Source organism: Pseudomonas sp. AA-38 (assembly GCF_029457475.1).
Lineage (GTDB): Bacteria > Pseudomonadota > Gammaproteobacteria > Pseudomonadales > Pseudomonadaceae > Aquipseudomonas.
In genome coordinates this window covers 4556966-4614636 of the sequence record NZ_CP120359.1, presented here as the reverse complement: position 1 = coordinate 4614636, position 57671 = coordinate 4556966, and the positions used below count along the sequence as shown (strand labels likewise).

General features: G+C 64.8%; 49 protein-coding genes, 1 tRNA gene and 1 pseudogene (2 of these 51 running past the window's edge). 34 read left to right on the top strand and 17 right to left on the bottom strand.

From position 1 onward, the window contains the following. The 3 genes from PVE35_RS21230 to PVE35_RS21220 form a co-directional block, all read left to right on the top strand. Positions 1–453 carry the 3' portion of an NYN domain-containing protein gene (locus tag PVE35_RS21230; RefSeq protein ID WP_268179054.1) on the top strand. 27 nt of this gene lie to the left of the window's left edge, so only the last 453 of its 480 coding nucleotides appear in the window; its start codon lies beyond the left edge, outside the window; its stop codon occupies positions 451–453. Between the two features lie 8 nt (positions 454–461). After that, positions 462–1061 (top strand): exonuclease domain-containing protein, encoded by a 600-nt coding sequence (locus PVE35_RS21225; protein ID WP_277372905.1) that lies wholly within the window; start codon positions 462–464, stop codon positions 1059–1061. A gap of 136 nt (positions 1062–1197) precedes the next feature. Further along, positions 1198–2544, top strand: coding sequence for a DEAD/DEAH box helicase (locus PVE35_RS21220; RefSeq protein ID WP_277372904.1), 1347 nt, complete (start codon positions 1198–1200; stop codon positions 2542–2544). A gap of 6 nt (positions 2545–2550) precedes the next feature. On the opposite strand, the gene PVE35_RS21215 is transcribed toward PVE35_RS21220, so the two are convergent. The 3 genes from PVE35_RS21215 to PVE35_RS21205 are packed head-to-tail and all read right to left on the bottom strand — an operon-like array spanning position 2551 to position 5411. Beyond that, positions 2551–3006 carry a DUF2214 family protein gene (locus PVE35_RS21215; protein WP_277372903.1) on the bottom strand — a complete coding sequence of 152 codons (456 nt, stop codon included), beginning with the start codon at positions 3004–3006 and terminating at the stop codon, positions 2551–2553. Positions 3007–3022: 16 nt separating this feature from the next. Next, positions 3023–4051: a sensor domain-containing diguanylate cyclase gene (locus PVE35_RS21210; RefSeq protein ID WP_277372902.1), complete on the bottom strand. Its 1029-nt coding sequence runs from the start codon at positions 4049–4051 to the stop codon at positions 3023–3025. Next, complete coding sequence (locus tag PVE35_RS21205) at positions 4023–5411, bottom strand: MATE family efflux transporter (RefSeq protein ID WP_277372901.1); 1389 nt, start codon at positions 5409–5411, stop codon at positions 4023–4025. The genes PVE35_RS21210 and PVE35_RS21205 overlap by 29 nt, the downstream gene beginning before the upstream one ends. A gap of 140 nt (positions 5412–5551) precedes the next feature. Here PVE35_RS21205 and PVE35_RS21200 point away from each other — a divergent pair, with 140 nt between their 5' ends. The 11 genes from PVE35_RS21200 (at position 5552) to PVE35_RS21150 (ending at position 23706) form a co-directional block, all read left to right on the top strand. Continuing rightward, a complete protein-coding gene (locus PVE35_RS21200) occupies positions 5552–10450 on the top strand; it encodes an alpha-2-macroglobulin (protein WP_277372900.1) in 4899 nt (1632 codons plus the stop codon). Positions 10451–10593: 143 nt separating this feature from the next. Further along, complete coding sequence (locus tag PVE35_RS21195; RefSeq protein ID WP_277372899.1) at positions 10594–10935, top strand: endonuclease domain-containing protein; 342 nt, start codon at positions 10594–10596, stop codon at positions 10933–10935. Positions 10936–11016: 81 nt separating this feature from the next. After that, entirely contained in the window at positions 11017–13338 is a 2322-nt protein-coding gene (gene pbpC, locus PVE35_RS21190; RefSeq protein WP_277372898.1) for a peptidoglycan glycosyltransferase PbpC, read from the top strand. 72 nt (positions 13339–13410) lie between these two features. Next, positions 13411–14346 carry an SdiA-regulated domain-containing protein gene (locus tag PVE35_RS21185; RefSeq protein WP_277374919.1) on the top strand — a complete coding sequence of 312 codons (936 nt, stop codon included), beginning with the start codon at positions 13411–13413 and terminating at the stop codon, positions 14344–14346. Positions 14347–14458: 112 nt separating this feature from the next. Then, positions 14459–17530 carry a formate dehydrogenase-N subunit alpha gene (gene fdnG, locus PVE35_RS21180; RefSeq protein ID WP_277372897.1) on the top strand — a complete coding sequence of 1024 codons (3072 nt, stop codon included), beginning with the start codon at positions 14459–14461 and terminating at the stop codon, positions 17528–17530. A 10-nt stretch (positions 17531–17540) separates the two neighbouring features. Further along, complete coding sequence (gene fdxH, locus PVE35_RS21175; protein ID WP_268179044.1) at positions 17541–18467, top strand: formate dehydrogenase subunit beta; 927 nt, start codon at positions 17541–17543, stop codon at positions 18465–18467. Positions 18468–18476: 9 nt separating this feature from the next. Beyond that, positions 18477–19109 (top strand): formate dehydrogenase subunit gamma, encoded by a 633-nt coding sequence (locus PVE35_RS21170; protein WP_277372896.1) that lies wholly within the window; start codon positions 18477–18479, stop codon positions 19107–19109. A 126-nt stretch (positions 19110–19235) separates the two neighbouring features. Continuing rightward, the gene (gene fdhE / locus PVE35_RS21165; protein ID WP_268179042.1) at positions 19236–20168 is read left to right on the top strand and encodes a formate dehydrogenase accessory protein FdhE; all 933 of its coding nucleotides are present in this window, start codon (positions 19236–19238) and stop codon (positions 20166–20168) included. 12 nt (positions 20169–20180) lie between these two features. Next, on the top strand, positions 20181–21593 hold the full coding sequence (selA, locus tag PVE35_RS21160) for an L-seryl-tRNA(Sec) selenium transferase (RefSeq protein ID WP_277372895.1): 1413 nt from the start codon (positions 20181–20183) through the stop codon (positions 21591–21593). Further along, a complete protein-coding gene (gene selB / locus PVE35_RS21155; RefSeq protein ID WP_277372894.1) occupies positions 21590–23536 on the top strand; it encodes a selenocysteine-specific translation elongation factor in 1947 nt (648 codons plus the stop codon). Before selA ends, selB begins: the two co-directional genes overlap by 4 nt. A gap of 74 nt (positions 23537–23610) precedes the next feature. After that, positions 23611–23706, top strand: a tRNA-Sec gene (locus PVE35_RS21150). A gap of 61 nt (positions 23707–23767) precedes the next feature. Here PVE35_RS21150 and PVE35_RS21145 read toward each other — a convergent pair. The 6 genes from PVE35_RS21145 to PVE35_RS21120 form a co-directional block, all read right to left on the bottom strand. Continuing rightward, positions 23768–24250, bottom strand: a complete 483-nt coding sequence (locus PVE35_RS21145) for a GNAT family N-acetyltransferase (protein WP_277372893.1) — start codon at positions 24248–24250, stop codon at positions 23768–23770. 205 nt (positions 24251–24455) lie between these two features. After that, the gene (locus tag PVE35_RS21140; RefSeq protein ID WP_268179038.1) at positions 24456–25010 is read right to left on the bottom strand and encodes a DUF4136 domain-containing protein; all 555 of its coding nucleotides are present in this window, start codon (positions 25008–25010) and stop codon (positions 24456–24458) included. A 16-nt stretch (positions 25011–25026) separates the two neighbouring features. Continuing rightward, positions 25027–25623, bottom strand: coding sequence for a DUF4136 domain-containing protein (locus PVE35_RS21135; protein WP_277372892.1), 597 nt, complete (start codon positions 25621–25623; stop codon positions 25027–25029). An 88-nt stretch (positions 25624–25711) separates the two neighbouring features. Continuing rightward, positions 25712–26461: a methyltransferase gene (locus PVE35_RS21130; RefSeq protein ID WP_277372891.1), complete on the bottom strand. Its 750-nt coding sequence runs from the start codon at positions 26459–26461 to the stop codon at positions 25712–25714. Next, complete coding sequence (locus PVE35_RS21125; protein WP_277372890.1) at positions 26458–26763, bottom strand: MazG-like family protein; 306 nt, start codon at positions 26761–26763, stop codon at positions 26458–26460. The genes PVE35_RS21130 and PVE35_RS21125 overlap by 4 nt, the downstream gene beginning before the upstream one ends. Before the next feature lie 149 nt (positions 26764–26912). Further along, positions 26913–27770, bottom strand: a complete 858-nt coding sequence (locus PVE35_RS21120; protein WP_277372889.1) for a MaoC/PaaZ C-terminal domain-containing protein — start codon at positions 27768–27770, stop codon at positions 26913–26915. A 180-nt stretch (positions 27771–27950) separates the two neighbouring features. Between PVE35_RS21120 and PVE35_RS21115 the strand changes: the two genes are divergently transcribed. Then, the gene (locus PVE35_RS21115; RefSeq protein ID WP_268179033.1) at positions 27951–28943 is read left to right on the top strand and encodes an AraC family transcriptional regulator; all 993 of its coding nucleotides are present in this window, start codon (positions 27951–27953) and stop codon (positions 28941–28943) included. A 178-nt stretch (positions 28944–29121) separates the two neighbouring features. On the opposite strand, the gene PVE35_RS21110 is transcribed toward PVE35_RS21115, so the two are convergent. Beyond that, on the bottom strand, positions 29122–30477 hold the full coding sequence (locus tag PVE35_RS21110; RefSeq protein ID WP_268179032.1) for a 3-oxoacyl-ACP reductase: 1356 nt from the start codon (positions 30475–30477) through the stop codon (positions 29122–29124). A 157-nt stretch (positions 30478–30634) separates the two neighbouring features. Here PVE35_RS21110 and PVE35_RS21105 point away from each other — a divergent pair, with 157 nt between their 5' ends. The 10 genes from PVE35_RS21105 to PVE35_RS21060 all read left to right on the top strand — a co-directional run bounded on the left by PVE35_RS21105 (position 30635) and on the right by PVE35_RS21060 (position 44303). Then, positions 30635–31912: an acetyl-CoA C-acetyltransferase gene (locus PVE35_RS21105; RefSeq protein WP_277372888.1), complete on the top strand. Its 1278-nt coding sequence runs from the start codon at positions 30635–30637 to the stop codon at positions 31910–31912. A gap of 268 nt (positions 31913–32180) precedes the next feature. Beyond that, positions 32181–34262: a type VI secretion system tip protein VgrG gene (locus PVE35_RS21100; RefSeq protein WP_277372887.1), complete on the top strand. Its 2082-nt coding sequence runs from the start codon at positions 32181–32183 to the stop codon at positions 34260–34262. Then, positions 34247–35107, top strand: a complete 861-nt coding sequence (locus PVE35_RS21095) for a DUF4123 domain-containing protein (protein ID WP_277372886.1) — start codon at positions 34247–34249, stop codon at positions 35105–35107. The genes PVE35_RS21100 and PVE35_RS21095 overlap by 16 nt, the downstream gene beginning before the upstream one ends. A 32-nt stretch (positions 35108–35139) precedes the next feature. Continuing rightward, on the top strand, positions 35140–38538 hold the full coding sequence (locus tag PVE35_RS21090) for a LysM domain-containing protein (protein WP_277372885.1): 3399 nt from the start codon (positions 35140–35142) through the stop codon (positions 38536–38538). Positions 38539–38552: 14 nt separating this feature from the next. Continuing rightward, on the top strand, positions 38553–39527 hold the full coding sequence (locus PVE35_RS21085) for a sel1 repeat family protein (RefSeq protein WP_277372884.1): 975 nt from the start codon (positions 38553–38555) through the stop codon (positions 39525–39527). Between the two features lie 4 nt (positions 39528–39531). Further along, positions 39532–40494: a sel1 repeat family protein gene (locus tag PVE35_RS21080; protein WP_277372883.1), complete on the top strand. Its 963-nt coding sequence runs from the start codon at positions 39532–39534 to the stop codon at positions 40492–40494. A gap of 4 nt (positions 40495–40498) precedes the next feature. Then, entirely contained in the window at positions 40499–41428 is a 930-nt protein-coding gene (locus tag PVE35_RS21075) for a hypothetical protein (RefSeq protein WP_277372882.1), read from the top strand. A gap of 271 nt (positions 41429–41699) precedes the next feature. After that, positions 41700–43139, top strand: a complete 1440-nt coding sequence (locus PVE35_RS21070) for a cytochrome ubiquinol oxidase subunit I (RefSeq protein ID WP_268179030.1) — start codon at positions 41700–41702, stop codon at positions 43137–43139. Between the two features lie 2 nt (positions 43140–43141). Next, entirely contained in the window at positions 43142–44149 is a 1008-nt protein-coding gene (gene cydB / locus PVE35_RS21065) for a cytochrome d ubiquinol oxidase subunit II (protein ID WP_268179029.1), read from the top strand. A 10-nt stretch (positions 44150–44159) separates the two neighbouring features. After that, on the top strand, positions 44160–44303 hold the full coding sequence (locus PVE35_RS21060) for a DUF2474 domain-containing protein (RefSeq protein WP_268184384.1): 144 nt from the start codon (positions 44160–44162) through the stop codon (positions 44301–44303). A 253-nt stretch (positions 44304–44556) separates the two neighbouring features. On the opposite strand, the gene PVE35_RS21055 is transcribed toward PVE35_RS21060, so the two are convergent. Further along, positions 44557–45219 carry a glutathione S-transferase gene (locus tag PVE35_RS21055; protein ID WP_277374918.1) on the bottom strand — a complete coding sequence of 221 codons (663 nt, stop codon included), beginning with the start codon at positions 45217–45219 and terminating at the stop codon, positions 44557–44559. Positions 45220–45398: 179 nt separating this feature from the next. On the opposite strand from PVE35_RS21055, the gene PVE35_RS21050 reads away from it, so the two are divergent. The 3 genes from PVE35_RS21050 (at position 45399) to PVE35_RS21040 (ending at position 48820) form a co-directional block, all read left to right on the top strand. Then, positions 45399–45962 (top strand): TetR/AcrR family transcriptional regulator, encoded by a 564-nt coding sequence (locus PVE35_RS21050; protein WP_277372881.1) that lies wholly within the window; start codon positions 45399–45401, stop codon positions 45960–45962. Positions 45963–46058: 96 nt separating this feature from the next. After that, on the top strand, positions 46059–47501 hold the full coding sequence (locus PVE35_RS21045; protein WP_277372880.1) for a TldD/PmbA family protein: 1443 nt from the start codon (positions 46059–46061) through the stop codon (positions 47499–47501). Next, positions 47501–48820, top strand: coding sequence for a metallopeptidase TldD-related protein (locus PVE35_RS21040; RefSeq protein WP_277372879.1), 1320 nt, complete (start codon positions 47501–47503; stop codon positions 48818–48820). The genes PVE35_RS21045 and PVE35_RS21040 overlap by 1 nt, the downstream gene beginning before the upstream one ends. 3 nt (positions 48821–48823) lie before the next feature. Here the strand turns inward: PVE35_RS21040 and PVE35_RS21035 are convergent, their stop codons facing one another. Together PVE35_RS21035 and PVE35_RS21030 are read right to left on the bottom strand one after the other, a co-directional pair. Then, a complete protein-coding gene (locus PVE35_RS21035; protein WP_277372878.1) occupies positions 48824–49120 on the bottom strand; it encodes a type II toxin-antitoxin system RelE/ParE family toxin in 297 nt (98 codons plus the stop codon). Then, positions 49108–49365, bottom strand: coding sequence for a type II toxin-antitoxin system Phd/YefM family antitoxin (locus tag PVE35_RS21030; protein WP_277372877.1), 258 nt, complete (start codon positions 49363–49365; stop codon positions 49108–49110). Before PVE35_RS21030 ends, PVE35_RS21035 begins: the two co-directional genes overlap by 13 nt. A gap of 162 nt (positions 49366–49527) precedes the next feature. On the opposite strand from PVE35_RS21030, the gene PVE35_RS21025 reads away from it, so the two are divergent. The 6 genes from PVE35_RS21025 to PVE35_RS21000 are packed head-to-tail and all read left to right on the top strand — an operon-like array spanning position 49528 to position 55078. After that, a complete protein-coding gene (locus PVE35_RS21025; RefSeq protein WP_277372876.1) occupies positions 49528–50547 on the top strand; it encodes a substrate-binding domain-containing protein in 1020 nt (339 codons plus the stop codon). Next, a complete protein-coding gene (locus tag PVE35_RS21020; RefSeq protein WP_277372875.1) occupies positions 50531–51535 on the top strand; it encodes an ABC transporter substrate-binding protein in 1005 nt (334 codons plus the stop codon). The genes PVE35_RS21025 and PVE35_RS21020 overlap by 17 nt, the downstream gene beginning before the upstream one ends. A gap of 13 nt (positions 51536–51548) precedes the next feature. Then, entirely contained in the window at positions 51549–52406 is an 858-nt protein-coding gene (locus PVE35_RS21015) for an ABC transporter permease (RefSeq protein WP_277374917.1), read from the top strand. After that, positions 52403–53197, top strand: coding sequence for an ABC transporter permease subunit (locus PVE35_RS21010; RefSeq protein ID WP_277372874.1), 795 nt, complete (start codon positions 52403–52405; stop codon positions 53195–53197). Before PVE35_RS21015 ends, PVE35_RS21010 begins: the two co-directional genes overlap by 4 nt. After that, a complete protein-coding gene (locus PVE35_RS21005) occupies positions 53194–54225 on the top strand; it encodes an ABC transporter ATP-binding protein (RefSeq protein WP_277372873.1) in 1032 nt (343 codons plus the stop codon). The genes PVE35_RS21010 and PVE35_RS21005 overlap by 4 nt, the downstream gene beginning before the upstream one ends. Next, positions 54218–55078 (top strand): phosphodiesterase, encoded by an 861-nt coding sequence (locus PVE35_RS21000; protein ID WP_277372872.1) that lies wholly within the window; start codon positions 54218–54220, stop codon positions 55076–55078. The genes PVE35_RS21005 and PVE35_RS21000 overlap by 8 nt, the downstream gene beginning before the upstream one ends. 62 nt (positions 55079–55140) lie before the next feature. On the opposite strand, the gene PVE35_RS20995 is transcribed toward PVE35_RS21000, so the two are convergent. From PVE35_RS20995 to PVE35_RS20980, 4 genes and pseudogenes are all read right to left on the bottom strand, one after another. Continuing rightward, a complete protein-coding gene (locus PVE35_RS20995; protein ID WP_277372871.1) occupies positions 55141–55578 on the bottom strand; it encodes a PAS domain-containing protein in 438 nt (145 codons plus the stop codon). Positions 55579–55582: 4 nt separating this feature from the next. Then, the gene (locus tag PVE35_RS20990; protein ID WP_277372870.1) at positions 55583–56584 is read right to left on the bottom strand and encodes a response regulator; all 1002 of its coding nucleotides are present in this window, start codon (positions 56582–56584) and stop codon (positions 55583–55585) included. A gap of 224 nt (positions 56585–56808) precedes the next feature. After that, a pseudogene (locus PVE35_RS20985) lies at positions 56809–56898 on the bottom strand (NAD(P)/FAD-dependent oxidoreductase); the annotation flags it as partial. 121 nt (positions 56899–57019) lie between these two features. Further along, a protein-coding gene (locus tag PVE35_RS20980; protein WP_277372869.1) for a TIGR03862 family flavoprotein crosses the window boundary here: on the bottom strand, positions 57020–57671 show its 3' portion. Its footprint extends 581 nt past the window's final position; only the last 652 of its 1233 coding nucleotides appear in the window; its start codon lies beyond the right edge, outside the window; its stop codon occupies positions 57020–57022.

Genomic DNA, 57671 nt, shown 5'->3' with positions numbered 1-57671 from the left:
GTGCAGAACCTCTATTACACGGTGCGCCAGGTGTATGGCTGCCATTTCGACTACAGCGTGCTGTGGGCGGAAGTCAGCCGCCGTGGTGTGATAGTCGAGGCCTATGCCTATGCCATCGACCGTGGCGACGCCAAGCAGCAGCAGTTCCAGCAGATCCTGCGCAAGCTCGGCTTCACCGTGAAGCTCAAGCCCTATATCCAGCGCAGCGACGGCTCGGCCAAGGGCGACTGGGACGTGGGCATCACCATCGACGTGCTCGATGCCGCCGCGCGCGTCGACGAGATCGTCCTGGCTTCGGGCGATGGCGACTTCGACCTGTTGCTCGAACGCGTGCGCAGCCGTGGCGTGGAAGCCATCGCCTTCGGCGTGCCGGGGCTGACGGCGCAGTCGCTGATTCGTGCCGCCAGTTTGTACGTGCCCATAGAGGGTGAGCTGTTGTTACGCAATAACTGAGGTTTTACGTGGAATCCATTGCCGTCATCGACTTCGAGACCACCGGCGTGTCGCCGAGCCAGGCGCGCGCTACCGAGATCGGCGTGGCCATCATCGAAGGTGGGCGTATCGTCGACCGCTATCAGAGCCTGATGAACAGTGGCTCCTGGGTGCCCCCCTTCATCGAGCAGCTCACCGGCATCAGCAATGCCATGCTGCGCAGCGCGCCGCCGGCGCAGCAAGTGATGAACGAAGTGGCCGACTTCATCGGCGAGCGGCCGCTGCTGGCGCACAATGCCGCCTTCGATCAGAAATTCTGGGATGCCGAACTGGCGCGGGTGCGCCGCCGCCGCTCGCAGCCTTTCGCCTGTTCCTTGCTGCTGTCTCGGCGCCTGCTGCCGGAAGCGCCGAGCTACAAGCTGGGCAACCTCAATGCCTGGGCCGGCCTGCCGGACACCGGCCGTGCCCACCGCGCCCTGGCCGATGCCGAGATGGCGGCGAACCTGACCCTGCACCTGTTCGACCTGCTGCGCGAGCGCTATGGCCGACACCAGGCCGACCATGCCTTGCTGTGCCAGTTGCAGAACCTTTCTGCCGCCAAGGTGCGAGCGCTGTTGGCCACACCGTAGCCCGGATGTAATCCGGGGATTGCCTTGCCGATTTCCCGGATTGCATCCGGGCTACCTAGGGGCTGCAAGCGGGCTCCTACAGGAAGGCTGACGCGGGTAAACTGCGCGCCTGTTTCCTTTCCGATTCGGTTGCCCCATGACCTTCGCCTCCCTTGGTTTGATCGAGCCGCTGCTGCGCACCCTCGTCGAGCTCGACTACCAGACCCCGACCCCGGTGCAGAGCCAGGCCATTCCCGCCGTGCTCAAGGGCCGCGACCTGATGGCCGCCGCGCAGACCGGCACCGGCAAGACCGCCGGTTTCGCCCTGCCGCTGTTGCAGCGCCTGACCCTGGAAGGCCCGCAGGTAGCGAGCAACTCGGTGCGCGCACTGGTGCTGACGCCAACCCGCGAACTGGCCGAGCAGGTGCTGCAGAGCTTTCTGAGCTACGGCCAGCACCTGCCGCTGAGCAGCTACGCGGTGTATGGCGGGGTCAGCATCAACCCGCAGATGATGAAGCTGCGCAAGGGCGTCGATGTGCTGGTGGCCACGCCGGGGCGATTGCTCGACCTGTACCGGCAGAATGCGGTGAAGTTCGCCCAGGTGCAGACCCTGGTGCTAGATGAGGCCGACCGCATGCTCGACCTGGGCTTCGCCCGCGAGCTGGACGAGCTGTTCAGCGCGCTGCCGAAAAAGCGCCAGACCCTGCTGTTTTCCGCCACCTTCTCCGACGCCATTCGGCAGATGGCTGGCGAGCTGCTGCGCGACCCACTGTCGGTGGAAGTCAGCCCGCGTAACGCCGCGGCCAAGAGCGTCAAGCAGTGGCTGATTCCGGTGGACAAGAAGCGCAAATCCGAGCTGTTCCTGCACCTCTTGCAGCAAAAGCGCTGGGGCCAGGTGCTGGTATTCGCCAAGACCCGCAAGGGCGTCGACCAGCTCGAACAGGAGCTGCTGGCCATGGGCGTGGCCGCCGACTCGATCCACGGCGACAAGCCGCAGCCGAGCCGCCTGCGCGCTCTGGAGCGCTTCAAGGCCGGCGAGGTGCAGATTCTGGTGGCCACCGACGTGGCCGCGCGCGGGCTGGACATCGACGACCTGCCGCTGGTGGTCAACCTCGACCTGCCGATCAACGCCGAAGACTACGTGCACCGCATCGGCCGTACCGGCCGTGCCGGCAGCACGGGGGAGGCCATTTCCCTGGTGTGTGCCGATGAAGTGGAATTGCTCGCCGCCATCGAACGGCTGATCCGCCAGGTACTGCCGCGCCGCGAGGAGCCGGACTTCATCCCCGACCACCGGGTGCCGCAGACCACCATCGACGGCCAGGTGCTGAAGAAACCCAAGAAGCCCAAGCAGAAACTGATTCCCGGCGCGGGCAAACCTGCCGGCAAGGGCAATATCCACCTGGGCCGCTGGTTCGAGGAGGATGACGCCAAGCCGAAAGCCAAGGCGGTGCGCAAGGTGCCGAGTTTTGGTGGCAAGCCCAAGGGCGGCAAGAAAGCCTGAAGGCTGTCAGCCCATCACGCCAAAGCCACGCGCCATCAATGTGGCCAGCAGCGGGATGACCAGCAACAGCAGCAGCTCCAGGCGGATGCTCCAGGTCACCAGGGTGATCTGCCGGGGGCTGGGCTCGGGCACCTGGCCGGCCTGCAGGGCGTTGCGCCAGTTGAAGAACACATAGGTGGGCATGATCGACAGCAGGGCAGCGAGGATGAACAGCCCGACCTTGGCATGGAACAGGGCGTTGCCCAGGTAGTAGGCCGTACCCTTGCCGAACCACAGTACCCGCGCCAGGCCGGTCAGTAGCACGACGCCGGCACAGACGCCGTAGGCGATGTCGGTGATCATCAGGCTACGCGCGCGCAGCAGATCCAGCGGCGCCTTGAACAGCACGTGCTCGATGCTGAGCAGGGCGAACAGGGCGAAGATTGCGATGAAGTGCAGGTAGGCGAAGAAGGCGTTGGTCATGTTCATGTCCAGAGGGTCAGGGGGCCAGTTCACTGCGATTGCGTCCGCTGTCCTTGGCTCGGTACAGCGCCTGGTCGGCTCGTTTGAGCGCGTCGTTGCTGTCTTCCTCGCTGCCTAGCAGGGTGCAGCCGAGGCTGACGGTTTGGCGTAGTTCGGTGTCATCGAGTGGGATGGGCTGTTCGGCCATGGCCAGGCGGATGCGCTCGGCGATCTGCAGCAGCTCCTGCGGTGTGCGCACCTGGGTGAGAATGACGAACTCTTCGCCACCATTGCGCGTCACCACGTCTTGCGGCCGCACTGCAGCGCTCATGCGTCGGGCGCTTTCCCACAGCACCCGGTCACCCGCATCATGGCCATGGCGGTCGTTGACCTGCTTGAAGTGATCGAGGTCGCAGTAGATCAGCCCCAGGCGCAGACCGTTGCGCTCGGTGGCGGCGCGCTGCAGGGGCAGAAAGTGCAGCAGGCCGGCGCGATTCCATAGTTGGGTCAGGGGGTCGAGCATGGCCTTGCGCTGTTCACGATCGAGCGCGTCACGCAGCTCGTCCGCCTGCTGCGCGTTGTGCTGCAGGTGGAGATAACTCTCGGCCAGGTAGGCTAGATCACGGAGTTGGCACTTCTGCCGAGCCGTGAGGCGCCTGGGTTGCGGGTCGGCCAGGCAGAGCGTACCGAGCGGCAGGCCTTCACCATCGTGCAGCGGCCAGCCGGCATAGAAGCGCGCCCCAGGGTTGCTCAGGGCGATTTCCTTGCCGGCGAAGCGCGGATCTTTATCGCTGTTCTCGATGAACAAGGGCTTGTCCTTGAGCACGGCGTAGGAGCAGTAGGAGATGCTGCGCGGCGTTTCGGCTATGTCCAGCCCCTGGCGGCTCTTGAACCACTGGCGGTCGTTGTCCACCAGGCTGACCAGCGCCGTCTTCACGCCGAACAGCTCGCGCGCCAGACGGGTGATCGCATCGAGGCACGGCTCGGCAGGGGTATCCACCAGTTCCAGGCGATCCAATGCCTGCTGACGCTCGACCTCATTGACGGGTAGTTGGGCTCTGAGCATTGGCGGTCTCTCCTGGGCTACGAGGCGGGAACCATTGGCCATGGCGGCTCAGTTGCCAAGCATAGACGCCCAGTAGCAACGCGCGCAGTCCCATGAAGCTGAGAAAGGCCAGCCACAGGCCATGGTTGCCCAGGCCGTGCAGGGCCAGGGCGATCGGTAATGCCAGCAGCAGCGCGGCGAGCATGGCATTGCGCATCTCGCGGGCTCGGGTGGCGCCGATGAACAGGCCATCGAGCAGATAGCTCCACACCGCCAGCAGCGGTAGCGCGGCCAGGTACGGCAGAAATTGCGCGGCCAGCTCGCGCACCTCGGCGATATTGGTCAGCAGGTTGACGAACATCTGCCCGCCGAGCAGGAAGAACAGGGCGAAGCCGAGGCTGGCCAGCAGCGACCAGGCGCCGGCCACCAGTAGGGCGCGGCGCAGGGCAAGGCGGTCGCGCGCCCCTAGGGCATGGCCGCATAGCGCCTCCACCGCATGCGCCAGGCCGTCCAGGGCATAGGCGGTCAGCGTCAGGCCGTTGAGCAACAGGGCATTGGCGGCCACCGTGGCATCACCCAGGCGCGTGCCCTGCACGGTGATGAGGAAGAACACCAGTTGCAGGGCCAGGGTGCGGATGAAAATGTCGCGATTGACCGCCAGCAACGGGCGCCAGTTGCGCCAGCGGCGTAGCGCCGCCCGATCGAGCTGGCCGGGGTAGCGGGCGAGCGCCGCGCGCGTCAGCCACAGGCCGATCAGCGCGCCGCTCCATTCGGCGATCACCGAGGCCCAGGCGGCGCCGGCCACGCCCCATTCCAGGCCAAGCACGAAGAGCAGATCCAGGCTCACGTTGAGCAGGTTGGCGGTCAGCAGGATGAGCAGCGGGCCACGCGCGCTCTGCGTGCCCAGCAGCCAGCCGATCAGGGCGTAGGTCGCCAGGCTGGCGGGCAGGCCGAACAGGCGGATGTGGAAATAGGCGCGGGCCAACTGATCCAGTTCGGCCGAAGGTTGCATCAGGCCCAGCGCGGCCTGGCTGAAGGGCAGGGCCAGCAGGCTCAGCGCCAGGGCCAGCAACACCCCCAGGCCGAGCCCTTGCAGCAGCACCTGGCGCAAGGCACCACCGTCCTCGCGTCCGGCGGCCTGGGCGGCGAAGCCGGTGCTGCCCATGCGCAGAAAACCCATGGCCCAGGTCAGCAGGGTATAGAGGCTGCCGCCCACCGCCACCGCCGCCAGTTGGTGGGCATGGGGCAGGTGGCCGATCACGGCGGTATCGACCAGTGCCACCAGCGGCACCGACAGGTTGGAGAGGATCATCGGCGCGGCCAGTGCCCAGACCTTGCGCTGGGTCGGGGTGTGGCGCCAGGCATCGAGCAGGGCGGACATCAGAGGCTCCGGCAAAACGCCGAGTATAAGGGGCTGTGTGGACTGTGCACGGCTTGGCGAAATTCGTCGCTGCATCACGTCCTGTCATGGCGGCTCGGCTATAGTGTGGCCTTTCGCGCACCTTTCTCCCGGAGCCCGCAATGCCGAACAAAGGACTGCTTCTGGCCCTGGTGCTGAGCCTGCTCAGCGCCTGTGATTCCTCCCAACCTCCCGCCACGGTGACCAGCCCCGAGCCTGCCGCGCAGCAGGCCCAGGCGGCCAAGCCAGCGGTCGACCGCGAGGCCCTGGCCAAGCGCTATGCCGGTCGTGAGCTGGAAGTGGTGGACGTTTCCGAAGTGCAGCTCGATGGTGCCAGCGCGCTGTCGGTGACCTTTTCCGTGCCGCTGGATCCCGACCAGCGCTTCGCCGAGCGCCTGCACCTGGTCGACAGCAAGGACGGCAAGGTCGATGGCGCCTGGGAAATCACCGACAGCCTCAACGAGCTGCGCCTGCGCCACCTGGAGCCGCAGCGCAAACTGGTGCTGACCATCGACGCTGGGCTCAAGGCGATCAACGGCAGCAAGCTGGCCGCCGAACACATCAGCCGCTTCGAGACCCGCGATCTGCAGGCCAGCGTCGGTTTCGCCAGCCGCGGTTCGCTGCTGCCGACCCGCCTGGCCGAGGGCCTGCCGGTGATCGCGCTGAACGTCGACAAGGTCAACGTCGAGTTCTTCCGCATCAAGCCCGAGGCGCTGCCGCGCTTTCTCTCGCGCTGGGGACGCGCCAGTAACCTGGATACCTGGGAGGCGCGTGAGCTGCTGCCGATGGCCGACCTGGTCTATGGTGGCCGCTTCGACCTCAACCCGGCGCGCAACACCCGCGAAACCCTGCTGCTGCCGATTGCCGGCCTGGAGCCGTTCAAACAGCCAGGGGTGTACCTGGCGGTGATGCGCGAGGCCGGCAGCTACAGCTATTCGCAACCGGCGACGCTGTTCAGCCTCAGTGACATCGGCCTCTCGGCGCACCGTTACCGCGACCGTCTGGACGTCTTCACCCAGGCTTTGGAGGGAGGGGCAGCGCAGTCCGGCGTGCAGCTCGAACTGCTCGATGGCGATGGCGCGTTGCTGGCCGAAGGCAAGACCGATTCCGCTGGCCACGCGCAACTGCCGCTACCGGCCAAGGCCGAGGTGCTGCTGGCCAAGCAGGACGAGCAGACCAGCCTGCTGCGCCTGAACGCACCAGCGCTGGATCTGGCCGAGTTCGACATCACCGGCCCGGCCGCGCATCCACTGCAGTTCTTCGTGTTCGGCCCGCGTGACCTTTATCGCCCGGGTGAAACCGTGCTGCTCAACGGCCTGCTGCGTGATGCCGATGGCAAGCCGGTCAAGGCCCAGCCGGTCAGCGTCGAGGTGCACCGCCCGGACGAGCAGGTCAGCCGCAAGTTCGTCTGGAACGCGGATGACGATGGCCTCTATCAATACCAGTTGCCACTGGCCGAGGAGGCGCCGACCGGGCGCTGGCAACTGCTGCTGGACCTCGGTGACGGCCATCCGCAGCTCTACGAATTCCTCGTCGAAGACTTCCTGCCCGAGCGCATGGCGCTGGAACTCGAAGGTCAGGATGGCCCCATCGCTCCGGGCGACGAAGCCAGCTTCAGCGTCACCGGGCGCTATCTCTATGGCGCCCCAGCGGCGGGCAATCGCCTGTCCGGGCAGCTTTACGTGCGCCCGCTGCGCGAGGCGGTGGCGAGCCTGCCGGGCTACCAGTTCGGCGACATCACCGAGGCGGATCTGACCCAGGATCAGGAGCTGGAGGAGCAGAATCTGGATGAGCAGGGCCACGCCACCCTCACACCGGAAAACCGCTGGGGCGATGCCCGCTCGCCGCTGCGCCTGATTCTCCAGGCCAGCCTGCAGGAGTCCGGTGGCCGGCCCATCACCCGTCGGGTGATCCAGCCGGTATGGCCAGCCGAACGTCTTCCAGGTGTGCGCGGGCTGTTCGATGGCGAAGAAGTGGATGCCGACAGCATGGCCGAATTCGAGGTGCTGGTGGCCGATGCCGAGGGCAACAAGCTGGCTGCCGACAACCTCAACGTGCGCCTGGTGCGCGAGCGCCGCGATTACTTCTGGAGCTTCTCCGACGGTGAAGGCTGGCGCCACAACTACACCGAGAAATTCCTCACCCTCAGCGACGAGCCGCTCAAGGTGGCGGCGGGTGGCACGGCCAAGGTCAGCTTCCCGGTGGAGTGGGGGCCGTATCGCGTCGAGGTGGTGGACAACCAGACCGGCCTGGTCAGCAGCCTGCGCTTCTGGGCTGGCTACCGTTGGCAGGACAACGCCGACGGCGGCGCCGTGCGCCCCGATCAGGTCAAGCTGGCGCTGGACAAGCCTGGCTATGCCGCAGGTGATGTGGCCAGGATCACCGTCACCCCGCCGGCTGCTGGCAATGGCTACCTGCTGGTGGAATCCAGCGACGGCCCGCTGTGGTGGCAGGAAATCAGCGTGCCGGCTGAAGGCAAGACCTTCGAGCTGCCCATCGACGAGAAGTGGGCACGGCATGACCTGTACCTCAGCGCTCTGGTGATCCGCCCCGGCGAGCGCAAGGCGCAGGTCACGCCCAAGCGTGCGGTGGGCCTGCTGCACCTGCCGCTGGAGCGCGCACCGCGCAAGCTGGCGGTGAGCCTGCAGGCGCCCGAGAAGATGCGGCCGAAGCAGCCGCTCAAGGTCAAGGTCAGCGCGCGCAACGCCGATGGCAGCATCCCCGACAAGGTGCACGTACTTCTGGCAGCGGTGGACGTGGGCATCCTCAATATCACCGATTTCGCCACCCCCGACCCCTTCGCCAGCTTCTTCGGGCGCAAGGGCTATGGTGCCGATCAAATGGACATCTACGGGCAACTGATCGAGGCCCAGGGCCGCATCGCCAGCCTGGCCTTCGGTGGTGATGCCGGTCTCGAAGCCGGCGGCAAACGGCCGGACACCAGCGTGCTGATCGTCGCCCTGCAGAGCGATGCGCTGAAGCTGAACGAGCAGGGTGAGGGTGAAGTCAGCCTGGACATCCCCGACTTCAACGGCGAGCTGCGCCTGATGGCCCAGGCCTGGAGTGACGAGCGCTTCGGCATGGCCGAGGCTAAGACGGTGGTGGCCGCGCCGCTGATCGCCGAACTGTCGATGCCGCGCTTTCTCGCCGGGGGCGACGAAACCACTCTGGCGCTGGACGTCACCAACCTCTCCGGCGCCGCGCAGAAGCTCGACGTGCAGCTCGACGTCAGCGGCCAGTTGCGCCTGCTGGGCAACGCCCAGGCACCGCTGAGCCTCAAGGACGGCCAACGCACCACCCTGCGCATCCCGGTGCGTGCCGAGGGTGGTCTGGGCCAGGGGCATATCCAGGTCAAGGTGCAAGGCCTGAGTCTGCCCAACGAGCAGCTCGGCAGCTTCAGCCGCGACTGGACGCTGGGCGTGCGCCCGGCCTACCCGGCGCAGTTGCAGCACTTCCGTGCGGTGCTCAACGAGGGCGAGCCCTGGAGCATGCCGGCCGGCACCCTGAACCAGTTCGAGCCGGCTGGGTTGGAGGCGGTGCTGGCCCTGTCGAGCCGCCCGCCGCTGAACCTGGGTGAGCAGATCCGCGCGCTCAAGGCCTATCCCTACGGCTGCCTGGAGCAGACCACCAGCGGCCTGTATCCGTCGCTCTATGCCGATGCCGCCAGCCTGAAGAAACTGGGGCTGGAAGGTGAGCCGGACGAGCAGCGGCGCAAGAGCATCGAGCTGGGCATCGAACGCCTGCTCGGCATGCAGCGGCACAATGGCGGCTTTGGCCTGTGGAGCGCCGAGAGCGAGGAGGAGTACTGGCTCACCGCCTATGTCACCGACTTCCTCCTGCGCGCCCGTGAGCAGGGCTTCGGCGTACCCGCCGAGGCCTTGAAGAAGGCCACCGACCGCCTGTTGCGCTACTTGCAGCAGAGCAGCCTGATCGAAGCCAGCTACAGCCAGGATTCCGCCCATACCCGTTTCGCCGTGCAGGCCTACGCAGGTTACGTGCTGGCGCGCAGCCAACAGGCGCCCCTGGGCGCGCTGCGCAGCCTGTTCGAGCGCCGTGGTGACGCGCGCTCTGGCCTGCCGCTGGTGCAACTGGCCGCCGCGCTGAAACTGATGGGCGATGCGCCGCGCGCCGAGCAGGCGCTGAACCAGGGGTTGATCCTGCAGCGCGATGGCGAGCGCTGGATGGCCGACTACGGCAGCGCCCTGCGTGACCAGGCGTTGATCCTCGCCGTGCTGGAAGAGCAGGACATGGCAGCCGGTCAGCGCGAGCAGCGGCTGTTCGATCTGGCCGACGAACTGGCCAGCCAGCGCTGGTTGTCGACCCAGGAGCGCAACGCGCTGTTCCTCGCCGGGCGCGGCATCCTCGGCAAGCCGGAGCAGGCCTGGAGCGCCAAACTGGCCAGCGGTGCCTTCCAGTTCGAGCTGAGCAATCAGCAGCCGGGCCTCAAGCTCGAACGTGACGAACTGGCCGAGCCGCTGAGTGTGAGCAACGCCGGCAGCGCCACGCTGTACCAGCAACTGACCCTGTCCGGTTACCCGACCCAGGCGCCGCGTGCCGCTGGCGAGAACCTCAGCATCGAGCGCGGATACCTCGGCATGGATGGCCGCCCGCTCGACCTGCAGCGCCTGAACAGCGGCGAACTGGTGCTGGTGCACCTGGCCGTGCGTGCCAAGCAGCGCGTGCCCGATGCCCTGGTGGTGGACCTGCTGCCGGCCGGCCTGGAGCTGGAGAACCAGAACTTGGCTTCGAGTGCGGCGAGCCTCGAGGACGCCGGCGGTAACGTCAAGGAGTGGGGCCGGGCGATGCAGAACGCGCGCATCAAGCATCAGGAATACCGTGGCGACCGCTACGTGGCAGCGGTGGACGTGGATGGCTACGACACCACCCACCTGCTGTACCTGGCCCGCGCCGTGACCCCGGGCAGCTACCGCGTGCCGCCACCGCAGGTGGAGTCCATGTATCGGCCGAGCTGGCAGGCCCTGGGCAGCGCGCCGCAGGGGATGGTGGTGCGGGGAAGATAAAAGCCGCCCTCTCCCCCAGCCCCTCTCCCGCAAGCGGGAGAGGGGAGCAACATGGCACGCGCCTGAAACATGGCACGGCCAGCCCCCTCTCCCATTTATGGGAGAGGGTTGGGGAGAGGGCAAACCCGGTTCAAGGAGGAACCATGACACTACTCGACAACGCCAAGCGCCTGCGCCGTGAAATGACCGACGCCGAGCAACGGCTCTGGTATCACCTGCGTGCTCACCGCTTTCTTGGCTTGAAGTTCAAACGGCAGAAACCCATTGGCCCCTATATCGTCGATTTCATCTGCACCGAACGATGGCTGGTCATCGAACTCGACGGTGGCCAGCATCAATTGCAGAGCGAGGCGGATGCACAACGTGATCGCTATCTACAGGGTCGTGGTTACCGTGTATTGCGCTTCTGGAATCATCAGGTGCTGGCGGAAACGGAGGCGGTACTTGAACGGATTCGCCTTGATATCGGCGGGCAAGAGCGGTGAACGTTGCCACGAGGCTTTGCCAAACGCCGATCTGCTCCCCTCTCCCATTTATGGGAGAGGGGCTGGGGGAGAGGGCCTTGCATGCCCCGCCTGACTCGCCGCTGGTTCCTTATTCTCCTGCTCCCCCTGGCCCTGCTCTGGCTCGCCGACCGCCTGTTCCCGCTGCCCTTGCCCGAGGACGACCTGGCCCGCGTGGTGCTGGCCGAGGATGGCACGCCGCTGTGGCGCTTCGCCGATCATGACGGCGTGTGGCGTTACCCGGTGACGCCGCAGGAGGTTTCGCCCTATTACCTCGAAGCGCTGCTCACCTACGAGGATCGCTGGTTCCGCCAGCACCCCGGGGTCAACCCGCTGGCGCTGGGTCGCGCCGCCTGGCAGAACCTCTCCGGCGGGCGCGTGGTGTCCGGTGGCAGCACTCTGTCGATGCAGGTGGCGCGCCTGCTCGACCCGCATGGCCGCAACCTGTCCGGCAAGCTCAAGCAGCTCTGGCGTACCGCGCAACTGGAATGGCACCTGTCCAAGGATGAGATCCTCACGCTGTACCTCAATCGCGCGCCCTTCGGCGGCACCCTGCAAGGCGTGGCGGCGGCGAGCTGGAGTTACCTGGGCAAGCCGCCGAGCCAGCTCACCCGCGCCGAGGCGGCGTTGCTCGCGGTACTGCCGCAGGCGCCCAGCCGCTTGCGCCCGGATCGTCACCCCGAGCGGGCCCAGGCCGCGCGCGACAAGGTGCTCAGGCGACTGGCCGAGTTCCGGGTGTGGCCGCAGGCGCGTATCGATGAAGCCCTGGAGGAACCGGTATTCCTCGCCCCGCGCCGCGAACCGAGCCTGGCGCCCCTGCTGGCGCGGCGGCTGAACCGCCCAGGCAGCCCGCCGTTGATTCGCACCACCCTCGATGCCGCGTTGCAGCTACGCCTGGAAGATCTGCTGCTGGGCTGGCGCGCACGCCTGCCGGAGCGCACCTCGGTGGCCATTCTGGTGGTCGAGCACGAAAGCATGGCGGTACGCGCCTACCTCGGCTCGGTGGATATCGCCGATACCGCGCGCTTCGGCCATGTCGACATGGTGCGTGCGCTGCGCTCGCCCGGCTCGACGCTGAAACCCTTCCTCTACGGCCTGGCGTTGGACGCCGGGCTGATCCATTCCGAGTCGCTGCTGCAGGACGTGCCCCGGCATTACGGCGATTACCGTCCCGGCAACTTCGCCGCCGGCTTCACCGGCCCGGTGTCGGCCAGCACTGCCCTGGCCACCTCGCTCAATCTGCCAGCGGTGCAACTGCTCGAAGCCTATGGGCCCAAGCGCTTCGCCGGTGAGCTGCGCAGCGCCGGTGTGCCGATCCGCCTGCCGGCCCTGGCCGAGCCCAGCCTGGCGCTGATTCTCGGTGGTGGCGGCACGCGCCTGGAATCGCTGGTGAGCGGTTACAGCGCCTTTGCCCGAGGCGGCATGGCCGCACGGGTGCGCCTGCAACCGAGCGATACCCTGCGCGAGCGGCGCCTGCTGTCGCCGGGTGCGGCCTGGATCATCCGCCGTATTCTCAGCGGCCAGGCGCGGCCTGATCGCGACCCGCGCGCGCAACTGGCGCAGCGCCCCACCCTGGCCTGGAAAACCGGCACCAGCTACGGCTTTCGCGACGCCTGGGCCATCGGCGTCGGCCCGCGTCATCTGATCGGCGTGTGGATCGGTCGCCCGGACGGCACGCCGGTGCCTGGTCAGTTCGGCCTGGCGTCCGCCGCGCCCCTGCTGCTGCAGGTGCATGATCTGCTGGTGGGCCGCGACAGCCAGCGCGGCCTGGCGCCGCCGCCCGACCCGCAGCCGGCTGAGGTCGGCGTCGCGGCCATCTGCTGGCCACTGGGCCAACCACTGGCCAAGGATGATCCCAATTGCCGCCGGCAGCGCTTCGCCTGGACGCTGGAGGGCACCACGCCGCCGACCCTGCAGGCGACCGACCAGCCCCTGGGCAGCGGCCTGCGCGAGCGCTACTGGGTGAATGCCAAGGGGCTGCGCGTGGCGCCCGGTTGCCCTGACGCCGAGGCCCACGAGCTGCTGCTCTGGCCGGCACCACTGGAGCCCTGGCTGCCGCGCCGCGAACGGCGTGCCGCGCGCCTGCCGGCCAGCGACCCGAACTGCCCGCCACCACGGGGCAATCAGATGGCTCCGCTGAGCATCGTCGGCGTGCGCGAGGGCGATCGCCTGCGCCGCCCGCAGGGCAGCGGCGAGGCGCTGCGGTTGAGCTTATCCACCCTGGGCGGCAGCGGCCAGCGCTGGTGGTTCGTCGATGGCGCGCCACAGGGCGAAACCAGCGGCAATGGCAGCTTCATCCATGACTTCGCCCCCGGCCGGCACCAGCTCAGCGTGCTCGACGAAGACGGGCAGACGGCCAGGCTGGAGTTCAGCGTCGGCCCGTGATGCGCCATGCGACGGATTGCAACACAACCTGGGCACACTGGCGCGCGTCTACCTGCAAACGAGCACGTCGTGATGATCGCTGTTGCCAAGGGGATGCTGGGAAAGCTGAATGCCCTCAGTCCATGGAAATGGACGCTGTTGCTGGCCTTGTTGTTGTTCGCTTACCAGATCCGCGTGATGCATTTGGACGAGCGTTTGTATTACTGGATCAAGACCTCCCTGCATCAAGAGCAGTGGCAGAGCCGTAGTCTGTGGCTGCCACAGTACCGGGTCAGCATCGATGCCAAGCCGGTCGCCGGCGTGGACAAGAACTTCTCGGGCCTGAGCTATGACACCGACCGCCAGCAGCTCTGGGCCGTGCTCAACGGCCCGGAGCAGTTGCTGCGCCTGAGCCTCGACGGCGAGGTGCTCGACCGCCATGTGCTGCAGGGCTTCGATGATGTCGAGGATGTCGCCTACCTGGGCGATGACCTGTTGCTGCTGGTGGAAGAGCGCAAGCACGCGCTGGTGATCGTGCCGGTGCCTGCACCCGGCAGCACGCTGCAGCGCCAGGGCCAACGCGCCCTTACCCTGACCATCGATGCCGGCGACAACGAGGGTTTCGAGGGGCTCGCCTATGATCCTGGCAGCGACCGCCTGTTCGTGGTCAAGGAGCGCAAACCGCGCAAGCTCTACGAGATACGCGGCCTGCGGCGTAGCCTGGAGGGCGACTTCGGCCTCGAAGTGATAGACCGCCAGGCCTGGGTCGACCAGGCATCGTTCGCCCGTGATCTGTCCGCTGCACATTTCGATGAGCGCACCGGCCATCTGGTACTGCTCAGCGACGAGTCCAAGCTGATGGTGGAGCTAGGCGCCGATGGTGAGCTGATCAGCTTCCGCTCGCTGCTGCGTGGCTTCGCTGGCTTGCATGACAGCGTGCCACAGGCCGAGGGGCTGACCTTCGACCCGCAGGGCAACCTCTACCTGGCCAGCGAACCCAATCTGTTCTATCGCCTGGAGCGGCGCTGAGGGCTCGCGCCATGCGACGAAGTGCCTGGCGAATCCACGCGGATGATCTAGGCTTGACTAGCGATTCGCTCGGCAACGTACCGAGCGTCAGCCTGATGTGGGAGAACCCAAGATGGACATGAACCGTCGACAGTTCTTCAAGGTCTGTGGTGTAGGCCTTGGAGCATCGAGCCTGGCGGCTCTGGGGGTCGCACCCCCGGCAGCCTTCGCCGACCAGGTGCGGCATTTCAAACTCACCAGCACCACCGAAACCCGCAACACCTGCCCCTACTGCTCGGTCGGTTGTGGCCTGATCCTGTACAGCCAGGGCGACGCTGCGAAGAACGTGGCGCAGAACATCATCCATATCGAGGGCGACGCCGACCATCCGGTCAACCGGGGCACCCTCTGCCCCAAAGGCGCTGGCCTGCTGGATTTCATCCACAGCCCCAACCGCCTGAAATACCCGCAGGTGCGCGAAGCCGGCTCCAATGAGTGGAAGCGCATCGACTGGGACGAGGCGCTCGACCGCATCGCCCGGCACATGAAGGCCGACCGCGACGCCAATTTCATCGAGAAGAACGCGCAGGGCCAGACGGTCAACCGCTGGCTCAGCACGGGCTTCCTGGCCGCCTCGGCATCGAGCAACGAGGCCGGCTACATCACCCACAAGGTGGTGCGTTCCCTTGGCATGCTGGGGTTCGATAACCAGGCACGTGTCTGACATGGCCCGACGGTGGCAAGTCTTGCCCCGACGTTTGGCCGTGGTGCCATGACCAACCACTGGACCGACATCAAGAATGCCGATCTGGTACTGATCATGGGCGGCAATGCCGCCGAGGCCCACCCTTGTGGCTTCAAGTGGGTGACCGAGGCCAAGGCACACAACCAGGCCAAGCTGGTGGTGGTCGATCCGCGCTTCACCCGTTCGGCTTCCGTGGCCGACCTCTACGCGCCGATCCGCACCGGCACCGATATCGCCTTCCTCGGTGGTCTGATCAATTACCTGCTGGAAAACGACAAGATCCAGCACGAGTACGTGCGCAACTACACCGACGTCAGCTTCGTGGTGCGTGAGGACTATGCCTTCGAGGATGGCATGTTCAGCGGCTACGACGCCGAGAAGCGACGCTACGAAAAGAGCAGTTGGGGGTACGAGATCGGCGAAGACGGCTACGCCGTGGTCGACCCGACGCTGAGTCACCCGCGCTGCGTCTTCAACCTGCTGAAGAAACACTACAGCCGCTACACGCCGGATCTGGTCAGCAGCATCTGTGGCACACCCAAGGCGCAGATGCTGCAGGTGTGGGAGACCATCGCCGAGTGCTCGGCGCCGGGCAAGGTCATGACCATCATGTACGCCCTGGGCTGGACGCAGCACTCGGTGGGCTCGCAGATGATCCGCACCGGCGCCATGCTGCAACTGCTGCTCGGCAACATCGGCATGCCCGGTGGCGGCATGAACGCCCTGCGTGGTCACTCCAACATCCAGGGGCTGACCGACCTGGGCCTGCTTTCCAACCTGCTGCCGGGCTACCTCAGCCTGCCGCTGGATGCCGAGCAGGACTACAGCGCCTATATCGCCAAGCGCTCGCCCAAGCCCTTGCGGCCGGGGCAACTGTCGTACTGGCAGAACTACGAGAAGTTCCATGTCAGCCTGATGAAGGCCTGGTACGGCAAGAACGCCACGGCCGAGAACCATTGGGGCTTCGACTGGCTGCCGAAGCTGGACATTCCCGGTTACGACGTGCTCAAGGTCTTCGACATGATGTACCAGGGCGAGGTCAACGGCTATTTCTGCCAGGGCTTCAACCCCCTGGCCTCGTTCCCTGACAAGGCCAAGGTGGGTGCCTCGCTGGCCAGGCTCAAGTACCTGGTGATCATGGATCCGTTGGCCACCGAGACCTCGGAGTTCTGGCGCAACGCCGGCGAGTTCAACGATGTCGACAGTGCCAGCATCCAGACCGAGGTGTTCCGCCTGCCCACCACCTGCTTCGCCGAGGAGGACGGCTCGCTGGTCAACAGCGGGCGCTGGCTGCAGTGGCACTGGAAGGGCGCCGAGCCACCCGGCCAGGCGCGCACCGACATCGCCATCATGGCCGGGTTGTTCCATCGCCTGCGCCGGGCCTATGCCAGCGAGGGTGGTGCCTTCCCCGAGCCGATCCTCAACCTCGACTGGTCCTACCTGAGACCGGACGAACCCGGCCCGGACGAACTGGCCCGCGAGTTCAACGGCAAGGCCCTGGCCGACCTCCACGACCCGGTCAGCGGCGCCCTGCAGGCCAAGGCCGGCGAGCAGCTTTCCGGCTTCGCCCAGTTGCGCGCCGATGGCTCCACCGCCAGTGGCTGCTGGATCTTCTGCGGTTCCTGGACGACCCAGGGCAACCAGATGGCGCGGCGCGACAACGCCGACCCCTATGGCATGGGCCAGACCCTCGGCTGGGCTTGGGCCTGGCCGGCCAACCGGCGCATCCTCTACAACCGTGCCTCGGCCGACCCCAGCGGCAAGCCCTGGGACGTGGAGAAGAAGCGCCTGGTGTGGTGGAACGGCAAGGCCTGGGGCGGCACCGACGTGCCCGACTTCAAGGCCGATTCACCACCGGATGCCGGGATGAACCCCTTCATCATGAATCCCGAAGGGGTGGCGCGCCTGTTCGCCGTGGACAAGATGGCCGAAGGGCCGTTTCCCGAGCACTACGAGCCGTTCGAGACGCCCATCGGGCGCAACCCGATGCACCCGGATAACCCGGTGGCGGTGAGCAACCCGGCGGCGCGCGTGTTCGCGGACGACCTCAAGCATCTGGGTAAGGCCGATGCCTTCCCCTATGCGGCAACCACCTATCGCCTGACCGAACACTTCCACTTCTGGACCAAGCACTGCCGGCTCAACGCCATCGTTCAGCCCGAGCAGTTCGTCGAGATCGGCGAGGCGCTGGCCAAGGAGCTGGGCATCGTCGCTGGCGAACGTGTCAAGGTGTCGTCCAACCGCGGCTACATCAAGGCCGTGGCGGTGGTGACCAAGCGCATCAAGGCGCTCACAGTGGATGGCAAGACCGTGCATCAGATAGGCATTCCGTTGCACTGGGGCTTTGCCGGCGTGGCGCGCAACGGCTACCTGACCAACACCCTGACGCCCTTCGTTGGCGACGGCAACACGCAGACCCCGGAATTCAAGTCGTTCCTGGTCAACGTGGAAAAGGCATAGGAGCAGCGCCATGGCCTCACAAGACATCATTGCCCGCTCCGCCACCACCACGCCGGCGCCCTCGGTGCGCGAATTGGGCGAGGTGGCCAAGCTCATCGACGTGTCCAAGTGCATCGGCTGCAAGGCCTGCCAGGTGGCGTGCTCGGAGTGGAACGACCTGCGTGACGAGGTCGGCCACAACCACGGCACCTACGACAACCCGGCCGACCTCACTGCCAGCTCCTGGACGCTGATGCGCTTCACCGAGCACGAGGATGAAAGCGGCAAGCTGGAATGGCTGATCCGCAAGGACGGCTGCATGCACTGCGCCGAGCCAGGCTGCCTAGCGGCCTGCCCGAGCCCCGGCGCGATCATCCAGTACGCCAACGGCATCGTCGACTTCAACCAGGACAAATGCATCGGTTGCGGCTACTGCATCACCGGTTGCCCGTTCGACATCCCGCGCATCTCGCAGAAGGATCACAAAGCCTACAAGTGCAGCCTGTGTTCCGACCGCGTTGCTGTGGGCATGGAGCCGGCCTGCGTGAAGACCTGCCCGACCGGCGCCATCGTCTTCGGCAGCAAGGACGCCATGAAGGAGCACGCCGACGGGCGCATCGCCGATCTCAAGTCACGCGGCTACGACAACGCCGGGCTGTACGATCCGCCCGGCGTCGGCGGTACCCACGTGATGTACGTGCTGCACCACGCCGACCGGCCCTCGCTCTACGCCGGCCTGCCGGACGAGCCACAGATCAGCCCCATGGTGGCGTTGTGGAAGGGCGTGGCCAAGCCGCTCGGCCTGCTGGCCATGGGCGCCACGGCGCTGATTGGCTTCTTTCATTACCTGCGTGTCGGGCGTAACCGCGTGGAGGAAGACGAGCCCGTGACAGGTGATTCTGCCGTGCACCAGGTCGACCCGACGGTGCACACCTATGATCCGAAGCAGCGGCCGTAGGAGACCAGCATGAAACACGATATCCAACGCTATACGGCCGGCGAACGCAGCAACCACTGGGTGGTGGCGATTCTCTTCGTCCTCGCCGGCCTGTCCGGTCTGGCGCTGTTCCACCCGGCGCTGTTCTGGCTCAGTAACCTGTTCGGCGGTGGGGTGTGGACGCGCATCCTGCATCCCTTCCTCGGCCTGGCCATGTTCCTGTTCTTCCTCTGGCTGGTGATGCGCTTCGCCGGGCACAACCGCCTCGAAGCGCGTGATCGCCAGTGGTTGGCGCAATGGCGCGACGTGCTGAGTAATCGTGAGGAGCGCCTGCCGCCAGTGGGACGCTACAACGCCGGGCAGAAGCTGCTGTTCTGGGTGTTGCTGCTGTGCATGCTGGTGTTGCTGGCCACGGGCATGGTCATGTGGCGGCAGTACTTCAGCCACCTGTTCGGCATCGAGCTGATCCGTCTGGCCTCGCTGCTGCACGCGGCGGCGGCCTGGGCGCTGATCGTCAGCATCATCGTGCACATCTACGCCGGCATCTGGGTCAAGGGCTCCATCGGTGCCATGCTCAGTGGCTGGGTCAGCCGCGGTTGGGCGCGCAAGCACCACGGCGCCTGGTACGAAGAGGTGAGCAAGGACAGCGACAAGCACCACTGATGCGGAAGGACTTCAGCGGCGAGAAAAGCTCGCCGCCAAAGCGCCTGAACCACTGCCAGCAAACTTCATCGGCCTGGTCTAGGCTGATCTAGCGAAATCACGGGAACAGTCCCTAAGGAGTCCTGCGTGTCAGGCCAGATTCTCGAGCCGGGGCAGATCGAAGCCGCGGCCAATGTCCCGCCTTTTCTGCACCTGCCCGAAGCGGATCTGTTCGGTCGCCGTGCCCATCGTTTGCGCAGCCTGGCGACCGATCACCCTCTGTCGGCCTACCTGCTGCTGATGGCCGAGCTGTGCGATGCCCAGCAGCGCGTACTGGATGCCCCTCCGGCGCTGCCTGGCCCTTCGGCCGAAGCGCTGGCACGCAGCCTCGAACACCGCATGCCGCCGCTGGGCTTCGATACTCTGGTACGCGGTGATGCCTGGCTGCCAGCGCTCGACGCGCTGCTGACGAGTTTTTCGCATGTCGGCAACCCGTCCGTCAGCGCGGCCCTGGTGGCCCTGCGCGAAGCCGACAGTGGCCAGCGCAAGGCCTGGGCCATCGCGCTGCTGGGCGGGCAGTTCGATCTGCTGCCGGCGGCGCTGGTGCCCTTTCTCGGCGCGGCCCTGCAGGTGGCGTTCAGCCACTGGCTGCTGGCTCTGCCCAGCGAACGCCTGGTCGAGGCCAGCAGCCAGACGCTGTGCCCAGCCTGTGGCTCGCCGCCGGTGGCCGGTATGCTGCGCCATCGCGGCCAGTACGCCGGCCTGCGCTACCTGTGCTGCTCGCTGTGCGCCTGCGAATGGCATCACGTGCGGGTCAAGTGCAGCCACTGCGAGTCATCCAGACACCTGGCCTACCTGTCGTTGCAACGTGAGGGTGTGGCACCCGAGCGGGCGGTGATCCGCGCCGAGGTCTGCCCGAGCTGTCAGGGTTACCTCAAACAGTGCTACCTGGAGTTCGACGACCAGGCCGATGCCATTGCCGATGACCTGGCCAGCCTCGACCTGGACATGCGCCTGAGTGAGGAAGGGCACCTGCGCCGTGCGCCGAACCTGCTGCTGGCTCCCGGCAGCGACGGCTGACTGAGGCTGACGATGAACGCCAACGCTGCCCGTCTACCCTCCATCGACCGTCTGTTGCGCTGCGATAGCGTCGCCCCCCTGCAACAGCGCTACGGCCGCGATGCCCTGCTGGCCACACTGCGTGACCTGCTCGACGAACTGCGCGAACCCGCCCGCAGCGGCCAGCTCGCCGCCGTGGAACTGAGCGAGGCGGTACTCGCCGGGCGCGCTGGCGAGCGCCTGGCCGCGCGCCATGCCAGCCGTGTGCGTCGCGTGTTCAACCTCACTGGCACGGTGCTGCACACCAACCTCGGCCGCGCTCTGTTGCCGGAGGAGGCCATCGACGCCATCACCCTGGCCGCACGCTACCCGCTCAACCTGGAGTTCGACCTGGCCAGCGGCAAGCGTGGTGATCGCGACGACCTGATCATCGGCCTGATCCGCGAGCTGACCGGCGCCGAGGCCGTCACCGTGGTCAACAACAATGCCGCCGCCGTGCTGCTGGCGCTCAACAGCCTGGGCGCACGCCAGGAAGGCATCATCTCCCGTGGCGAGCTGATCGAGATCGGCGGCGCCTTTCGCATCCCCGACATCATGGCCCGCGCCGGGGTCAAGCTGGTGGAAGTTGGCACCACCAACCGTACCCATGGCAAGGATTACGAAGCCGCCATCGGCCCGCGTTCCGGCTTGTTGATGCGCGTACACACCAGCAACTACAGCGTGCAGGGCTTCACCGCCAGTGTCGCCACCCGCGACCTTGCCGTCATCGCCCACGCTCATGGCCTGCCGCTGCTGGAAGACCTCGGCAGCGGTAGCCTGATCGACCTGTCGCGCTGGGGCCTGCCCAAGGAACCCACGGTGCAGGAAGCGCTGCGCGATGGGGCCGATATTGTCACCTTCAGCGGCGACAAGCTGCTCGGTGGCCCGCAGGCCGGCATCATTCTCGGCAGCAAGGAACTGATCGGGCGAATCAAGAAGAACCCACTCAAGCGTGCCCTGCGTGTGGACAAGCTGACCCTGGCCGCGCTGGAAGCGGTGCTCGGCCTGTACCGCGACCCGGATCGCCTCGGCGAGCGCCTGATCAGCCTGCGCCTGCTCAGCCGTCCGCAGGCGGATATCCGTGCCCAGGCCGAACGCGTCGCCCCGACACTGGCCAGCAGCCTTGGCGAGCCCTGGCAGGTCAGCGTGGAGAACGCCCTGGGCATGATCGGCAGCGGCGCGCAGCCGGTGGCGCGCCTGCCCAGCGCGGCCTTGTGCGTCCGCCCGCAGACCTCCAAGCGCCTGCGTGGTCGGGTGCTGCGCGAGCTGGAAGGGCAGTTGCGCGAGCTGCCGATCCCGGTGATCGGCCGTATCGACGACGACGCCCTGTGGCTCGACCTGCGCCAGCTCGACGATGAACCCGCCTTCGTCGCGCAGTTGGCGCAGCTACGCGAGGCGCAGGCGTGATCGTCGGCACCGCCGGCCATATCGACCATGGCAAGACCGCGCTGCTGCAGGCGCTGACCGGCCAGCAGGGTGACCGCCGCCCGGCCGAGCGCGCCCGTGGCATCACCATCGACCTGGGTTACCTCTACGCCGACCTGGGCGATGGCCAGCTCACCGGCTTCATCGACGTGCCCGGTCACGAACGCTTCGTCCACAATATGCTCGCTGGCGCCTCTGGCATCGACCTGCTGTTGCTGGTGGTGGCCGCTGACGATGGGGTGATGCCGCAGACCCGCGAGCACCTGGCCATCGCCGAACTGCTGGGCATCCGTCAGGCCTTGGTGGCGCTGACCAAGATCGACCGGGTCGATGCCGCGCGCCTGCGACAGGTGCGCGATCAGGTCGACGTCTTGCTCGCTCCGGGGCCGCTGGCGGGGGCCGATTTGCTGGCGGTGGACAGCCTTGGGGGGCAGGGTATCGCAGCCCTGCGCGAACGCCTGCTGACGTTCTCGGCGGCTCATGATGTGCGCAGCGTTCAGGGCTATTTTCGTCTGCCCATCGATCGCGCCTTCAGCGTCGAGGGTGCTGGCGTGGTGGTCACCGGCACCGCCTTCGCCGGGTCTGTAGCGCTGGCTGACGAACTGCTGCTCAGCCCCTCCGGGCGGCGCGTACGGGTACGTGGCCTGCATGCGCAGAATCGTCCGGCCGACAGCGCCGTCGCCGGCCAGCGCGTGGCCCTGAACCTGGCGGGCGAGCGCCTGGCGCTGGAACACCTGCATCGCGGCGACTGGCTGCTGGCGCCAGCATTGCTGGCCCCCAGCAGCCGTATCGATATCGAGTTGCAGCTACTGGCCTCGGAGGCACGCGCACTGGCGCACTGGACGCCAGTGCATGTGCACCTGGCCGCGCAGGACGTTACAGGCCGCGTCGCCCTGCTTGATACGGAGAGCCTTGCGCCCGGGCAGTCGTGCCTGGCGCAGCTGGTGCTCAATGCCCCGGCGCATGCCGTGCATGGCGACCGTGTGGTGCTGCGTGACCAATCGGCGCAGCGCACCCTGGGTGGCGGCAGCGTGCTCGACCCCTTCGCCCCGGCCCGAGCTCGTCGTGCGCCTTCACGCCTGCTGCAACTGCGGGCGCTGCGTGATGCCAGCCTGGAACAGGCCTTGCCGGCGCTGCTGCAAGCGGCACCCAACGGCCTCGACCCCGGCCTGCTGGAGCGCCAGTTCAATCGCCTGCGCGCAAGCTGGAACCTACCCGACGGGCTGTGCGAGCTGCCCACCCGACAGGGTACACGGCTGTTCGATGGGGCCTGCCTGCAGGCACTGCGTGATGCTCTGCTGGAAGGCCTGCGCCGCTTCCATGACGAATCGCCGGACGAGCTCGGCCCTGACCGCGACCGTCTGCGCCGCTATGCCCTGAGCGAACTGGAACGTCCGGTGTTCATTGCCCTGTTGGAAGAGGCGCTGGCCGACGGCCGCATTGCCAGTAGTGGGCCTTGGCTGCACCTGCCGGATCACCGCGTGCAACTGGGGCCGGAAGACGAAGCACTACGGGAGCGACTCTGGCCGCTGTTGCTCGCCGGCGGCTTCGACCCGCCCTGGGTGCGCAATCTGGCCGACGCCGTGCAGCAGGACGAAGCGACCGTGCGCCTGCTACTGCGCAAACTGGCGCGCCTCGGCCAGTTGCATCAGGTGGTCAAGGATCTGTTCTACCCCGAACAAACCCTGCACACCCTGGGCTGCCATGCGCTGCACCTGCTGGAGCAACACGGTAGCCTGCGCGTGGTCGACTGGCGCAACCGCATCGGCATCGGCCGCAAGCGCAGCATTCAGTTGCTGGAATACTTCGACCGCATCGGCTTCACCCGCCGCCTGGCCAATGAGCGGCGCATCCGCAGCGACTCGGCACTGGCGATTCAACTGATGGGCAGACGGAGCGAGGAGGGCATGCCGGCGCCGGATTGACGACCACTGGTCGCCATGGGCTACCCTGCACGACGAACACAACGGCTGCCATGCAAAGTGCAGCTACCGATCAAGGAAGGCAATCACGCCCGGTGGCGTGGCCGGGCTTCAAACCCGGTGGGGGACGGCATCCGTTCCTGGGTGAGTTCGACTCTCACTGCCTTCCGCCACTTATCGAGTCGCACCGCGAATCCCGAACGGTTCATTTCAGGCTGCAAGGGTGCGCCTTGGTTAAAGACTCTTCTCCAACTGTACCAGGGCAATGCGAGCGCCATCCGACGCGCGCCTTTCGACTATGGCGGCGGGGCGATAGCCCAGACGGGTATAGAGCAGCAGGCCGCCGGTGTTGGCGTTGAAGCATGACACCTTCATCACGGGGGCCTTGTACTGATCGCGTGCGATCCCTTCCAGTACTTCCAGCAGATACTGCGCCACGCCCTGGCCGCGCGCCCAGGGGGCGACCATCAGGTTGCCCAGGGCGCAGAACTCGCCGTGCTGCCATTGGTAGAAATTGGCGAAACCGGCGACCTTGCCGTCGAGCGTGACCACCGTGCTTTCGCGGCGCTCTGCCATGGCGGCGGCAAGCTGGCCGACGTCCAGTGGCCAGGCAGCCTTGGGGTAGCAGAAGAACAGTTCCTCGGCGCTCTGTGGGAAGCTGATCACCTCGTCGAGGTCGGCGGCGATGGCCGGGCGGTGTTGCAGGGCTGTGGGCAAGTGTTCGTCTCCTCGCTCAGCAGGCTGTTGAAAAACTACTTGTGTTGCCTGGCCATTGTTAAAAACAGCCCTGCGTGCGAGCCCAGGCTAGGCGCCCCCGTCAAAAATGCTCATTTACAACTCGTAAAGTCGAACGCGACTCCGAGCGTTTTCTAGCTGATTTTGCCTAGGCCAGCCCGCCTCGCTTACGTTTTTCAACGGCCTGTTAGCGCGGTGGGTATTGCGAGAGGATTTGTGTCACCGTCTCGCGGATCGCCCGTTCGCGTTCGGCCGGGCTGGGTGGCTGGCTGCGCATGATCTGTTCGCCGCTGCCGCGCCAGACCAGCTTGCCGTCCTTGGCGTCGTAGAGGTCGATCTGCAGGGTGGCCACCTTGTAGTCCACGCGGCGCGTCTCGGTGAAGGCCGGGCCACCCCAGTAACCGCCCCAATAGCCACCCCAGCCACCGCCGTACTGGGTGGTGATCTGATCCTGGCGTTCGTCGACGATCAGCACCGCCTGCACCTTGAGGTCGCCCTGGCCGTCGCGGGCCTGGCGCAGGCCTTGTTGTTCGAGCTGATCGTTCACCGCTTGGCTGATGCGTTGCTCGGTGAGATCGCTCTTGAGACGGGCATCGTCGGGTTGATAGAGCAGCTTGTCGCTCATCCAGCTCCAGGTGCGGTAGGCAGCAAAATCGCGGCTGGGGTCGAAGTCGCGCTCCAGGCTGACGCTGGCACAGCCGCTCAGCAGCAGGGCGAGAAGCAGGCAGGGCAGGGTACGCATGCTGAACTCCTGATAATCAATGTGGGGGGTAGCCGGCGAGTGCAGCACGAATGGCCGAACGGATGGCTTCGGCCTGGTCGCTTTGATCCTTGCCGGCCAGGGCTTCACCGCTGCCTGACCAGACCACCTGGTGATCCCGTGGGTCGATCAGCTCCAGGCGCACCACTGCCACCTTCTGTTCGTAGGTGCGGACGATGGGTGTGCTGCCCCAGGCACCGTATTGACGGCCCCAGGGGCCGCCGCCGTAGTAGGTGCCGCTGTCGTCGTAGTACTGGCGCAGGCGGGTTTCCTGGTTGAGGCGGGCGCTGACCAGCAGATCGCCTTGACCGTTCTGCGCCGGGCGCAGGCCAAATTGGTCGAGGCCGGCACTGACGCTGTCGGCCAGTTGCTCGCCACCGATCCAGGCGGCGCCGGACGGTGGCCGGCTACCGTCCCAGCTCCAGGTGCGGTAACGCCCGTAGTCGCGCGGTGGCGCCGGGTAGGCGCTGCGGTCGAAGGTATTGGCGGCCCCCGGCGGTGCCGGAGGCATGGGCAGGGATTCGGCCTGATAGGGGTTCGGGCTCTGGCAGGCGGCCAGCAGGGGCAGAACGAGCAAGGCTATGAGGCAGCGCATGGTGGGCTCCGTGGTCGCGCTCGACATCACGATATGGGCTCAGGCTACGCCGGGCTCTGCGGTTCGTCCAACCTGCCGCGAAAGGCGTTCAGCTTGGCCGACAGATCCAGTGCAGGTAGCGACCCAGGCCGGCGAAGCTGGGGTGGCGTCGGTACGCCAGCTCCATCTCCAGCAGGTCGACCAGCTCGGCCTTGGCCTGAAATTCCGGCGGCATGTAATCGTGGAACACGCGCACGCCGCTACGGCTTTCGACCTGCCAGTGCGCGCCGAGTTGCGTGGCCAGTTCGCGTGGATCGAGCGGGCGCTGCGGCGTCAGGCTCTGGCCCTCGCCGGCGAAGCGCTCCTTGCGCAGCTTGCGGAAATGGCCCTTGAGCAGGTTGCGGTAGATCAGCGCGTCCTTGTTGTAGAAGGCCAGCGACAGCCAGCCATCCCTGGCCGTGAGCTGGTGCAGCACCGGCAGGATAGCCGCCGGTTCGGCCAGCCATTCCAGCACGGCATGGCACAGCACCAGGTCGTAGGGCTGCTGCAGTTGGCCGAGCAGGTCTTGCCAGGGCGCCTGGATGAAGGTGGCGTGTTGGCCAGCCTCGGCGAAGCGCTGGCGCGCGCCTTCCAGCATGGGTTCGGCCGGTTCGGCCAGGGTGACCTGATGGCCACGCTGGGCCAGCCACAGGCTCATATGGCCGAGGCCGGCGCCCACATCCAGCACGCGCAGCGGTCGATCCGGCAGGGCTTCGGCCAGGTCAGCCTGCAGCACGGCAAGGCGGATGGCCCCCTTGGCGCCGCCATAGATCTTCTCGGCGAAGCGGGTGGCGAGTTCGTCGAAGTGGCGGTCGCTCATCGGCCGAAACGCCTTTCGCTGTCGGTCAGCTTGGCGCGTACCACCTCGTTCATGTCCAGCCCCAGCTCGCTGCACAGAAGCAGAAGATAGAGCACGATGTCGCCCACTTCCTGGCCAGCATGGGCGAGCTTGTCAGCCGGCAGCGCGCGTGATTCGTCCTCGCTCAGCCACTGGAAGATTTCCACCAGTTCGGCCATTTCCACGCTGGCGGCCATGGCCAGGTTCTTCGGGCTGTGGAAGCGTCGCCACTGGTTGGCGTCGCGAATGGCATGCAGGCGGGCGGTGAGTTCGGACAGGTTCATCGGAGCGGCTCCTTTCGAGCCGTATAGCTTCTGCGCGAACGCCATGCGCTGCAAGCAGCACATCATCAAACCGTAGCCCGGATGCAATCCGGGAAGCCCATGGCACGCAACTCCCCGGATTGCACCCGGGCTACAGGCAAGCTCCTACGTCAGTCCTCCAACGGCTGCCAACTGCCCACCATGTGCGGCGTGTCGTTCTCGCCGATCAGGCGGAACTGGCCGCTAGGCCCCGGCTCGCTGGCCTGCAGGGCAACGTGGGTGGGCAGCAGCACCGGCTTCTGGAAGCGCACCTCCAACTGGTAGCCGGCCTCTGGCAGGTGCGCCTGCAGGGCGGCCAGGCTGCGCGCCTTGTTCCACAGACCGTGGGCGATGGCACGGGGGAAGCCGAACAGACGGGCGCTGAGGGCACTGAGGTGGATGGGATTGTAGTCACCGGCTACGCGGGCATAACGGCGGCCGATATCGGATCGGGCCGACCAGTCGTCCAGTGGCGCCAGTGGCAGCGGCGCCTGCTCGGCACGTGGCTGCGCCTGGCCATCGAGACGCAGGGCGCGGCAGAGGATGCGGCTGTCACCTTCCCAGAGCAGGCCGAGCTGATCTTCCAGACGGGTGATGAGGCTGAAGGTGGCACCCTTGTCATGGGGTTGCAGGTCGGCCACCTGCACGCTGACCTGGAATGGCCCCAGGCCGCCCAGCGGGCGTAGCACGCGGATACGGTTTTCCAGATGCACCAGGCCGAGCAGCGGGAAGGGGAAACGCTTGTCGGTGAGCAACTGCATCTGCAGACCGAAGGCGAGGATATGCGGGTAGACTGGCGGCAGGTAGCTGCCAGCGCTGATGCCGCAAACCTGGCGGTAGCGCGCCAGGTGCTTGGGATCCACCTCCACCCGGCAGCGCAGGCCGAGTTCGGGCAGTTGACGGCCGGTGACTTTGCGGCGCAGGGCCGCGCGCAGGAAGAGGCCGGGCAGGGCCGGCGGAACATCGAGATCGAGCCAGTCGATGGCCATTGGGGCGAACTCCTTGGCGAGTGGATGGCGGCAGCTTAACGAGCCCAGGCGTGCAGACATTGGCTGTGCTGCCCGGTATCTGCGCCGGGCAGCCAATCCGTCTGCCGCGCCGGTTTGCGCAGCGTGGCTCGGAGCCCCTAAGATGGCGCGGTTGACGAATAACAACAACAGCCGGAAATCATGCGAGACCTGACCGACGATGTGGCGCTGATGCGCCCGGTAATTGATGCTCTGCGTGCCAGCGGAACCGACCCTGATCGCGTGCTGCTGCGTGTTGGCCTGCCGCCAGGTGGGTTGCCGGCTGGGCGCTTTCCGCACAGTGCGCAGGTGGCGTTCTGGAAAGCTGCCAGCGAAGAATGCGGTGAGGAGCATGTAGGGCTGTACCTGGCCCAGCACCTGCCGGCCTTTCACGGCCTGCTGCTGGAGTACCTGTTCCTCTCCAGCGAAACCTTCGGCGCCGGCCTGCGCCATGCCCTGCGCTACGTGCGCCTGCTCTCCGATACCCTCAGTGCCCGGTTGGAGGTCAATGGCGACCAGGCCGTGCTGACCCTGGGCATGGAGCCCGATACGCCACGTCACTTCCCGGAAATGCTCGCCGGCGCGGTGATCCGCCTGTTCGCCGCGCTTACCGAGAACGACTTTCGCCCGCATGAGGTGCGCTTCATGCATGCCGAGGGCGCGCCTGCCGAGCGTTACCAGGCCGTCTACGGTTGCCCGGTACGTTTTGCCTGTGCATCCTGCGCGCTGGTGTTCGACGCCGCCGTGCTCAACAAGCCGTCGCGGCATGCCGCACCGGAGCTGCTGCGCATGCACGAGTCGCTGGCGCGGCGGCAACTGGCCGAGGTGGAGCGCCTGGATCTGGTGCGCCAGGTACGCGAGCTGATCGCCGAACTGCTGGTCGATGGCGGCGCCACCCTGGAACAGGTGGCGGCGCGTCTGAACATGCCGGCACGGCGCCTGCGCGAGCGCCTGGCCATGGCCGGGGTGCGTTTCAACGACCTGATCACCGACTACCGCTGCCGCCTGGCCAAGGAACTGCTGCTCAAGACCGACGAGCGCATCGAAGTGATCGTCGAGCGCACCGGCTTTTCCGAACCCAGCACCTTCTACCGCGCGTTCAAGCGCTGGGTCGGCGAAACGCCAGTGGAATTCCGCAAGCGCGGCAAGGGCTAAGGCGGCTACAGGCCGCAAGCTACAGGCAAGAGCAGGTTCGTTTGCAACTCGTAGCCCGGATGCGATCCGGGAAGCGCATGGCACGCAACTCCCCGGATTGCATCCGGGCTACAGAAAGGGACACGCTCGCTTGCAGTTTGCTGGGGGCGGCCATCCATCTTGCAGCTTGCAGCCGCTCTTATGCCCCCAACAGGCTCTGCCCACACACGCGCAGCACCTGCGCGGTCACCGCACCCGAACCCGGCTGGGCGAACCAGGCCACGGCTTCGGCCACGTCCTGCGGCAGGCCGCCCTGGCTCATGGAGTTCATACGCCGGCCGGCTTCGCGGATGCCCAGGGGAATGGCGGCAGTCATCTGGGTTTCGATGAAGCCCGGCGCCACCGCGTTGATGCTGATGCCCTTCTTCGCCAGGGCCGGTGCCCAGGCCTGAGCCAGGCCGATCACGCCAGCCTTGCTCACCGCATAGTTGGTCTGCCCCATGTTGCCGGCGATGCCGCTGATCGAGGCGATCAGCACCACGCGGCCGTTGTCGTGCAGCTTGTCGGCGTCCAGCAGCGCCTGGGTCAGTACCTGTGGGGCCTTGAGGTTGACGTCGATCACCGAGCTCCAGAAGGCGTCGCTCATCTTCGCCAGGGTCTTGTCGCGGGTGATGCCGGCGTTATGCACGACGATGTCCAGGCCGTCGGGCAGTGCCTCGACCAGGCGCTGCGGCGCGTCCTCGGCGCAGATGTCTAGGGGTACGGCGCGCCCGCCCAGGCGTGCGGCCAACGCCTGCAGGGCCTCGGCTGCGGGCGGTACATCCAGCAGCACCACCTCGGCGCCGTCGCGTGCCAGCACTTCGGCGATGGCCGCGCCGATGCCGCGCGAGGCGCCGGTGACCAGCGCCTTCTTGCCGATCAGCGGGCGCGTCCAGTCCTTGACCTGTTCGCCACAGACGCCCAGGCGCAGCACCTGGCCGGACACGTAAGCGCTCTTCGGCGAGAGGAAGAAGCGCAGCGCGCCTTCCAGTTGTTGGTCGCCGCCCTTGCCGACATAGAGCAGTTGCACGCTACCGCCACGGCGGATCTCCTTGCCCAGCGAGCGGGTGAACCCCTCCAGCGAGCGCTGCACGCTGGCGGCGATGGGGTCTTTCAGCGATTCCGGAGCGCGCCCCAGAACCACCACGCGCGGGCACTGCGCCAGGCCCTTGAAGGTGGGCTGGAAGAAATCACGCAGCTCGATCAGTTGCTCGAAGCGGGTCAGATGGCTGGCATCGAACACCAGCGCCTTGAGTTTGGGGCCGTGCTCGGCCGTCCAGCGAGGCAACTCCAACTGGCCTTCACGGGCGACGAACACCTGGTCGGTGAGCTTGCTGGCGAAAGGCTGCACGGCCTTGAGCAGGTCGCCATCGCCACCGAGCAGCAGCGCGCCGTCCACGGGCCTTACCCGGCCTGCCATCCAGCGCTCCAGGCGCACGGGTGCCGGCAGGCCGAGGGTGCCGACCAGGCGGCGACCGGTAGGGGAGTTGGCGAAGGCAAGGTAACGATCGGACATGAAAGGCTCCTGCAGGCGGATCGGAAGTCATGTCACTGTACGCAGTGACGCACAAAGCGCAATTGACCGCTCTGACTGGTCGATCGGCAAGGCGGCCAATGCGGGCCGGTGCGCAGGCGCTAGCCTTGAACCCAATTATCACCCGTAAGGAGTCAGCATGACCCAGTTACGCCGGGTCGCCATCGTCGGCGGCAACCGCATCCCCTTCGCCCGCTCCAACACCGTCTACGCCACGGCGAGCAACCAGGAGATGCTGACCAGTGCCCTCGAAGGCCTGGTGGAGCGCTTCAACCTGCACGGCGAGCGCCTCGGCGAGGTGGTGGCCGGTGCCGTGTTGAAGCACTCGCGGGATTTCAACCTGACCCGTGAATGCGTGCTCGGCTCGCGCCTGGCCGCGGAAACGCCGGCCTATGACCTGCAACAGGCCTGCGGTACCGGCCTGGAGGCGGCCCTGCTGGTGGCCAACAAGATCGCCCTCGGGCAGATCGAATGCGGCATCGCCGGTGGCGTCGACACCACTTCCGATGCGCCCATCGGCGTCAACGAAGGTCTGCGCAAGATCCTCCTCGAGGCCAATCGCGGCAAGCGCACGGCGGACAAGATCAAGAGTCTGCTCAAGGTGCGCCCGCGTCACCTGGCCCCGGCCATCCCGCGCAACGGCGAGCCGCGCACCGGGCTGTCGATGGGCGAGCACTGCGAGCTGATGGCACAGCGCTGGGCCATCCCGCGCGACGAACAGGATCAACTGGCCCTGGCCAGCCACCAGAAGCTGGCGGCGGCCTATGCCGAAGGCTGGCAGGACGATCTGCTGACGCCGTTCCGGGGCCTGACCCGCGACCAGAACCTGCGTCCGGACATCAGCGCCGAGAAGCTGGCCAGCCTCAAGCCCTGCTTCGAGCGCGGCCCGCGTGGCACCATGACTGCAGCCAACTCCACGCCGCTGACCGATGGCGCCTCGGTGGTGCTGTTGGCCAGTGAAGAGTGGGCCAAGGCCCGTGGCCTGCCGATCCTGGCCTATTTCCGCGATGGCGAGGCGGCGGCGGTGGACTTCGTGCAGGGCAAGGAGGGGCTGCTGATGGCGCCGGCCTACGCCGTGCCACGCATGCTCGCGCGCAACGGCCTGAGGCTGCAGGACTTCGACTACTACGAGATTCACGAAGCCTTCGCCGCCCAGGTGCTGTGCACCCTCAAGGCCTGGGAAGACGCCGAGTACTGCAAGGAGCGCCTGGGCCTGGATGCGCCGCTGGGCTCCATCGACCGCAGCAAGATGAACGTCAAGGGCAGCTCCCTAGCCGCCGGCCACCCCTTCGCCGCCACCGGCGGGCGCATCGTCGCCAACCTGGCCAAGCTGCTCTCCGTGGCCGGAGAAGGGCGCGGACTGATCTCCATTTGCGCGGCAGGCGGGCAGGGTGTGACCGCCATCATCGAGCGTTGATTGCCTGCGACCGGGCGCCTGCTTGTGCCCGGTCGCTCCAATGGCTCCACGATTAGGGCGGCCTGCCTCGAGCATGGCCGCCCCTTTTTTGCCTGATTTTATGGGGGCGTGCGCTGCCGCACGCTTAGGCGCGCCCCCATTCGCCACTGATCGTCCAGGCAGGGCGATTAACGTGACCTAGTGCATGCTATCGCCCCGCCAGCATTGAACCTTCATCCAGTGTCCGGCACTCTCCGACCTTGCCCAACTCATGGATGGAGAACACAGCATGCTGGATGCCAACCAGGCGCACATCACCCTGACCATTCCCGCCGTCGACAGCGACCTGCAAGTGCTGTCCTTCATTGGCCGGGAAATGCTCAACAAGCCCTACCGCTTCGAGATCGACCTGGTCAGCCCACGGGCCAACCTCGACCTCCACGCCCTGATCAACCAGCCTGCCTACCTGGACTTCGGCCCCAGCGGCAAGGGCGTGCACGGCATCATCTATGGCGTCGAGCAGGGCGACTCCGGCAAGCGCCTGACCCGCTACCACATCGACCTGCGCCCGACCCTGGCCTACCTCGGCCACAGCTTCGACCAGCGCATCTTCCAGCACATGACCGCGCCGCAGATCATCGCCGCCGTGCTCGAAGAACACGGCCTGCTCGAAGGCACCGACTACCGCATGCAGTTCGGCCCCTACGTCTATCCCGAACGCATCTACTGCACCCAGTACGACGAAAACGACCTGTATTTCATCCAGCGTTTGTGTGAAGAGGAAGGCATCAGCTTCCACTTCCAGCACAGCGAGGACGGCCACATCGTGGTGTTCGGCGACGACGCCACCGTCTTCCCTCGGCTCGACCCGCTCAACTACCAGCAGGACAGCGGCCTGGCCGCCAGCCACGAAGTGGTGCGCGCCTTCGGCGTGCGCCTGGAAACCCGTACCACCCAGGTCACCTGGCGCGATTACGACTTCGAGCAGCCCAAGCTGCAAATGGAAGCCGGCTACAGCAGCGAATTCTTCCCTGCCCTGGAAATGTACGACTACCCCGGGCGCTTCACCGACCGCACCCGTGGCAAGCACCTGGCCAAGCGTAGCCTGGAACGCCTGCGCAGCGACTACGAATTGGCCGAAGGCAAGAGCAACGCCTACCTGTGCTGCGGCCACTTCCTTGCCCTGACCGGCCATCCGCGCCAGCCGTGGAACGACCTCTGGCTGCTCACCGAAGTGATCCACGAAGGCAAGCAACCACAGGTGCTGGAAGAGTCGGTTACCAGCAACACCCAAGATAGCGACGGCTTCCAGCAGGGCTACCGCAACCGCTTCACCGCCACCCCCTGGGATATCCCCTTCCGCCCTGGCTTGGAACACCCCAAGCCCAAGGTACTGGGCAGCCAGACCGCCGTGGTCACCGGGCCTGCCGGCGAAGAGATTCATTGCGACCAATATGGCCGAGTGAAAGTGCAGTTCCACTGGGATCGCGACGGCCAGGGTAACGACAAGGCCAGTTGCTGGCTGCGTGTGGCCTCCAACTGGGCCGGCAAGGCCTACGGTGGCGTAGCTATTCCCCGCGTCGGCATGGAAGTGCTGGTCACCTTCCTCGAAGGCGACCCGGATCAACCCCTGGTCACCGGCTGCCTGTTCCATGCCGAACACGTCGTGCCCTACGACCTGCCAGCAAACAAGACCCGCAGCGTATTCAAGACCCTGAGCAGCCCCGGCGGTGGCGGCTACAACGAGTTTCGCATCGAAGACCGCAAGGGCGCCGAACAGATCTACATCCACGCCCAGCGCGACTGGGACGAAAACATCGAACACGACCAGAAGATCCGCGTCGGCAACGAGCGCCACGACACGGTCGAGGCCAACAGCTACACCGAACTCAAGGCCGAAGAACACCGCACCACCGACCTAGACCGCAAGGTGGAAGTGCGCGCCAACGACCACCTCACCGTCGCTACTACCCAGCACAACAAGATCGGCACTGGCCTGTTCATAGAGGCCGGCACAGAGCTGCATTATTTTGCTGGTGACAAGGTGACCATCGACGCTGGTATGGAGCTGACCGCAGCCGGCGGCGGCAGCTTTCTCAAGCTCGACCCCAGCGGCGTGACCCTCAGCGGCGCGGAAATCAAGCTGAATACGGGCGGGGCGCCGGGCAGTGGCTCGGGGTTGAAGATACTGGCGCCGGTGATTCCGTGGGCGGCGGATCAGGACAAGGCAGGTAATCTGCTCGATTTGGCTCGGCTGAACATACCACCGCTGGTTCTTGCCAGCAGGTTGCAGCAGGGCGTCGCGCCCATGTGCGGCAAGCAGAGTAACGGTGCTTGCAGTCGGGAGGATTGCCCATGCTTGAAGGGCTGAGTGAGTTCCAGGCTCTTGCGCGTCATACAGCCGTTGAGCTGTTGCAAGAGCACGCTGGTGACCTGCTGTTCATCATCGATACCCAGCGGCAACCGGACGCAATGATCCAGTTGTATCAACTGGGAGAAGAACTCGATTTACGACACCTGTATGCGGAAACCGAGCTGGCCGAGTGGGTGCAGGAGGGGCCGATCTGGTTCAGCGCCCCGCGCGATAGCAAACGGGCCAGTCTGGGCATGCGGCTTTGTCATGAACGCCAGGCCGGTATCGTCATCTGTACCTCAGACGAACAGGCTGCATTGGCCCATGCTCGCTGGCTGTTGCGTGTTCGTGACGGCTCCGGTGGAGAAAGCCTCGTCGCCTACCATTTGCCCGCTATCTGGAACGCTTTGGTGCGCACAGCTCCTGAGCGAGCGCTGTTATTTGGCCCCTGGGAAAAGGTTTTCTCACCGGCACCTTATAGCCCTGAATCATCCGAGCAGTGGTTAGTCTGGACAGCGCCTGAAGCATTGGATGGCTCCTGGAACCACCACGCAAGCCTTGAACTTGCGGAAGCAGCCTCAGCTTATATGCGCACCTTGCGCTGGGTGTATTGGATCGATGAAGAGCGCGCGGGGTTTGGCATCCCTACGGCGGAGCAACTCCCAAGGCTGATCGCCAATCTGGAAACGCTCGTCGAGCACTGTATTTATGAAGGGCGCCATTTGCTCAAGCTCACCCAGTTGGTGAAGGGCGAACCGATAAGCGAACGGCCAGAGGTCATGGATATTCTGCAGCGCAATGAAGAAGCCTTCCTCAAAGTCGAAAGTCTGCAAGCGCTTACCGCGACGACCTCGCCTACCTGAGCCTCCGCCCACGATAGATTGGAAACCCTGAAATGGAACTCACCAGCTACAGCGTTAAGAGCGGCGACACACTCAGCCAGATCGCCACCGCACATCAGACCGATATCGCGACACTGAAACGTCTGAACCCCTTTATCCGTGATGCCAACCACATCCAGGCGGGCTGGAACCTCAGTGTGCCGAAAGCGGATAATGCTTCGGTCGCCGTCGACGCGTCACAACCGGCAGCCCCTGCATCGTCAGAGCAACCGGAAAAGGTTAAGTGCGAACCTGTTTTGGAGCTTGGCCCGCCACCTTCCCCACTCTGTACCACCAGTGAATGCTTTGCGCCTGCCGATCCGCCGCCCTGTTCACAGCGCTACGCCAACATTCTTTACGCCACCGATGAGCAGGAGTTCTGGTTACTGCCGGAAAGAGTCGTGAGTGCGATCAAAGAGGCTGAGCATTTGCTCAACCAGCGGATAACACCTGCCAAATCGCCGGACGAGCGCCTGCGCGGCCTGGATGAGAGCGGTCTGCTCGACTACTTCCTCGAGCCCCGGCTGAGCAATTTTCTGGAGGGGGAGGAAAAGGCGCGTCTGGAAGAGATCGAGACTTATGACCCCGATCTGGAAGCGAACGCCGAGGAAGCAGAGGCATTTCGCGAGACAATGCGCCGCATGAGTCCTATCGACCAGATAGACCAGACGGACTATGACCGTCAGCAATTGGCCGAAGGCGAACGCTTGCTCCAGTTGCGAGACGAAAAGCGTCAGCTCGAATCCAAAGCGAAGGCTATAGCGCAGGAAAAAGGGTACATCCTAGAGAAGGGCATGCTTTTCACGCCGGAGGCAATCGAGGCTCGCGACGCTGTGCAGCGTTATCTCGATGCGCGCAAAACCTTGCTCGAGAGCACGGACGGCAAGCTACCGGAAAACTATCAAAAAGAACTGGCCGATTTCGTGGCCGAGAGTGCGAGGCGCTACAACGAGGCGATGGATTGTCGTACCAACTGCCTCGCCCCATTCGCCAGCTATGTGAGCTGGCGTAATACCCAGAAGAAGAAACTAGGGGAAAAGCGCGAATATCTGGAAAGCATTATCGAAGCTGCCCAATACGGTATCGCGCTACCCGAATTTGCCCTGGTCGGTGGTGACTATCCTGCCGACGCCAGTCTGACCGATCTGAGCGGTGGCGTCGGGCTGTTGCAGCAATACTTGAATCTGGAAAAGCAACAGCTTGAGGTGCATACCCGACTGCGTGACAAATACCGCGCCTGGCTGAAGGCAACGGGAGAGAACGCCCCAGCACCCGCCGGCTTGGTGGATGCCGAACGTGCGGCATGGGAGCGGATACAGTCCGAGAAGGACAAGCTACGCCTGCAGGCCGAGCAGAATGTGGCCAGCATGTATCCGCGCCGCCACCTGCTGTGGCACCCCGAAGAGTTTCAGCCCAAGCCGCTGGAGCGATTGGTCAAGAGCAACTTCCCGTTGCGCGAGGTCAGTTTCTCCGACACCAAGGGCCTGCTCAGCCATTTTAGCCTCCACAACATCAACAAGGCTCTGAAAGAGGATGCTGCCAAAGTCGTCAAGGACTCGGTAAAGAACCTGCGCAACAAGATCCCGCAGAAAACAGGCAGCGTGGCCGCCTCCGCCAGAAGTGATTTTGGCAACTGGCTGATGGAGCAAGGTGCGTTCGTAATCGATGACCAGCATGGCGACTGGTTCGACAGCCAGGGCTGGTTCGATGTCGAGATCTTTCACCAGTACCTGCAGCGCGACAAGATCGAGGTCGACACGCTGGAGGATGCCGCTACCCGTCAAGCCTGGGGGGAGCGTTTGCGGCAAATACTGTTCAAGGAGGAGGTTCGCAGCGCATTGCGCCTGTTCGACCGCAGCCCGCAAGCACAATTGGTACGTTGCCTGACGCCACCACAAGCGAGTGTTCATGGGGCCGTCTCCATCGTCGCTCCGACCCTGAGCATGGCCGACGGTTTCTCTACGGGCGTTCGTGCCACGCTGGACATCGACCTGGCTCGTGGGGAGGTCGAACTGCTCAAGGTCGATCTGCCTGAAAGAGCTAAAGCCAAGGATCTAACGTTCACGTATTTAGATCATGCAGACCAGAAGCAGACGATGAGCCTTGGCCGGTTTTCCATATACCTTGGCGTCAAGGCCTGGGGCTATGCTGGTGCGTCGCTGATGCTCGCCGGCACCTTGCGCCTCGGGCCGAACAAATCTTCCTATGATCTCATCGGACCTCCACGCCCGGCCCGTCGCAGTATCATTCAGCGCACCGATGTGACCGAAGACCGCCTGCCTGGCCGTGCTGCCGACGCGCGCTTAGACGATGGCCTTAGCGCGCAATTCGTCGCGTTCGCTGGCGTTCAAGCAGGCATCAAGATCGATGGTTCCCTTAACTGGGCGCCACCCGCTGCGCTCGCGGCCCTGCGTGCTATCCCAGCGGGCAATGATGCCGACACGCTGGCTACGGAAAATAACCAATGGCTGCCCCTGGCTCGGCTCACCGCCAACTTGAGTGGCGCAGTGGGTATAGGGGCCAAAGGTGATGTGACCCTTTCACTGATGAATGGGCGTTTCGTCCTGCGGATCAAGGCCGCCTTGATCGCCGGCCCTGGCGTGGACGGCATGTTCACCTTCGAGGTCGGCTATGAATCCGTGGAACAGTTGATCAACCTGTTTCGCCGCGAATTGCACAAGAATCAGGGCAAACCCTTGAGCTGGGTCGCGCCGGACGCCGCCGAGCGCATGTCCGTGTTCAACCTGCTTGGCAGTGCAGGCCTCAGCGTCTCCATGCTCTACCTGATGGAAGTGGATATGGTCATGTCGCTCTACGAAGTGCTGACCAGCGGCGGCAAGGGTGGGCCGATTGCCTATACGATCATGGAGTATGAAAACGCAGCCGAACTGGAGCAATGGTTCGTCGAGGCAACGCCAGCGGCGTTGGGCCCGATGCTGATGACGCTGATCGACACGCCGAAAGCGTTCAAGATCAATTCATCGAAAACAGACCCGGTAGCAGGTATGCCTCAGGGGCAAGCGGAAGCGTTCACCGCTGTTCAGGCCCATCTATTTCAGCAGCAGGCAATCGAACGTGTGCTGGGATGGATTCTTCGGCGAGCCCAGAGCAATGGCACCCTGGCCGATGCCCAACGGCAGTTCGAGGACGCCTGCATAAGCATGAATCGCTTTGGCACCAAGTCCGCCACACCAGGGCAGACCTACTGCGATAACAGGGTCAGGTTGGATCACTTTATGGCGGAGGCAGTGATGCGCCATGATGATCCACGAAGCGATCCAATGCGGGCTCGCTATAAAAATCATGTTGCAGCCTTGGGAGCACAACTGGACGGATACTGCATGCGCTACAACCACAGCGGACGAAACCGCAGGCCTGGCGGGCTCGCAGACTACGTGGGGGCGGGAGAATGAAAAGGAAGTTGACGATGCGATTAGGAGCTCTGTTTGCGACCTTAATCCTGTTCTTTACCTGTACGGCCTATGCTGAGCTGACATCTGAGCAGCAGCAGGCGAAGGCACATGGACTTATGTTGTACAACCAATTCAAGGCTATTTCAGCCAAGCCGTTTTTGGAGATAGCAGCTGAGGCTGGGGATCGTGAATCACAATTTTTTTTAGCTGAGGCGCTAGTAAAAAAGGGCCGGTATATGACGGCAGAGGCATACAAGTGGTACGAGGCGGCAGCTAACCAAGGAGATTTGTACAGCATGTTACGGCTCTCTCGCACAGATAATGACCTGTGCTCCATCATGAACAACTGCCCATCAAGCACCAAGACACCTTTGGACTGGCTCAAGCAGGCCAGAGCGATCGCGGGTGTGAACGCCGAAAAGGGCGACGCCGAAGCCATGTACGTCATGTACTTGGCCACGGCGGAACTCGAATGGCTGGAAAAATCGGCCGAGGCAGGCTACGCCCAAGGCCAGTGGTTGTTGGCCAATCGTTATCAGGAAGGTGAAGGTTTTTTCTTCCTGCCTGGAAATCGTAAAGAGTCCTATGAGAAATGGATCAAAGCCTCGGCGGAAGGGGGCAACCCAAAGGCGATGATGGCGTATGTAGGGATTCTCTATAAGAAGGGCGATATGGAAACAGCCCGGCACTGGATCACTAAAGCAGCAGAGACAGGTTTTGAAAGCGGCGTTACGAGCTTGGGTGCTTATTCTGGACATGCCCCTGCAAAATTTGGCTTCCCGTTAGATGTGGTCAAAGGCTATGGCCTGATTTCCCTGCTCAGGGAACTGGATGGTGGCGGCAATGTGCAGGTTTACGTAGACGAAGTATTGCCGGAGATCGCAGCCAAGATGACGCCCGAGCAGATCGAGCAAGCCAAGGTCTTTGCCAAGGAATGGAAGGCCACCCACCCGCCGCTCTCGTTCTTCCCCGACAAGCTGGGTTACTGAGGTAGTGAAAGCCCTACTCGCCACTCTGCTTACCTTCTTCGCCAGCTCGTCTTTGGCTGCATTGACGCCCGAGCAGCAGCAGGCCAAGGAAAGGGGAGTGATGCTTTTCAAACAGTACAAGATCGCCGAGCCCGAACTGCGTATTGCCGCCGAAGCCGGTGATGCCGAGGCTCAGTTTTACTTGGCCGAAGAGCTTCGCCAGATGAATCGCTACATCACGCCAGAAGCACACAAGTGGTACGAGGCGGCGGCGAGCCAGGGAGACTTCTACGCCATGATCCGTCTGGGCCGTAGCGGCAAGGATCTGTGTGCGGTGATGGGCAACTGCGCGGATGGGCAAAAGACCCCGGTGGAATGGCTGAGGCAGGCGTTGAAGCAGGCCAAGCCCAAAGCCGAGCAGGGCGATGCAGAGGCCATGTATGTGATGTACCACATTACCGGCAATCGGGACTGGTTGGAGAAGTCAGCGAACGCTGGGCATGCCATCGCGCAGTACTGGATGGCGGTTGGCGACAGTCAGGGCGAAGGCTTTTTCTTCCTGCCTGGCAAACGTCAGGAGTCGGTGGAAAGGTGGTTCAAGGCCTCGTCGAAGGGAGGATATCCAAAGGCGATGATGCGCTATGCACATTTGCTCTACGAGAAGCACGACAAGGCAGGTGTACGCTACTGGATGGAAGAGGCAAGCAAACTAGGTTATGTGGACGCTATTTCCAGCTATGCCGCGTATGTTGCCCATACGCCAGATTTGCTTGGCTATGAATTGAATTTAGTAAAGGGGTATGCACTGACGTATTTACTCAAGGAGCTGGATGGTGGCGGCAATATGCAGGTTTATGTCGATGACACTCTCCCTGAAATCGCAGCCAAGATGACACCTGACCAAATCGAGCAAGCCAAGGTCTTTGCCAAGGAATGGAAAGCCACCCACCCGCCACTCTCGTTCTTCCCCGACAAGCTGGGTTACTGAGGCAGTGACGGCTACCACATCTTCTGTCTGTTCAGTTTTGCTTCCTGAAGATCAGCAGTCGCAAGCACGCAGCTTCCTGCGGTTGTTGGATAGCCTGCTCAATCAACTCCCCAAGGTATGCCCTTACTGTGATTGCACGGCATTCAAGGTCAAGCAAAAGCGCCATTGCTTATGCAGTGCCTGTGGCAAGAGCTTCAATGCGCTGACCGGAACACCTCTCAACAGGCTGCAAGGCCGTGAGCGTTTTCTGCCTTTCGTCGAGGGCTGGCTGACCGGCGAGCCTGCGCATTTGGTGGCTGAACGGTTGGGCATGGATGGAACCACGGGGCGAATTTGGGTGAAGCGCTTTCTGCTTTTGATGGAGCAGACGCATCCTGAGCTGTATCGCTGGTGGAGCGCCTATCTGTACCGCCAGGAGGTGGCTCTGCCGGCTCATATCCAGGAGCGTGCGCAACGCTTCCTGGACTGGCTGGCCCGTTTCCCATTCGAGCCCTCCAGTGCATGCCCTCACTGTGGTTCGTCAGCGCTGATCGCCCATGGGTATGGCAATGGACTGCCGCGCTGGCGATGCAAGGCCTGCGGGCGCATGCACAATCGCCTGAGTGATACCCCTCTGAAATGGCTTGGGCAGATGGAGCTATGGCGCCCTTATGTAGAACTCATGCTGCAGGGCTTCACTCATCAGGACTGTGTGTTGCTACTAGGAATAGCCGAAAGCAAAGGCACGAATCGGGATCGCAATTGGCGACCACGTTTTCTCAAGCTTATCGGGCAGCAGGATCCGGTACTGCTGGAATGGGTCATCTGGCAGAACCGAAGGCGCCGGGGGCAACTGGCCTCTGAGCACCAGGACAACATGAGACGCAGGCGCAGTGCATTGCTGCAGGGGCCAGACTCGGCCTGTGCCGACGATCACACGCCAGATGCTCAGTAGCCCCAGCGGCTTTTCCCCGCGTGCTCATGCAGGCCGCCTCGCTGCGGTGGCCTGTCGCGCGGCAAATGACCACAGCGCAGGCTGCGCGGTTAACAGCTAGTCTTCTAACGTGCATTGATCCAGATCAATGTCATGTTTCGCGCATAGCATCTCAGGCCTGCGGGCCGTTTCATTCGATAAGAACAACTACCGTTCGTGTGACTCCAACGTCTGGAGCCTGTGGCTCGGCTTTGCGTGCCGGGGCCGAGATAACCCTGAATGAGGACGTGTCATGTTTGGTCTAGAGGCGCTCGAACTCGCCCGGATTCAATTCGCCTTCACCATTTCCTTTCATATCGTCTTTCCTGCCATCACCATCGGTCTGGCCAGCTATCTGGCCGTGCTCGAAGGGCTGTGGCTGAAGACCAGCAACACGGTGTACCGCGATCTCTACCATTTCTGGTCGAAGATCTTCGCGGTCAACTTCGGCATGGGGGTGGTGTCCGGCCTGGTCATGGCTTACCAGTTCGGCACCAACTGGAGCGCCTTCTCCGACTTCGCCGGGGCGGTCACCGGGCCGCTGCTGACCTACGAGGTGCTCACCGCGTTCTTCCTCGAAGCGGGCTTCCTCGGCGTCATGCTGTTTGGTTGGAACCGTGTCGGGCCGGGGCTGCACTTCTTCTCCACGGTGATGGTGGCCATCGGCACGCTGATCTCCACCTTCTGGATTCTTGCCTCCAATAGCTGGATGCACACGCCGCAGGGGTTCGAGATCGTCGACGGGCGGGTGATCCCAGTGGATTGGTTCGCCGTGGTGTTCAACCCCTCGTTCCCCTATCGCCTGGCGCACATGGCCACGGCGGCCTTCCTCGCCACCGCCTTCTTCGTCGGCGCTTCGGCGGCCTGGCACCTGCTGCGCGGGCGCGACAACCCGGCGATCCGCAAGATGCTGTCGATGGCGCTGTGGATGGCGCTGCTGGTGGCGCCGGTGCAGGCCTTCATCGGTGACCTGCACGGCCTCAATACGCTCAAGCACCAGCCGGCCAAGATCGCCGCCATCGAGGGCCACTGGGAGAACGTCGGTGACGAACCGACCCCGCTGATCCTGTTCGGCTGGCCGGACATGCAGCGTGAGGAAACTCGCTTCAAGGTGGAGATTCCCGCGCTCGGCAGCCTGATCCTGACCCATAGCCTGGACAAGCAGGTGCCGGCGCTCAAGGAGTTCCCGCCGGAGGATCGAGCCAACTCCACCATCGTCTTCTGGACCTTCCGCATCATGGTCGCCATGGGCCTGCTGATGATCTTCGTCGGCCTGTGGAGCACCTGGCTGCGCCGTGGTGGCCGGCTGTACAGCTACCGGCCGTTCCTGCACATGGTCTTGTGGATGGGGCCGAGCGGCATCATCGCCATTCTCGCCGGCTGGTACACCACCGAAATCGGCCGCCAGCCCTGGATCGTGCATGGCCTGATGCGCACCGCCGATGCCGCCTCCGGGCACAGTGCGACGCAACTTGGCTTCACCCTGGTGTTGTTCGTGGTGGTCTACTTCCTGCTGTTCGGGGCCGGTATCGGCTACATGCTGCGCCTGGTGCGCAAGGGGCCGAAGCTCGACGAGGGCAAGGAAGTGTCGTCCGGTGGTCCGGGGCAGCCGCGTACGCCGGCGCGACCGCTGTCTGCGGCCGAAGAGGGCATGGACGAGGGTGAAACCGACAGCTTGCCGGAGAGGAACTGAACATGGGTATCGACCTTGCGCTGATCTGGGCGGTGATCATCGCCTTCGGGGTGATGATGTACGTGGTGATGGATGGCTTCGATCTGGGCATCGGCATCCTCTTTCCTTTCGTCCGTGACAAGGGTGAGCGCGACGTGATGATGAACACCGTGGCGCCGGTCTGGGACGGCAACGAAACCTGGCTGGTGCTCGGCGGCGCGGCGCTGTTCGGCGCCTTCCCGCTGGCCTACTCGGTGGTGCTGGATGCGCTCTATCTGCCGCTGATCCTGATGCTGCTGGGGCTGATCTTCCGCGGCGTGGCCTTCGAGTTCCGCTTCAAGGCCAAGGCCGCCAAGCGCCATCTGTGGGACAAGGCCTTCATCGGCGGCTCGCTGACTGCCACTTTCTTCCAGGGTGTGGCGCTGGGGGCGTACATAGACGGTTTCGAGGTGGTCAATCGGCGCTTCGCCGGTGGCGCCTTCGACTGGCTGACGCCGTTCTCGGTATTCTGTGGCGTGGCGCTGATCGCCGCCTACGCGCTGCTCGGTTGCACCTGGCTGATCATGAAGACCGAGGGCCGTCTGCAGCAGCAGATGCACGACCTGGGACGGCCGCTGGTGCTGGTGCTGCTGGGGGTGACCGGCATCGTCAGCCTGTGGACGCCCTTTGCCCATCCGGCCATCGCCGAGCGCTGGTTCAGCCTGCCCAACCTGTTCTGGTTCATGCCGGTGCCGGTACTGGTGCTGCTGTGTACCTGGGCGCTGCTCAGGGCGGTGGCGAACAATGCCCATTACGCGCCGTTCATTCTCACCCTGGTGCTGATCTTTCTCGGCTATAGCGGCCTGGGCATCAGCCTGTGGCCGAACGTGATTCCGCCATCCATCAGCATCTGGGACGCCTCTGCGCCGCCACAGAGCCAGGGCTTCATGCTGGTCGGGGCGCTGTTCATCATCCCGTTCATCCTCATGTACACCGCCTGGAGCTATTACGTGTTCAGAGGCAAGGTGACGGTGGATGACGGTTATCACTGAGGGCTCGGCCATGACCGAAACCGAAGAGAAGAAACCGCTGTGGCAGCGCCTGGGCTGGCTGGTACTGATCTGGGCCTGCAGCGTCACCGCCCTGGGCGTGGTGGCCTGGCTGCTGCGCCTGTTCATGAGTGCGGCGGGGTTGAGCACGCCGTAGTCGCTTAACCCTGCGGGCGCTAGGGGCTGACGTGTCAGCCTCCCCCGAGAGGGTGGGCAAACTTCGCGTTGCCCAGCCTACTTGCTGTGGCGATGAGGTGTGTCGGCTGCAAGCATCAGCCTAGCAGGCTGTTGGAAAACTACCTGCGTTGCCTGGCCGTCGTTAAAAACAGCCTCAAAATGCTCATTTACAGCACGTAAACTGCGCTTTTTCGGCTGTTTTTGCCTAGGCCAGCCTGCCTCGCCTACGTTTTTCAACGGCCTGCTAGCGGCTCGCCTTTTTCAACCATCGCTGCCCATGCAGCTACGCTGGGGCGCTTTTGCATCCGGGCATACCACTCGCGAAGTGCCTTGCACTCGTCGGGGATCGGTAACTTCACCAGCGTCGAGAAGATCATGCCGCCAATGACGGCTATATCCGCCATGGAAAAGGATGCCCCGGCAACGAATGGCTGGTTCTTCAGTACGCCATTGAAATAGCGCATGCCTCGTAAAGCCTTGTCACGCATGCGCAGGCCCCATTCCTCATTCTGATAAAGCTCGACCTGTGGGCCCAGGCCTGGGGTGGCATGGTGAAAGTACAGGCTTAAGGCATCGAGAAACTCGATCTCGGCGCGCTTGGTCATCATGTGGATCAGCCCTTTTTCAACGGCGGTTTTACCAGTAAGCGTCGGTGAGCCCTCCAGGTCGTCCAGATACTGAGTGATGGCCGTGCATTCCGCGATGTGGGTGCCGTCCTCCAGCTCCAGAACCGGGAGCGTGCCCGAGTAGTTCATTTCGAGAAATTCAGGCGTCTTGTGTTCACCTTTCCAGAGGTTGATCGACACGAAATCAACTCTTGATAAAAGGCCTTTCTCTGCGAGCGCTATGCGAACTCGCGCCGGATAGGGGCCGTTGTACCAATCGTAGATTTTCATCGGTAACTGGCGGGTGTCGGTTTGGTGATGTGGAGTAGTGTTCATATGTATATCTACCTATCAATTGGTAGATTCAGTTATAGGCGCCATTTACTTGCTGTCAACGCCTATCTATCAGTTGGCAGGTTTAAGGGGGGCGGTTAGCATTCCGGTCATCTTTTAACCGGTGAGGCGATGGCGTGAGTGCAAACGCAAAAGAGGCCATCCTGGCGGCTGCAAGGAAGGCGGCACAGTCTCATGGCTATAGCGGGCTGAATTTCCGTGATCTGGCGGCTGCGGTCGGTATCAAGAGCGCGAGTATCTACTACCACTTCCCCAGTAAGGCCGATCTCGGTGCTGCGGTAGCCAGGCGCTACTGGGAAGATACGGCAGCCGCACTGCAGGCGATGCTGGAAGGGGCTGACAGTCCGCTTGAATGCCTGCAACGATATCCCTCGATTTTTCGACGATCACTCGAGAGCGAAAACAGGTTGTGCCTGTGCAGCTTCATGGCCGCGGAGTACGAAGACCTTCCCTCGCAAGTGAAGAGCGAGGTGCAGGCGTTCGCCACCGTCAACGTGGCCTGGCTTTCCAAGGTTCTGCTTGCGGCCGGTGTCGGTGAGCCGGCAGCGTGCGAGGAACGAGCAAAGGCTATTTTCGCTGCCATTGCCGGTGCCCAGCTTATGGCCCGCAGTCGCGCCGATATCACGTTGTTCGATTCGCTTCTGGAGGGTTATCGGAAGGCCGGACTCCTGCCTGCCTGAGTTTCAGGCGTTACAGTGACACGCAATAGCCTCTGTCACGTGCGGCCTTGCAGGGTTGTTAGACTGTTCCTTTTGCCGCCATTCGATGGGTGCCCAATGTTCGCCTTCAGCGAAACCCTGCAACGCCGCTTCGCCGCGCTGCATGCCACTGCCGACTTCTGGTCGTTGCGCCATGTACAGGAGCGTAGGCAATCCTACTGGGTGCGCCGACACGTGGCGCAGGCGCCGTCCTTCGTCGATGACGGCGGTGCCATGCTCACGGCCCGCGTCGGCGGCGTCGAAGCCTATGCGGCCACCAGTGATCTTAGCCAGGCCGGCCTGCAGGCTGCGCTGGAACGGGCCGAGCAGATGGCGCGGGCGCTGGCCGGGCATAACCTGCTGAATCTTGCTGAGCTGCCGCAGCCTGCCGAGCAGGCCGATGATGTGCTGCCGGGCTACGAGCAGCCGCAGGCCAGCGCTGCGCACTGGTTCGAGCTGCTGATGGCCGAGTCGGCGCTGATTCCCCGCGACGCGCGCCTGGTGGACAGCCATGTCGGGTTGACCTTCACCAACCATGAACAGATCTACCTCAACAGCGCCGGCGCCTGTTTGCGCCGCGCTCAGCGCTATGTGTTCCCGCAGATCGGCGTGACCGCCAGCGACGAGCGCGATAGCCAGAGCCGCAGCTTCGGTGGCACCCACCTGGCGCGCCAGGGTGGTGCCGAGGTGTTGCCAACACTCGGCGTGCTCGGCAGCGCCGCGCGTATCGCCGACGAGGCGTTGCAACTGCTGTTGGCGCCCAATACCCCCAGTGGCCCGCGTGATCTGCTGCTGCTGCCGGATCAGATGATCCTGCAGATTCACGAATCCATCGGCCACCCGCTGGAGCTCGATCGCATCCTCGGTGACGAGCGCAACTTCGCCGGCACCAGCTTTATCCGCCAGGAGGATTTCGGGCAGTACCAGTACGGCTCGCCGCTGCTGGACGTGACCTTCGACCCAGGGCTGCCGGGCGAGCTGGCCAGTTACCGGCATGACGACGACGGCACCCCGGCGCAGCGCCAGTACCTGATCAAAGGCGGAATCCTTCAACGCCCGCTGGGCGGCGCGCTATCGCAGTGGCGTAGCGGCCTGCCGGGCGTGGCCAACAGCCGCGCCTGTAGCTGGAACCGGCCCCCCATCGACCGCATGGCCAATCTCAATCTGGAGCCGGGCGACCAGAGCCTGACCGAGCTGATCGGCGGTATCGAGCGCGGCATCCTGATGAGCAACAACCGCTCCTGGTCGATCGACGATGCGCGCAACAAATTCCAGTTCGGTTGCGAGTGGGGCCAGTTGATCGAGAACGGTGAACTCAAGGGTGTGGTGAAGAACCCCAACTATCGCGGCATCAGCGCGCGGTTCTGGCGCAGCCTCAAGGCGGTGGGCGATGCCAGCACCTTCGAGGTGCTGGGCACACCCTACTGCGGCAAGGGCGAGCCCAATCAGGTGATTCGTGTCGGGCACGCCTCGCCGGCCTGCGTGTTCGCCGATGTCGACGTTTTCGGAGGAGCTGCCTGATGGATGCACGTCAGCATTTTTCCGCGTTGCTGGAGCACCTGCAGGGGCAGGTGGCAGGCGAAGAGGGCTTCACCCTGGCCTATGCGGCGGAGCAGTCCACCTTCATCCGCTTCAACCAGGGGCGGGTACGTCAGGCCGGGCAGGTGCAGCAGGTGTACGTCACTCTGGCGTTGTATCAGGGCCAGCGCCATGCCGAGCACAAGCTGGTGTTGAGCGGAACCTTCGACGAGGACGCTGTATCGCTGCAACAGGCCCTGCAGCACCTGCGTGCGCTGCTGCCGAGCCTGGTCGATGACCCTTATCTGCGGCTCAACCGTGAGGCCTGGCGTAGCGAGTCGACGGCAGTGACGGTGCTGCTGGATGGCGCGGCCATGGCGCAGCAGATCGTCAGCGCCGCGGCTGGCCTGGATCTGGTCGGCTTCCTGGCTGCCGGCCCGCAGTACCAGGGTTTTGCCAGCTCCTGGGGCGCGTTCGGCTGGTATGCCGCCAGCAGCTTCAATCTGGAATTCAGCCTGTTCCATGGCAATGGCCAGGCGGTGAAAACCACCTATGCCGGCGAGCAGTGGGATGCCCAGGCGTTTGCCCGCAAGCTCGATGCTGCGCGGCAGCAACTGGCCTTTCTCGGTCGTCCGGCCAGGGCGTTGCAGCCCGGCAGCTACCGCGCCTACCTGGCACCGGCGGCGCTGGAGGAACTGATCGGCCTGTGTTGCTGGGGCTTCGGCGCTCAGGCGCTGGCCTCCGGTGGCAGCCCCCTGCAGCGGCTGTTCAATGGCAAGGCCGAACTCAATGCGCAGGTGACCCTGGACGAACGCATCGAAGGCGGCCTGGCCCCGGCCTTCACCGCCGAGGGGCCGCGCCAGCCGCTGCGCCTGGTCGAACAGGGCCGGCCCGGCGAACGCATGGTCAGTTCGCGCAGCGCCGCCGAATATGGCTTGAGCGCCAATGGCGCGGGGCGTGGCGAATACCCTTTGGCGCTGCGCATGCAGGGCGGCGATCTGGAGGAAGCCGAGGTGCTGCAACGGCTCGGCACGGGCCTGTATATCGGCAACCTGTGGTACGGCAATTTCTCCGACCTGCCCGCCGGGCGCCTGACCGGCATGACCCGCTTCGCCACCTTCTGGGTCGAGGACGGGCAGATTCAGGCGCCGGTGGACACCATGCGCTTCGACGATTCGCTGTTCGACTTTTTCGGCGCCAACCTGGAGGCCCTGACCCGCGAGCCCGAGTTGTTGTTGCCCAGCGGCACCTACGGCGCCCGGCAGACCGGCTCCATGGCGCTGCCGGGGGCGCTGCTGTCGCGCTTTACCCTGACCTTGTGACCATCACTCGAGCAGATGAGCGCGCAGCAGGCGCTCTTCTCGCATGATGTGGATGATGAACACCTTGCCCTCTGCCGGGCGGTAGAAGACCCGACAGGGCGGGACGACGATTTCGCGATACACGGAGTCCGGTAGCTCGCCAGGAACCCGGCCTGACAAGGGGAACTCCGCCAGGCGCGCGACGGCTTCGACGACCTTCCTGACCAACGCGCGAGCGGCGTCGGGTTTGTCGAGAGCGATGTAGTGCGCCAGCTCGTCGAGTTGTTCGAGGGCGGGATTCGTCCAGACTATTTCAGCCATTTGCCCAGCCGTTCCCTGGCCTGTTCATGGCTGAGGGTATTGCCCTCCAGTACGGCCCGTTCACCGCAGGCCAGGGCATCCAGAAGGGCGAGGCGCCTCTGCATGAACTGGTAATCATCGACATCCACCAGATAGGCCGAGGGCACTCCATGCTCGGTGATCAGCACGGGCTCTTTGGTCTCGTGAAGGTCGGCGAGAATCTTGGTGGCTTGTCGCTTCAGGTTGGTGACCAGTTCGACTTTCATGAGGAGGGCTCGATGCTTAGGTGAGAGTGTCACTTTAGTGATACTTGTCGCGTTGGGCAATTGTGGGGCCGTCTGCAACCGAACTGTCACGCTCATGTCGCGCCAATGCCATGTGCTCCCGTTAATTTGCTCGCCAATGAGATCGATCTCAGGCGAGCGAACATGGCGGATCTGAAAGAAGTGGCAGGCTTGGCGGGGGTTTCCCGGGCGACGGCGGCGCGGGCGTTTGCTTCGCCCGGGCTGTTGCGTCGCGACACCCTCGAGCGGGTGCTGGCGGCGGCCCGTGAGCTGGGCTTTCGACCCAATCGTCTGGGCCGGCAGATGCGTCTGCAAACCACCAACCTCATTGGCGTGGTGGTGCCCAACCTGCTCAACCCGGTATTTGCCGAACAGTTCCAGGCCATGGAGCAGGCGGCGCGTGCGCGCGGCTACAACCTGTTGCTGGCCACCACCGATTACCAGGCCGAGCGCGAAAGCGAGGTGGTCGAGGAACTGCTGCGCCAACGTGTCGATGGCCTGGTGCTGACCGTCACCGATGCCCAGAGCAATCGCGTTCTGCAGGCGTTGGCCCAGGAGGCCACCCCCTTCGTGCTGGCCTACCACCAGCCGGAAAATCGTCATTACAGCGCCGTCTCGGTGGACAACCGCGCCGGCATGGCGCTCGCCACTCGTCATCTGCTGGCCGTCGGGCATCGGCGTATCGGCATGGTGGCCGGCTCGGCCTTGCAGTCCGACCGCGCGCGCCTGCGTTATGTCGGTTATCAGCAGGCCATGGCGGAGGCCGGGCTGCCGGCCCTGCCGCTGATCGAGATGCCGGCCCACACCCAGGCCGATTTCGCCGCCATCGAGCCCTGGCTGCAAGGCCCACAGGCGCCCAGTGCGCTGCTCTGTTCCAACGATTTGCTGGCCATCAGCCTGATCAACGAACTACGCCGCAATGGCTGGAGCGTGCCGCAGCAGCTCTCGGTCATGGGCTTCGACGGCATCGCCCTGGGTACGCAGATGCACCCGACGCTGTGCAGCGTGGTGCAGCCCATCGCCGAGCTGGCGCGCACGGTCATTGACCAGTTACTGGGGCTGATCGCTGGCGCCCCGACCATTACCTACTGCCTGCCTTGCCATATCCGGCCAGGCGAGAGTATCCGCCCCTACGAGGACACACCCCATGATCCGCTTCAGTAAAACCCTCGCGGCCCTGCTGTTTTGCGGCGCCGTCAGCCTCAGCCATGCCGCCGAAACGGCGATCTGCTACAACTGCCCGCCGGAATGGGCGGACTGGGGCACGCAGCTTGAGGCCATTGCCCAGGACACCGGCGTGCAGGTGCCGCTGGACAACAAGAACTCCGGCCAGGCCCTGGCGCAACTGGTGGCCGAGCGCGCCGCGCCCATGGCCGACGTGGTCTATTACGGCGTCACCTTCGGTCTGCAGGCGCAGAAGGCCGGGGTGGTCGACAGCTACAAGCCCAAGGGCTGGGAGGAAATTCCGGCCGGTTTGAAAGATCCGCAAGGACACTGGTTCGCCATCCATTCCGGCACCCTGGGTTTCATGGTCAACGTCGATGCCCTGGGCGGCCTGCCGGTGCCGCAAAGCTGGGCCGATCTGCTCAAGCCCGAGTACAAGGGCATGGTCGGCTACCTCGACCCGTCCAGCGCCTTCGTCGGTTACGTCTCGGCGGTGGCGGTCAACCGCGCCATGGGCGGTGACCTGAACGATTTCACCCCGGCCATCGACTACTTCAAGAAGCTGGCCGCCAATTCGCCGATCGTGCCCAAGCAGACCGCTTATGCACGGGTGCTGTCCGGCGAGCTGCCGATCCTGGTGGACTACGACTTCAATGCCTACCGCGCGCGCTACAAGGACAAGGCCAACGTCGCCTTCGTGATTCCCGCCGAGGGCAGCATCAGCGTGCCCTATGTGATGAGCCTGGTGGACAACGCGCCACACCGCGCCAATGCCGAGAAGGTGCTGGACTTCGTGCTCTCCGACAAGGGCCAGGCGCTGTGGGCCAATGCCTACCTGCGCCCGGTACGTCCGGTGCCGATGCCGGCCGAAGTGAGCGCGCGCTTCCTGCCGGAAAGTGACTATGCTCGCGCCGGCGTGGTGGATTACCAGAAGATGGCCGATGTGCAGGAAGCCTTCGCCGCGCGTTACCTGAAAGAGATTCGCTGAGGTGAGCAGCACGTTGCGCGCCCCTGCTGCCGCTCAGGTCAGCCGCCGCCCAGCCAGGCGGTGGCGACCCGGCGCGGCCATCGCCTTGCTGCCGGCTGCGGTGCTGCTGCTGGCCTTCTGGCTGCTGCCGCTGGCGCACCTGATCGTGCTCGGCGGCGAGAGCCGGGGCGAGGCGGGCAGCGGTTACTGGCAGGTGCTGAGCAGCACCCAGTATCTGGGCGGCCTGGCGCAGACCTGCGCACTGGCGCTGATGGTCACCCTGGCTGCGCTGCTGGTGGGCAGCATCAGCGGGGTGTTTCTCGCCCGCCAGCGCTTCTTCGGGCGCTCGGCACTGGTGGCCTTGCTGACCTTTCCGCTGGCCTTTCCCGGCGTGGTGGTGGGCTTTCTGGTAATCCTCCTGGCCGGCCGCCAGGGCCTGTTCGCCAGCCTGGGGCTGAGCCTGATGGGCGAGCGCTGGGTGTTCGCCTATTCGCTGGCCGGGTTGTTCATCGGCTACCTGTATTTCTCCATTCCACGAGTGATTCTCACGGTGATGGCGGCCAGCGAAAGCCTGGATGTCAGCCTGGAGGAGGCCGCGCATTCCCTCGGTGCTGGCCACTGGCGGGTGATCCGGGATGTCCTGGTGCCGGGGCTGACGCCGGCGCTGGTGTCCTGTGGCGCCATCTGCTTCGCCACGGCCATGGGCGCCTTCGGCACGGCCTTCACCCTGGGTACGCGGCTGAACGTCACTCCGGTAGCGATCTACAACGTGTTCACCAACTACGCCAACTTCGCCGTGGCCGCCGCCTTGTCGGTGATCCTCGGCGCCCTGACCTGGGGTGTGCTGCTACTGGTGCGCAAGTGGGTGCGGCAATCCGGGGGGCTGCTATGAAGCGCTCGCGTCTGTTCTTCGCGCAACTGGCGTTCACCTGCCTGGTCTGTGCCTTCATGCTGGTGCCGGTGCTGCTGTCGCTGCTCGCCGGGCTGACGCGCAACTATTTCCAGGGGCTGTCCAGCGGCCTGACCCTGGCCTGGCTGCAACAGGTGTGGCAGGCCTACTCGCCAACGGTGTGGCTGTCGCTGCAACTGGCCCTGGCCTGCGCCCTGTGCGTGTGCCTGATCGGCGTGCCAGCGGCCTACGCCCTGGTGCGCATGAACAACCGCTTCAGCCGCGCCTTCGAGGAACTGATGGTGCTGCCGGTGGCGATGCCCGGCCTGGCCAGCGCCCTGGCGCTGCTGCTGACCTACGGCCACCTCGGCGGCTTTCGCGGCAGTTGGCTGTTCATTCTGGTGGGCCACGTGCTGTTCACCTTGCCCTTTCTGGTGCGCCCGGTAATGGCGGTGATGCAGCGCCAGCAGTTGCCGATTCTGGAAGAGGCCGCCGCCAGCCTCGGCGCCGGGCCGTTGCGGCGCTTCTTCAGCGTGGTGGTGCCCAACTGCCGCGCCGGCATCCTCGCCGGGGTGCTGATGGTGGTCACCCTGTCGCTGGGTGAGTTCAACCTGACCTGGATGCTGCATACGCCGCTGACCAAGACCCTGCCGGTGGGCCTGGCCGACAGCTACGCCTCGGCACGGCTGGAAGTGGCCAGCGCCTACACCTTGCTGTTCCTGTTGATGATCGTGCCGCTGCTGATCGCGCTGCAGGCCATCAGCAATCGCCTGTCCCGTGGAGACAAACGATGAGCGCAACTTCGATTCACCTGTACCACTGCCGCAAGGCGTTCGCCGATGGCACCGTCGCCGTGGATGACCTGAGCCTGGATATCCAGGCCGGCGAAACCCTGGCCATCCTCGGCCCCTCCGGCTGCGGCAAGACCACCACGCTGCGCCTGATCGCCGGGTTGGAGCGCCCGGACGCCGGCCAGGTGCTGTTCGCCGGGGAGGATGTCACGGCGCTGCCCATCGAGCGGCGTGACGTGGGCATGGTGTTCCAGAATTACGCGCTGTTCCCCAACCTCAATGTGGCCGAAAACATCGTCTATGGCCTCAAGGTGCGCAAGGTGGAGCGCGTCGAGCGCGAGCGGCGCTGCGCCGAGTTGCTGGAGCTGGTAGGGCTACAGGGGTATGGTCATCGCGCCATCCACGAGCTGTCTGGCGGCCAGCGCCAGCGCGTGGCCCTGGCCCGTGCCGTGGCGCCGCGTCCGCGCGTGTTGCTGCTCGATGAACCGCTGGCGGCCCTCGATGCGCAATTGCGTGAGCGCCTGCGCAGCGAGCTGGGCCAGTTGCTGCGTGAGCTGGCCATCACCGCCGTGTTCGTCACCCATGATCAGGGCGAGGCCATGGCCCTGGGTGATCGCATCCTGGTCATGGAACGTGGGCGTATCGCCCAGTTGGCCACGCCACGGGCGCTCTATCAGCAGCCGGCCAATCGCTTCGTGGCCAGCTTCGTCGGCACCCTCAACACCTTCGTCGTGCTGGGGCGCACGGCCAATGGCGTGCAGGTCAGCGGCGGTGAACTGCCGTGGGCGGGCAGCGAATTGCCCAGCACCCTGTACTGCCGCCCCGAACACCTGCGGGTCACCAGCGAGCCTGGCCATATGCGCGGGCGCCTGCTCGGGCAGTTCTTCCAGGGCGCGCAGAGCCGCCTGCTGGTGGATGTGGGCAGCGACCAGCCGCTGACCGTGGACAGCGCCGACGACCGTTTGCTGGCACCTGGCGAACTGATCAATCTGGCCGTCGAGCCACAACGGGTGTTCAGCCTCCATGTCTGATGCCATCACCAGCCAGGTACCTGGCCAGACCTTTCTCATCGCGCAGATCAGCGACCTGCACCTCAAGGCCCACGGCAAGCTCAGCTATGGTGTGGTCGATACCCTGACAGCGCTGCGCCAGGCGGTCGAGCATCTGAATGCCAGCCGGCCGCGCCCGGATATCGTGGTCGTCAGCGGTGACCTGGTGGACTTCGGCCAGGCCGAGGAATACGCCGTGCTGCGCCCCGAGCTGGAGCGCCTGCACATGCCCTATTACCTGGTGCCCGGTAACCACGATGATCGCGCCCACCTGCTGGCGGCATTCGCCGACCAGGGCTATCTGCCTGCGTCAGCCCAGGGGCCGCTGGACTGGGTGGTCGACGACCATCCGCTGCGCCTGATCGGCCTGGACAGCACCACGCCAGGGCGCCACGGCGGGCAACTGGAGGACAGCCAGTTGTGCTGGCTGGACGCCCAGCTCGCGGCGCGCCCGCAGGCGCCGACGCTGCTGATCCTGCATCACCCGCCGTTCGCCAGTGGCATCGGCCATATGGATCGCGAGCCGTTTCTCAACGCGGCGGCCTTGCACGAGGTAATCGCGGCGCATCCCCAGGTGGAGCGCTTGCTCTGCGGGCATCTGCATCGTTCGATGCAGCGACGTTTCGCCGGCAGCCTGTGCTGCGTATGCCCCGGTGCCTCGCACCAGATCGTGCTGGATCTGCAGGCCGATGCGCCCGCGCATTTCAATCTGGAGCCGCCGGGTTACCTGCTGCACCACTGGCAGGGCGAGCAGGGATTGGTGACGCACAGTGGGGTATTTGGCCAGTACCCTGGGCCCTATCCCTTCTATGACGACAATGGCCTGATCGACTGAGGGCTGGCGCAAGATGGCGGGAGTCCATGGTTGCTGCCCCGGATTGCATCCGGGCTACGGCCTCAACGGGTGGCTTGTGCCTGTGCCGCCACGGCGGCGTCGGTCATGTCGTAGATCACCAGGCACACATGCTCCACCGGCTGGCCGGCCAGCGGCAGCAGGGTGACGTTCTGGTACATGAAATCGGCCTGGCCGGTGATCGGCTGGTAGCTCTTGAAGCGCATCAGGTAGGGGCGTTGCTGCCACAGGCTGAAGGCGCGGGTGCCCAGTTGCACCACGCTTTCCACCTTGCGCTCCAGCCAGGGGCGGTCGATGTCCGGGAACAGCTCGAACAGCGAGCGCCCCTGCACCTGATCCGGCCCCAGCCCGGAGTGGTTCTCCATGAAGGCGTTCCACACCTCGACGCGGTACTGGCGGTCGAGCACCACCACGCCGACGTCGATGCATTGCACGATGTCCAGCAGCCAGTGGACTTCCTTGATATCGATCTGCGCGGGCATCGCCTCACTCCATCAGGTAGCCGATCTTGCCGGTCAGGCGTTTGATCGAGTCTTCGGTGAACAACAGCAACAGGTCGAAGTGGATGGCGTGGCCCTCAAGGCTGTAGCTGATCTCCACGGCCAGGGTCTTGCGCCAGCGTTGCTTGTTGACCTGGATGAGCTGGTCGAGGCTGGCGTGCTGGCCGAGCAGTTGCGGATGGCCCTGGGAGAAGCGCAGGTCGAGCTGCTCGGCAACACCGGCCAGGCAGGCGCCAGTGAGGATACTGGCCAGATCCAGGAGCATCTCCGAGGTTTCTGCCTCGTTCTTCGGCTGCCAGCCGAGCAGGCGCGCCATGTCGTTCACTTCCGAATCATGGAACAGCAGCAGCGCCTCGCCAGCGATTGCCTCGCCGATGAAGCCCTGGCAGATGGCACTGAAACGCTCGCCACGCTGGGCGTCCATCAGGGTCATGTGCAGCTCGCTGACCTCGAAGATGTTCACCTGCGGCACGGGAAGCTGCACGAACACCCCGAGCACCTTGGCCAGCAGCGCGGCGGCGCGGCCCATGGCGACGTTGGTGACCTCGCGCAAGGCGTCACGGAAGCTCACCTTGAGCTCAGCCAGGGCCTGTATCTGCGCCTGTGCCGTCGGGCTGCCCTGGGGGTTGAACAGGCCCAGCTCGATCAGGGTCTGGCGCAGGATCTCGGGGTCGGCAGGTTTCTTGATGAAGGCCAGGGCGCCCAGCTCGCGCACGCGGCGCACGGCTTCGTCCTGCACGTCGCCGGAGACCACTATCACCTTGGCGCTCAGACCCTCGGCGCGCAGGGCGGCCAGGGTCTGGTAGCCGTCGAGCACCGGCATGGTCAGGTCGAGCAGCATGACCTGGCCCTGGCCCTGACGGATCAGCGCCAGAGCTTCCTCGCCATTGCTCGCCTGGCTGAGGGTGACCGGCCACTCGGCCGGCAGCGCGCGGATCAGTTGCTTGCGCGCCATATTGGAGTCGTCGCAGACCAGCAGGGGAATCACGGTGGGGGATTACCTGTGTGAAGAAGCGCTGGATTTGAGCATAGCTGCATGCCGTGGCGTGTCACAGCGCTTTTTCAAGCGTAGCCCGGATGAAATCCACGCGTGTCTGCCGACCAGGTTCCTTCGTAGGGTGCGCTGCGCGCACCGGCTTCGCCGCGTTACCCGGTGTGGCCTGTGCGGTGCGCACGGCGCACCCTACCGAGGAGCCCTCGTCGTGTAGATCGCTATTGCAGCCACTTCATTACCCCCTGCGCCGCCACCCGGCCGCTGGCGAAGCAGGCGGTGAGCAAGTAGCCGCCGGTGGGCGCTTCCCAGACTACTGCTGCCAGTTCGTAGGGTGCGCTGCGCGCACCAGCTTCGCCGCGTTACCCGGTGTGGCCTGTGGTTTCGGTGCGCACGGCGCACCCTACCGAGGAGCGCTCGTCGTGTAGATCGCTATCGCAGCCACTTCATTACCCCCTGCGCCGCCACCCGGCCGCTGGCGAAGCAGGCGGTGAGCAGGTAGCCGCCGGTGGGGGCTTCCCAGTCGAGCATTTCCCCTGCGCAGAACACGCCGGGCAGGGTCTTTAGCATCAGGTTGTCATCCAGCGCCGCGAAAGGCACGCCACCAGCGCTGCTGATGGCTTCGTCCAGTGGCCGGGGGCGCAGCAGGGTGATCGGCAGCGCCTTGATCCAGGGCGCCAGCGCGGCTGGCTCGGCGAAAGCTTCGGCGGGGGCCAATTCGCGCAGCAATGCGGCTTTCACCCCGTCCAGCCCAGCCTGGCGGTGCAGGTGCTTGGCCATGGAGTGCTTGCCGCGCGGCTTGCCCAGCGCCTGTTGCAGCTTGGCCAGCGGCATCTGTGGCAACAGGTCGAGGTGGATCAGGGCCTGGCCGTCGGCCTCGATGGCACGGCGAATGGCGGCGGAAAAGGCATACACCAGGCTGCCTTCGACGCCGCCAGCGGTCAGCACGAACTCACCGATGCGAGGAGCCAGGCCGGGCAGGCTCAGGGATACGTTCTTCAGCGGCGCCCCGGCGAATTTCTCCCTGAGATATTCGCTCCAGCCATCCACCTCGAAACCGCAGTTGCTCGGCTTGAGTGCCGCC

Bases quoted from the DNA above. Each gene is read 5' to 3' on its own strand.
- PVE35_RS21090 (WP_277372885.1), top strand. From the start codon at position 35,140: ATGGAACTCACCAGCTACAGCGTTAAGAGCGGCGACACACTCAGCCAG.
- PVE35_RS21025 (WP_277372876.1), top strand. From the start codon at position 49,528: ATGGCGGATCTGAAAGAAGTGGCAGGCTTGGCGGGGGTTTCCCGGGCG.
- PVE35_RS21010 (WP_277372874.1), top strand. From the start codon at position 52,403: ATGAAGCGCTCGCGTCTGTTCTTCGCGCAACTGGCGTTCACCTGCCTG.
- PVE35_RS21200 (WP_277372900.1), top strand. From the start codon at position 5,552: ATGCCGAACAAAGGACTGCTTCTGGCCCTGGTGCTGAGCCTGCTCAGC.
- pbpC (WP_277372898.1), top strand. From the start codon at position 11,017: ATGCCCCGCCTGACTCGCCGCTGGTTCCTTATTCTCCTGCTCCCCCTG.
- PVE35_RS21220 (WP_277372904.1), top strand. From the start codon at position 1,198: ATGACCTTCGCCTCCCTTGGTTTGATCGAGCCGCTGCTGCGCACCCTC.
- PVE35_RS21040 (WP_277372879.1), top strand. From the start codon at position 47,501: ATGGATGCACGTCAGCATTTTTCCGCGTTGCTGGAGCACCTGCAGGGG.
- PVE35_RS21110 (WP_268179032.1), bottom strand. From the start codon at position 30,477: ATGTCCGATCGTTACCTTGCCTTCGCCAACTCCCCTACCGGTCGCCGC.
- PVE35_RS21205 (WP_277372901.1), bottom strand. From the start codon at position 5,411: ATGTCCGCCCTGCTCGATGCCTGGCGCCACACCCCGACCCAGCGCAAG.
- PVE35_RS21130 (WP_277372891.1), bottom strand. From the start codon at position 26,461: ATGAGCGACCGCCACTTCGACGAACTCGCCACCCGCTTCGCCGAGAAG.
- cydB (WP_268179029.1), top strand. From the start codon at position 43,142: ATGGGTATCGACCTTGCGCTGATCTGGGCGGTGATCATCGCCTTCGGG.
- PVE35_RS21100 (WP_277372887.1), top strand. From the start codon at position 32,181: ATGCTGGATGCCAACCAGGCGCACATCACCCTGACCATTCCCGCCGTC.
- PVE35_RS20995 (WP_277372871.1), bottom strand. From the start codon at position 55,578: ATGCCCGCGCAGATCGATATCAAGGAAGTCCACTGGCTGCTGGACATC.
- PVE35_RS21035 (WP_277372878.1), bottom strand. From the start codon at position 49,120: ATGGCTGAAATAGTCTGGACGAATCCCGCCCTCGAACAACTCGACGAG.
- PVE35_RS21045 (WP_277372880.1), top strand. From the start codon at position 46,059: ATGTTCGCCTTCAGCGAAACCCTGCAACGCCGCTTCGCCGCGCTGCAT.
- PVE35_RS21185 (WP_277374919.1), top strand. From the start codon at position 13,411: ATGATCGCTGTTGCCAAGGGGATGCTGGGAAAGCTGAATGCCCTCAGT.
- fdxH (WP_268179044.1), top strand. From the start codon at position 17,541: ATGGCCTCACAAGACATCATTGCCCGCTCCGCCACCACCACGCCGGCG.
- PVE35_RS21105 (WP_277372888.1), top strand. From the start codon at position 30,635: ATGACCCAGTTACGCCGGGTCGCCATCGTCGGCGGCAACCGCATCCCC.
- PVE35_RS21215 (WP_277372903.1), bottom strand. From the start codon at position 3,006: ATGACCAACGCCTTCTTCGCCTACCTGCACTTCATCGCAATCTTCGCC.
- PVE35_RS21095 (WP_277372886.1), top strand. From the start codon at position 34,247: ATGCTTGAAGGGCTGAGTGAGTTCCAGGCTCTTGCGCGTCATACAGCC.
- PVE35_RS21170 (WP_277372896.1), top strand. From the start codon at position 18,477: ATGAAACACGATATCCAACGCTATACGGCCGGCGAACGCAGCAACCAC.
- PVE35_RS21210 (WP_277372902.1), bottom strand. From the start codon at position 4,051: ATGCTCAGAGCCCAACTACCCGTCAATGAGGTCGAGCGTCAGCAGGCA.
- PVE35_RS21060 (WP_268184384.1), top strand. From the start codon at position 44,160: ATGACCGAAACCGAAGAGAAGAAACCGCTGTGGCAGCGCCTGGGCTGG.
- PVE35_RS21125 (WP_277372890.1), bottom strand. From the start codon at position 26,763: ATGAACCTGTCCGAACTCACCGCCCGCCTGCATGCCATTCGCGACGCC.
- PVE35_RS21055 (WP_277374918.1), bottom strand. From the start codon at position 45,219: ATGAAAATCTACGATTGGTACAACGGCCCCTATCCGGCGCGAGTTCGC.
- PVE35_RS21120 (WP_277372889.1), bottom strand. From the start codon at position 27,770: ATGGCCATCGACTGGCTCGATCTCGATGTTCCGCCGGCCCTGCCCGGC.
- PVE35_RS21020 (WP_277372875.1), top strand. From the start codon at position 50,531: ATGATCCGCTTCAGTAAAACCCTCGCGGCCCTGCTGTTTTGCGGCGCC.
- PVE35_RS21140 (WP_268179038.1), bottom strand. From the start codon at position 25,010: ATGCGTACCCTGCCCTGCCTGCTTCTCGCCCTGCTGCTGAGCGGCTGT.
- PVE35_RS21005 (WP_277372873.1), top strand. From the start codon at position 53,194: ATGAGCGCAACTTCGATTCACCTGTACCACTGCCGCAAGGCGTTCGCC.
- PVE35_RS21135 (WP_277372892.1), bottom strand. From the start codon at position 25,623: ATGCGCTGCCTCATAGCCTTGCTCGTTCTGCCCCTGCTGGCCGCCTGC.
- PVE35_RS21115 (WP_268179033.1), top strand. From the start codon at position 27,951: ATGCGAGACCTGACCGACGATGTGGCGCTGATGCGCCCGGTAATTGAT.
- PVE35_RS21000 (WP_277372872.1), top strand. From the start codon at position 54,218: ATGTCTGATGCCATCACCAGCCAGGTACCTGGCCAGACCTTTCTCATC.
- selA (WP_277372895.1), top strand. From the start codon at position 20,181: ATGAACGCCAACGCTGCCCGTCTACCCTCCATCGACCGTCTGTTGCGC.
- PVE35_RS21085 (WP_277372884.1), top strand. From the start codon at position 38,553: ATGCGATTAGGAGCTCTGTTTGCGACCTTAATCCTGTTCTTTACCTGT.
- PVE35_RS21070 (WP_268179030.1), top strand. From the start codon at position 41,700: ATGTTTGGTCTAGAGGCGCTCGAACTCGCCCGGATTCAATTCGCCTTC.
- PVE35_RS21195 (WP_277372899.1), top strand. From the start codon at position 10,594: ATGACACTACTCGACAACGCCAAGCGCCTGCGCCGTGAAATGACCGAC.
- PVE35_RS21030 (WP_277372877.1), bottom strand. From the start codon at position 49,365: ATGAAAGTCGAACTGGTCACCAACCTGAAGCGACAAGCCACCAAGATT.